51 protein-coding genes and 1 tRNA gene are annotated in these 52,727 nt (G+C 72.6%); 14 read left to right on the top strand and 38 right to left on the bottom strand.

The genetic code is table 11. The features are described from left to right. Positions 1–116 precede the first annotated feature (116 nt). Positions 117–188: transfer RNA gene (locus tag ACFWBF_RS16830), tRNA-Val, on the top strand. A 47-nt stretch (positions 189–235) separates the two neighbouring features. Here the strand turns inward: ACFWBF_RS16830 and ACFWBF_RS16825 are convergent. The 4 genes from ACFWBF_RS16825 to ACFWBF_RS16810 form a co-directional block, all read right to left on the bottom strand. After that, on the bottom strand, positions 236–550 hold the full coding sequence (locus ACFWBF_RS16825; protein WP_385601641.1) for a zf-TFIIB domain-containing protein: 315 nt from the start codon (positions 548–550) through the stop codon (positions 236–238). Between the two features lie 64 nt (positions 551–614). Beyond that, a complete protein-coding gene (locus ACFWBF_RS16820) occupies positions 615–2,417 on the bottom strand; it encodes a phosphotransferase family protein (RefSeq protein WP_385601638.1) in 1,803 nt (600 codons plus the stop codon). After that, positions 2,414–2,731: a hypothetical protein gene (locus ACFWBF_RS16815; protein ID WP_385601635.1), complete on the bottom strand. Its 318-nt coding sequence runs from the start codon at positions 2,729–2,731 to the stop codon at positions 2,414–2,416. Before ACFWBF_RS16815 ends, ACFWBF_RS16820 begins: the two co-directional genes overlap by 4 nt. A gap of 241 nt (positions 2,732–2,972) precedes the next feature. Further along, complete coding sequence (locus ACFWBF_RS16810) at positions 2,973–3,158, bottom strand: hypothetical protein (RefSeq protein ID WP_385601632.1); 186 nt, start codon at positions 3,156–3,158, stop codon at positions 2,973–2,975. A gap of 551 nt (positions 3,159–3,709) precedes the next feature. Here ACFWBF_RS16810 and ACFWBF_RS16805 point away from each other — a divergent pair. After that, positions 3,710–4,936 (top strand): serine/threonine-protein kinase, encoded by a 1,227-nt coding sequence (locus ACFWBF_RS16805; protein ID WP_385601630.1) that lies wholly within the window; start codon positions 3,710–3,712, stop codon positions 4,934–4,936. Positions 4,937–5,040: 104 nt separating this feature from the next. Here ACFWBF_RS16805 and ACFWBF_RS16800 read toward each other — a convergent pair whose 3' ends face one another. From ACFWBF_RS16800 to ACFWBF_RS16765, 8 genes are all read right to left on the bottom strand, one after another. Next, positions 5,041–5,871 carry a TrmH family RNA methyltransferase gene (locus ACFWBF_RS16800; protein ID WP_385234538.1) on the bottom strand — a complete coding sequence of 277 codons (831 nt, stop codon included), beginning with the start codon at positions 5,869–5,871 and terminating at the stop codon, positions 5,041–5,043. Between the two features lie 71 nt (positions 5,872–5,942). Continuing rightward, entirely contained in the window at positions 5,943–7,157 is a 1,215-nt protein-coding gene (gene cobA, locus ACFWBF_RS16795; protein ID WP_385601627.1) for a uroporphyrinogen-III C-methyltransferase, read from the bottom strand. Between the two features lie 250 nt (positions 7,158–7,407). Continuing rightward, the gene (gene cobT, locus ACFWBF_RS16790; protein ID WP_385601625.1) at positions 7,408–10,485 is read right to left on the bottom strand and encodes a nicotinate-nucleotide--dimethylbenzimidazole phosphoribosyltransferase; all 3,078 of its coding nucleotides are present in this window, start codon (positions 10,483–10,485) and stop codon (positions 7,408–7,410) included. A 292-nt stretch (positions 10,486–10,777) separates the two neighbouring features. Next, positions 10,778–11,980, bottom strand: coding sequence for a precorrin-6y C5,15-methyltransferase (decarboxylating) subunit CbiE (gene cbiE / locus ACFWBF_RS16785; RefSeq protein ID WP_385601622.1), 1,203 nt, complete (start codon positions 11,978–11,980; stop codon positions 10,778–10,780). A gap of 62 nt (positions 11,981–12,042) precedes the next feature. Then, positions 12,043–12,753: a GNAT family N-acetyltransferase gene (locus ACFWBF_RS16780; protein WP_385601620.1), complete on the bottom strand. Its 711-nt coding sequence runs from the start codon at positions 12,751–12,753 to the stop codon at positions 12,043–12,045. A gap of 228 nt (positions 12,754–12,981) precedes the next feature. Continuing rightward, on the bottom strand, positions 12,982–13,845 hold the full coding sequence (locus ACFWBF_RS16775; protein ID WP_385601617.1) for a MetQ/NlpA family ABC transporter substrate-binding protein: 864 nt from the start codon (positions 13,843–13,845) through the stop codon (positions 12,982–12,984). A gap of 91 nt (positions 13,846–13,936) precedes the next feature. After that, a complete protein-coding gene (locus ACFWBF_RS16770; RefSeq protein WP_385601614.1) occupies positions 13,937–14,605 on the bottom strand; it encodes a methionine ABC transporter permease in 669 nt (222 codons plus the stop codon). Next, a complete protein-coding gene (locus ACFWBF_RS16765; protein WP_385601744.1) occupies positions 14,602–15,645 on the bottom strand; it encodes a methionine ABC transporter ATP-binding protein in 1,044 nt (347 codons plus the stop codon). Before ACFWBF_RS16765 ends, ACFWBF_RS16770 begins: the two co-directional genes overlap by 4 nt. Before the next feature lie 578 nt (positions 15,646–16,223). Here ACFWBF_RS16765 and ACFWBF_RS16760 point away from each other — a divergent pair. Both ACFWBF_RS16760 and ACFWBF_RS16755 read left to right on the top strand, forming a co-directional pair. Continuing rightward, positions 16,224–16,592: a hypothetical protein gene (locus tag ACFWBF_RS16760; RefSeq protein WP_385234514.1), complete on the top strand. Its 369-nt coding sequence runs from the start codon at positions 16,224–16,226 to the stop codon at positions 16,590–16,592. Then, a complete protein-coding gene (locus ACFWBF_RS16755) occupies positions 16,585–16,998 on the top strand; it encodes a hypothetical protein (protein ID WP_385601610.1) in 414 nt (137 codons plus the stop codon). Before ACFWBF_RS16760 ends, ACFWBF_RS16755 begins: the two co-directional genes overlap by 8 nt. Before the next feature lie 36 nt (positions 16,999–17,034). On the opposite strand, the gene ACFWBF_RS16750 is transcribed toward ACFWBF_RS16755, so the two are convergent. The 3 genes from ACFWBF_RS16750 to ACFWBF_RS16740 form a co-directional block, all read right to left on the bottom strand. Beyond that, positions 17,035–17,541, bottom strand: a complete 507-nt coding sequence (locus tag ACFWBF_RS16750) for a GNAT family N-acetyltransferase (protein ID WP_385234508.1) — start codon at positions 17,539–17,541, stop codon at positions 17,035–17,037. 37 nt (positions 17,542–17,578) lie between these two features. Continuing rightward, positions 17,579–18,163 carry a sigma-70 family RNA polymerase sigma factor gene (locus ACFWBF_RS16745; protein ID WP_385601607.1) on the bottom strand — a complete coding sequence of 195 codons (585 nt, stop codon included), beginning with the start codon at positions 18,161–18,163 and terminating at the stop codon, positions 17,579–17,581. A 73-nt stretch (positions 18,164–18,236) separates the two neighbouring features. Beyond that, complete coding sequence (locus ACFWBF_RS16740) at positions 18,237–19,400, bottom strand: glycerophosphodiester phosphodiesterase (RefSeq protein WP_385601605.1); 1,164 nt, start codon at positions 19,398–19,400, stop codon at positions 18,237–18,239. A gap of 264 nt (positions 19,401–19,664) precedes the next feature. Here ACFWBF_RS16740 and ACFWBF_RS16735 point away from each other — a divergent pair, with 264 nt between their 5' ends. Continuing rightward, the gene (locus ACFWBF_RS16735; protein WP_385233465.1) at positions 19,665–20,297 is read left to right on the top strand and encodes a lysophospholipid acyltransferase family protein; all 633 of its coding nucleotides are present in this window, start codon (positions 19,665–19,667) and stop codon (positions 20,295–20,297) included. 3 nt (positions 20,298–20,300) lie between these two features. On the opposite strand, the gene ACFWBF_RS16730 is transcribed toward ACFWBF_RS16735, so the two are convergent. The 3 genes from ACFWBF_RS16730 to ACFWBF_RS16720 form a co-directional block, all read right to left on the bottom strand. Beyond that, complete coding sequence (locus ACFWBF_RS16730) at positions 20,301–21,776, bottom strand: membrane-associated oxidoreductase (protein ID WP_385601602.1); 1,476 nt, start codon at positions 21,774–21,776, stop codon at positions 20,301–20,303. Between the two features lie 69 nt (positions 21,777–21,845). After that, complete coding sequence (locus tag ACFWBF_RS16725; protein WP_385601599.1) at positions 21,846–23,390, bottom strand: MFS transporter; 1,545 nt, start codon at positions 23,388–23,390, stop codon at positions 21,846–21,848. Beyond that, positions 23,387–23,938, bottom strand: a complete 552-nt coding sequence (locus ACFWBF_RS16720) for a TetR/AcrR family transcriptional regulator (protein ID WP_385601596.1) — start codon at positions 23,936–23,938, stop codon at positions 23,387–23,389. Before ACFWBF_RS16720 ends, ACFWBF_RS16725 begins: the two co-directional genes overlap by 4 nt. 90 nt (positions 23,939–24,028) lie before the next feature. Between ACFWBF_RS16720 and ACFWBF_RS16715 the strand changes: the two genes are divergently transcribed. Continuing rightward, entirely contained in the window at positions 24,029–24,556 is a 528-nt protein-coding gene (locus tag ACFWBF_RS16715) for an HAD domain-containing protein (RefSeq protein WP_385601593.1), read from the top strand. 65 nt (positions 24,557–24,621) lie between these two features. Here the strand turns inward: ACFWBF_RS16715 and argH are convergent, their stop codons facing one another. Both argH and ACFWBF_RS16705 read right to left on the bottom strand, forming a co-directional pair. Then, complete coding sequence (gene argH / locus ACFWBF_RS16710) at positions 24,622–26,049, bottom strand: argininosuccinate lyase (RefSeq protein ID WP_385601590.1); 1,428 nt, start codon at positions 26,047–26,049, stop codon at positions 24,622–24,624. 89 nt (positions 26,050–26,138) lie between these two features. Beyond that, positions 26,139–27,332: an argininosuccinate synthase gene (locus tag ACFWBF_RS16705; protein WP_385601588.1), complete on the bottom strand. Its 1,194-nt coding sequence runs from the start codon at positions 27,330–27,332 to the stop codon at positions 26,139–26,141. A gap of 175 nt (positions 27,333–27,507) precedes the next feature. Between ACFWBF_RS16705 and ACFWBF_RS16700 the strand changes: the two genes are divergently transcribed. From ACFWBF_RS16700 to ACFWBF_RS16685, 4 genes are read left to right on the top strand one after another with little or no spacing between them, the layout of a single operon-like run. Continuing rightward, on the top strand, positions 27,508–28,704 hold the full coding sequence (locus ACFWBF_RS16700; protein WP_385601585.1) for a hypothetical protein: 1,197 nt from the start codon (positions 27,508–27,510) through the stop codon (positions 28,702–28,704). 17 nt (positions 28,705–28,721) lie between these two features. Next, positions 28,722–29,081 (top strand): hypothetical protein, encoded by a 360-nt coding sequence (locus ACFWBF_RS16695; RefSeq protein ID WP_385601582.1) that lies wholly within the window; start codon positions 28,722–28,724, stop codon positions 29,079–29,081. 27 nt (positions 29,082–29,108) lie between these two features. Then, on the top strand, positions 29,109–29,690 hold the full coding sequence (locus ACFWBF_RS16690; RefSeq protein WP_385601579.1) for a pyridoxamine 5'-phosphate oxidase family protein: 582 nt from the start codon (positions 29,109–29,111) through the stop codon (positions 29,688–29,690). 3 nt (positions 29,691–29,693) lie between these two features. Next, a complete protein-coding gene (locus ACFWBF_RS16685; RefSeq protein ID WP_385601576.1) occupies positions 29,694–30,383 on the top strand; it encodes a L,D-transpeptidase in 690 nt (229 codons plus the stop codon). An 11-nt stretch (positions 30,384–30,394) separates the two neighbouring features. On the opposite strand, the gene ACFWBF_RS16680 is transcribed toward ACFWBF_RS16685, so the two are convergent. The 7 genes from ACFWBF_RS16680 to ACFWBF_RS16650 all read right to left on the bottom strand — a co-directional run bounded on the left by ACFWBF_RS16680 (position 30,395) and on the right by ACFWBF_RS16650 (position 37,570). Next, positions 30,395–30,931: an arginine repressor gene (locus tag ACFWBF_RS16680; protein ID WP_266937803.1), complete on the bottom strand. Its 537-nt coding sequence runs from the start codon at positions 30,929–30,931 to the stop codon at positions 30,395–30,397. A gap of 7 nt (positions 30,932–30,938) precedes the next feature. Further along, on the bottom strand, positions 30,939–32,156 hold the full coding sequence (locus ACFWBF_RS16675; RefSeq protein ID WP_385601573.1) for an acetylornithine transaminase: 1,218 nt from the start codon (positions 32,154–32,156) through the stop codon (positions 30,939–30,941). Continuing rightward, on the bottom strand, positions 32,153–33,127 hold the full coding sequence (argB, locus tag ACFWBF_RS16670) for an acetylglutamate kinase (protein ID WP_385601570.1): 975 nt from the start codon (positions 33,125–33,127) through the stop codon (positions 32,153–32,155). Before argB ends, ACFWBF_RS16675 begins: the two co-directional genes overlap by 4 nt. Next, on the bottom strand, positions 33,124–34,281 hold the full coding sequence (gene argJ / locus ACFWBF_RS16665; protein ID WP_385601567.1) for a bifunctional glutamate N-acetyltransferase/amino-acid acetyltransferase ArgJ: 1,158 nt from the start codon (positions 34,279–34,281) through the stop codon (positions 33,124–33,126). Before argJ ends, argB begins: the two co-directional genes overlap by 4 nt. Then, positions 34,278–35,306 carry an N-acetyl-gamma-glutamyl-phosphate reductase gene (gene argC, locus ACFWBF_RS16660; protein WP_385601564.1) on the bottom strand — a complete coding sequence of 343 codons (1,029 nt, stop codon included), beginning with the start codon at positions 35,304–35,306 and terminating at the stop codon, positions 34,278–34,280. Before argC ends, argJ begins: the two co-directional genes overlap by 4 nt. 163 nt (positions 35,307–35,469) lie before the next feature. Next, entirely contained in the window at positions 35,470–36,045 is a 576-nt protein-coding gene (locus ACFWBF_RS16655; protein WP_385601561.1) for a histidine phosphatase family protein, read from the bottom strand. 31 nt (positions 36,046–36,076) lie between these two features. Continuing rightward, entirely contained in the window at positions 36,077–37,570 is a 1,494-nt protein-coding gene (locus tag ACFWBF_RS16650) for a PLP-dependent aminotransferase family protein (RefSeq protein WP_385601558.1), read from the bottom strand. Here ACFWBF_RS16650 and ACFWBF_RS16645 point away from each other — a divergent pair. Then, complete coding sequence (locus ACFWBF_RS16645) at positions 37,569–38,498, top strand: DMT family transporter (protein ID WP_385601555.1); 930 nt, start codon at positions 37,569–37,571, stop codon at positions 38,496–38,498. The genes ACFWBF_RS16650 and ACFWBF_RS16645 overlap by 2 nt on opposite strands. Positions 38,499–38,554: 56 nt before the next feature. Then, complete coding sequence (locus tag ACFWBF_RS16640; protein ID WP_385601553.1) at positions 38,555–38,752, top strand: DUF1918 domain-containing protein; 198 nt, start codon at positions 38,555–38,557, stop codon at positions 38,750–38,752. 10 nt (positions 38,753–38,762) lie between these two features. Here the strand turns inward: ACFWBF_RS16640 and ACFWBF_RS16635 are convergent, their stop codons facing one another. Next, positions 38,763–40,034, bottom strand: coding sequence for a glycoside hydrolase family 10 protein (locus ACFWBF_RS16635; RefSeq protein WP_385601550.1), 1,272 nt, complete (start codon positions 40,032–40,034; stop codon positions 38,763–38,765). A gap of 154 nt (positions 40,035–40,188) precedes the next feature. Between ACFWBF_RS16635 and ACFWBF_RS16630 the strand changes: the two genes are divergently transcribed. Continuing rightward, entirely contained in the window at positions 40,189–41,088 is a 900-nt protein-coding gene (locus ACFWBF_RS16630; protein WP_385601548.1) for a 3-hydroxybutyryl-CoA dehydrogenase, read from the top strand. On the opposite strand, the gene ACFWBF_RS16625 is transcribed toward ACFWBF_RS16630, so the two are convergent. From ACFWBF_RS16625 to infC, 10 genes are all read right to left on the bottom strand, one after another. After that, positions 41,085–41,606: an NUDIX hydrolase gene (locus ACFWBF_RS16625; protein WP_385233468.1), complete on the bottom strand. Its 522-nt coding sequence runs from the start codon at positions 41,604–41,606 to the stop codon at positions 41,085–41,087. The two genes, ACFWBF_RS16630 and ACFWBF_RS16625, sit on opposite strands and share 4 nt — an antisense overlap. Before the next feature lie 62 nt (positions 41,607–41,668). Next, a complete protein-coding gene (locus ACFWBF_RS16620) occupies positions 41,669–43,009 on the bottom strand; it encodes a transcriptional regulator (RefSeq protein ID WP_385601545.1) in 1,341 nt (446 codons plus the stop codon). Between the two features lie 336 nt (positions 43,010–43,345). Continuing rightward, complete coding sequence (locus tag ACFWBF_RS16615) at positions 43,346–44,302, bottom strand: PP2C family protein-serine/threonine phosphatase (protein WP_385601542.1); 957 nt, start codon at positions 44,300–44,302, stop codon at positions 43,346–43,348. 161 nt (positions 44,303–44,463) lie between these two features. Continuing rightward, complete coding sequence (gene pheT, locus ACFWBF_RS16610; RefSeq protein ID WP_385601539.1) at positions 44,464–46,992, bottom strand: phenylalanine--tRNA ligase subunit beta; 2,529 nt, start codon at positions 46,990–46,992, stop codon at positions 44,464–44,466. Next, positions 46,992–48,119: a phenylalanine--tRNA ligase subunit alpha gene (pheS, locus tag ACFWBF_RS16605; RefSeq protein ID WP_385233393.1), complete on the bottom strand. Its 1,128-nt coding sequence runs from the start codon at positions 48,117–48,119 to the stop codon at positions 46,992–46,994. The genes pheT and pheS overlap by 1 nt, the downstream gene beginning before the upstream one ends. A 154-nt stretch (positions 48,120–48,273) precedes the next feature. Then, positions 48,274–49,407, bottom strand: coding sequence for an ATP-binding protein (locus ACFWBF_RS16600; protein WP_385601537.1), 1,134 nt, complete (start codon positions 49,405–49,407; stop codon positions 48,274–48,276). 55 nt (positions 49,408–49,462) lie between these two features. Then, positions 49,463–50,323 carry a TrmH family RNA methyltransferase gene (locus ACFWBF_RS16595; protein ID WP_385601534.1) on the bottom strand — a complete coding sequence of 287 codons (861 nt, stop codon included), beginning with the start codon at positions 50,321–50,323 and terminating at the stop codon, positions 49,463–49,465. 126 nt (positions 50,324–50,449) lie between these two features. Beyond that, complete coding sequence (rplT, locus tag ACFWBF_RS16590; protein WP_007263143.1) at positions 50,450–50,836, bottom strand: 50S ribosomal protein L20; 387 nt, start codon at positions 50,834–50,836, stop codon at positions 50,450–50,452. A 102-nt stretch (positions 50,837–50,938) separates the two neighbouring features. Next, positions 50,939–51,133 (bottom strand): 50S ribosomal protein L35, encoded by a 195-nt coding sequence (gene rpmI / locus ACFWBF_RS16585; RefSeq protein ID WP_030012385.1) that lies wholly within the window; start codon positions 51,131–51,133, stop codon positions 50,939–50,941. Between the two features lie 100 nt (positions 51,134–51,233). Then, a complete protein-coding gene (gene infC / locus ACFWBF_RS16580; protein WP_385601741.1) occupies positions 51,234–51,974 on the bottom strand; it encodes a translation initiation factor IF-3 in 741 nt (246 codons plus the stop codon). A 323-nt stretch (positions 51,975–52,297) separates the two neighbouring features. Between infC and ACFWBF_RS16575 the strand changes: the two genes are divergently transcribed. Beyond that, positions 52,298–52,672: a DUF1844 domain-containing protein gene (locus ACFWBF_RS16575; protein WP_385601531.1), complete on the top strand. Its 375-nt coding sequence runs from the start codon at positions 52,298–52,300 to the stop codon at positions 52,670–52,672. Positions 52,673–52,727: the final 55 nt, after the last annotated feature.

The raw sequence follows: 52,727 nt of genomic DNA, 5'->3' as shown, positions 1-52,727 counted from the left end.
AGCGGGAGAGCGCTTCCCTGACACGGAAGAGGTCACTGGTTCAATCCCAGTATCGCGCACGCAGCACCTTGCACCACCCGCATTACCTTCTTCACCTGCGGTTTCATACCGTGCCCGCGCGATTAGCTCAGCGGGAGAGCGCTTCCCTGACACGGAAGAGGTCACTGGTTCAATCCCAGTATCGCGCACTGTCCGAAAGCCCCGGCCGTCTCGACGGCCGGGGCTTTCGCGTTCCTCACGAGGAGAAGAGCATCCGCCCGAAGCCGCCCTTGTGGTGACCGTGGTGGCCGTGTCCACCATGGCCGCCGTGGTGCGGGGCGCCCCAGGCCGGAGCCGGGGCCGCGTGCTGGACCGGGTACGGGGCCGGGGCCGGCGGCGCGGCGGGCGGCGGGACCTGGCCGTACTGGGCGGTGTACTGGGACTCGAGACGCGTCAGCGCCTCGAGCTCGCCGTAGTCCAGGAAGATGCCGCGGCAACCGCTGCACTGCTCGATCTGGACACCGTTGCGGTTGTAGGTGTGCATCATCGCGTGACACTTCGGACACTGCATGACCGGTCAACTCCTCGCCGTCTGGGTCGACACCGGATCTGTGCCCGGTGGCGTGACGCTCACCCTACGACGCGGGGTCCGGCTCCAAGTGGGGCGGGAGGGCAGCTATTCGGACACAGGCATCCACCATCAGCCGCTCCACGTCGTCGAGTCGGCGTCCCTCTTGTGTCGATTTGGCGAGGGCCAGGGCCGCCGTCTGTACGGTGAGCGCGCGGGCGGGGACGTCGAGTTCCGGCCAGGGGTCCGCGCCGGGCGGACCGGCCGCGGGGCCGCCGGCGGCGCGGTAGGCGTCGAGGAAGCGCAGCCAGGTGCCGGGGTCGAGCAGCCCGGCGGCGTACCAGGCCGCGGGCCGGGCGAGGTCCCAGGCGGGGGCGCCGAGGCCGAGGTCGTCGATGTCGATGAGCCGCCAGGCGCCCTCCGGGACGGTGCGGACCAACTGCCCCAGATGCAGGTCCCCGTGGCAGAGCACCCCACCGCCGCCACCCGGGCCCGGCCCCTCCCCCCGAGCCCAGGCAGGCAACGTCCAAGCGGCGGCCCACACCGCGGCGGCGTCGTCGCCCGCCGTTTCGGCGGGGCCCGCCGGTGCGGAGTCGGCCGGTGCGGCCGACTCGGCCGGTGCCGCGGAGGCGGCCGGTGCCGCGGAGGCGGCCGGTGCCGCGGAGTCGGCCGGTGCCGCGGAGTCGGCCGGTGCCGCGGCCGAGGCGCGAACGGCCGGGTCGACCGAAGCGACCGAAGCGGCAGAGGCGGCCGGTGCAGCCGACTCGGCCGGGACGGCGTAGGCGGCCGGTGCGGCGGCAACGGCCGGTGCCGCGAGGCCGGTCGGTGCAGCGGACGTAGCAGGCGCGGCCGAGACAACGGCGTCGGCCGGTGCGGCGGGAACAGCTCGGGCGGCGGATGCGGCGGATGCGGCGGAGTCAGCCTGGGCGGCGAGGCCAGTATGCGCAGCGGCCGCGACCCGGGCGTCGGGAACAGCCGGTACAGCGGGGCTGGCAAGTGCAGCGGACGTAGCGAACGCCGCGAAGCCGGCCGGGACGGCGGGCGCAGCCGGGACGGCAATGGCCGGTGCGGCGCGGCCAGCCGTTGCAGCGGACGTAGCCGGGATGGCGAACGCGGCCGACGCGGCGAGGCCGGTCGGTGCAGCGGGCGCGGCAGAGGCGGCCGGCGCAGCAGCCGTGGCCGGGATGGCAAAGGCGGCCGAGGCAGCTGACGTGGCCGGGGTAGCGGAAGCGGGCGGAACTGCAGAGCGGGACGGGACGGCAGACCCGGGCGGGGCGGCGGACGCGGGCCGGACGGCAGACCTGGCCGGGGCGGCAGAGGCGGCCGGGACGGCAGAGGCGGCCGGGACGGCAGACCCGGACGGGACGGCGGACGCGGGCCGGACTGCGGAGGCAGCCGGGGCGGCAGAGCAGGCCGGGACGGTCGTGGCCAGGCGGTGTAGGGCTCGGGCTACCTTGGCTGGGCCGCGCATGGGTGGGACCGGGGTCGGCAGGTGGTGCAGGGGGATCTGGTGCAGGGCGGCGAGGAGGTGCGCGGCCGCCTCCCAGGGGGCGTCTTCGGGGTGGTCCGGGTCGACCGGGGCGCCGTACGGCCACAGGGAGACGGGCCGGCCGTGCAGCCACCCGGTCTCGGACCGCAGCGGGGGCAGTAGCGCCGCGGCCAGCGACGGGTGCGCGGCGATCCGCATCCGCAGCGCCAGCGCGTCGGGGTCGCTGTCTCCCGCGTGCGCCTTGACCACGGTGTCCCCGCACCGCACGACGGTTCCGTCAGCCCGGTCGGCGAGCACGGTGTACTCCCCCGCTCCGGCCCCCGCGTACGCGGCGAGCGCGGCCGGCAACGGCGGCGGCACGGATCCGGGGGCGGGGCTCACGCCCGCTCCCCTCCTTCTCCTTCCGGCCCGGTGTCCGGCTCCTCGATCCACCGGAACCACGCCGCCCCGCCCTCGATGTGCAGGAGGAACTCGGCGACCGGCCCGGCCGGGGACAGCAGGGTCAGGGATTCGGCGATGGACGCGTACGCGGCGTCGAACCGCTCGTCGTACGCCTCCGCCTCCACGGCGGCCAGGACCGCGTCGAACCAGGGCTTCACCTCGGCGAAGCCGGGCTCGGGGGCGAAGCTGCCGTGCAGCCAGGGGAAGTCCGCCTCTTCCACCGTGATCGTGCCCAGCAGGGCGTCTTGGCGCATGAGGCGCCACCTGTCGTTGTGCCGGATCATCCCACTCCCCCGCTTCCCGCCCGCCCGCGCCTTGTCCAGGAGCAGGCTACGCACCACCCCCCGCGGGCATGAGAAAGGGTGCTGCCCGTCCGGCTCCCAAGCCGTACGGGCAGCACCCTTCACCTGCCGTCCGTCACCGCGCCCCCGTCCCCACGGGGTGCGGCGAGATGATGTCCCGGCCCGGGCCGCTCTCCCGGGCCTGGGGCGCCGCTCAGCGCCCCAGCATCACGCTTACGGACGACGCCTGCGCCACCACCTGATCGAAGCCTCCGAAGAGGAAGAGCAGGAGGGCGGCCAGGGGGAGCACCATGGCCGCGGCCACCAGTGGGTGGCGTCGGCCGGACTCATGGCTGTTGAACGCGAATGCCTTGCGTCCCTGCCCTGCGATGTCCGCCATGGCCCTCTCCCTGTCGTTTGGCAGCGGCGGGTTTGTGACCTCGGGGGACGAGTGCTCCACCCGCCGCTTGTCTTCAACACTAGGCGCGGGAAGGGGCGCAGGCCTCATGCCCTCGTACCCTTTGCCGGGCCTCCAAGAGGATGAGGAGGCCCTCCGCGCGTACTCCCCTGGGTGGAGACGATTCCCCCGTTGTGAGGGTCTTCCCGGAGGGGATGACCGGAGGGTAGTGACTTCTCTCACTTCCGTCACTCCCTGCACACGCATGTCCGGGCGCGGAGTCTGCCCCGGAATCACCCGGTCCGCTCCGGCCGGGCCACGCGCCCCCCGGCGCGCTCCCGCCGGGCCGCGGCCCAATCCCCTTGGCGCGAGGGTCGTTTGGTCGTACGGGCAACTCCCGTACGGTCATGCGGTCGCACATCTGAACACCCCTCAAGTGGACTGCGCCGCACTGACAATCGAATACCCGGGAGAGGGCGCGGCCTCTGAGCGCACATGACGGATCGTCCGTAAGCTGTGCCACGTCAACAGGACGACCGGTCAGCGGGGTGGACATGGCGATGATGCGGCTCCGGCGCGAGGACCCGCGAGTCGTCGGCTCGTTCAGGCTGCACCGACGGCTCGGTGCCGGCGGCATGGGCGTGGTCTACCTGGGCTCGGACCGGCGCGGCCAGCGGGTCGCGCTCAAGGTCATCCGGCCGGATCTGGCCGAGGACCAGGAGTTCCGCTCCCGCTTCGCCCGCGAGGTGTCCGCCGCCCGGCGGATCCGCGGCGGCTGCACCGCCCGCCTGGTGGCCGCGGACCTGGAGGCCGAGCGGCCCTGGTTCGCCACTCAGTACGTGCCCGGTCCCTCGCTGCACGACAAGGTGGCCGAGGAGGGTCCGCTCACGGCCGCGCAGATCGCCGCGATCGGCGCCGCGCTGTCCGAGGGGCTCGTCGCCGTGCACGAGGCGGGAGTCGTCCACCGGGACCTCAAGCCCTCGAACATTCTTCTGTCTCCCAAGGGCCCGCGCATCATCGACTTCGGGATCGCCTGGGCCACCGGCGCGAGCACCCTCACGCACGTGGGAACGGCCGTCGGCTCCCCCGGGTTCCTCGCGCCCGAGCAGGTGCGCGGCGCCGCGGTCACCCCCGCCACGGACGTGTTCGCGCTCGGCGCCACGCTCGCGTACGCGGCGACCGCCGACTCCCCCTTCGGGCACGGCAGTTCCGAGGTCATGCTGTACCGCGTCGTGCACGAGGAGCCGCATCTGCAGGGGGTCCCGGACGCGCTGGCGCCGCTCGTACGGGCCTGCCTGGCCAAGGACCCCGAGGAACGGCCCAGCACGCTCCAGCTGTCTATGCGGCTCAAGGAGATCGCGGCCCGCGAGGCCCACGGGACGTCCGACGGCCGCCCGCCCGCGCAGCGGGCCCGGACCGACCGGCCGGCGGGGCGGCTCGCCGATCGGACGGACAGCCGCACGGAACTGCACACGGAGCGCAGCACCGGCGGCACGCCCGTACCCAGGGCGCAGGGTCAGGGCCAGGGCCCGCACAGCGGACCGCACTCGCGGCCGTCGTCCTCCAGGAACCCGGGCGGCCAGGGCGGCCCCGGCGGCGGCGCGAACCCGTCCTCCCGTCCGACCTCGGGCCGTACGGGCGGCCGCCCGGCCCCTCGTACGACGGGAGCCGGGCGCCGGCCCTCGCGTCCGGACCCGAGGCTGATGCGGCAGCGGCTGATCGTGTTCGTCGTGGTGACGCTGATCGTCGCGCTGGGCATCGCGGCGGCCCAGAAGCTCTAGTGCTGTGACCGGAAAGGTTCACCGCGTCGCGGCGCCCGGCACGGCACGAGGCGGCCAGGCCGCCAGCCCTCAGGCCGCCGTCAGGCCGCCAGGCCGCTGGACCTCTAGGACTCCCGGGGCGCCGGCGGGCGGGTGGCGTAGAAGGCCACCGCCGAGGCCGCGGCCACGTTGAGGGAGTCGATGCCCTCCGCCATGGGGATGCGGACCCACTCGTCGGCCGCGCGCAGGGCGTACGTGGACAGGCCGTGCCCCTCGGAGCCGAGCATGATCGCGGACCGGGCGAAGCGCTCGGCCGGGACCTGGTCCAGCGACGTGGCCTTCTCGCTCGGCGTCATGGCGAGGATGCGGTAGCCCGCCTCGCGGACCTTCTCCAGGTCGGCGGGCCACTTGTCGAGCCGCGCGTACGGGACGGAGAAGACGGAGCCCATCGAGACCTTGATGGCCCGCCGGTAGAGCGGGTCCGCGCAGTCCGGGGAGAGCAGTATCGCGCTGATGCCGAGGGCGGCGGCGCTGCGGAACGCGGCGCCCAGGTTGGCGTGGTCGACGAAGCCCTCGAAGACGGCGATCCTCTGACCGGCCGCGTCGCCCGTCAGCAGGTCGTCGGCCGTGGGCAGCGGCTTGCGCTGCATGGAGGCCAGGGCCCCGCGGTGCACGTGGTAGCCGGTGACGCGTTCGGCGAGCTCGGGGCTGACGGCGTAGACCGGCGCCGGGAGCTCGTCGATGACGTCGCGCATGACGTCGACCCACTTGGCCGAGAGCAGCATCGAGCGCATCTCGTAGCCGGCGTCCTTGGCCCTTCTGATCACCTTCTCGCCCTCGGCGATGAACAGGCCTTCGGCGGGCTCGCGCCGGCGCCGGAGTTCGACGTCGGTCAGGCCCGTGTAGTCGCGCAGGCGCGGATCGTCGGGGTCTTCGACGGTGATGAGATCAGCCACAGGGTGATACTGCCTTGTCCTGGGTGCGGTGCCAACGGCTCGGTTGTGCGGTTGTGCGGGGGTGCGTCGTTCTACGGCGTCTGCGGGGCGTTGACCTTCACGACGTCGCCGATGACGATGACCGCGGGGGGGCGCACCCCTTGGTCCCGTACGGTCTCGCCGACCGTGGCGAGGGTGGCGTCCACGCGGCGCTGGGCGGCGGTGGTGCCCTCCTGGATGACGGCGACCGCGGTCTCGGCGGGGCGGCCGCCGCGGACCAGCGCCTCGGCGATCAGGCCGATCTTGTCGACGCCCATGAGGATGACGAGCGTGCCGGTGAGCTTGGCCAGGGAGGCCCAGTCCACCAGGGAGCGCGGGTCGTCGGGGCCGACGTGGCCGCTGACCACGGTGAACTCGTGCGCCACGCCGCGGTGGGTGACGGGGATGCCGACCGCGCCGGGCACCGAGATGGAGCTGGAGATGCCGGGCACGACGGTGCAGGGGATACCGGCCTCGGCGAGGGCCTGGAGCTCCTCCATGCCGCGGCCGAAGACGTACGGGTCCCCGCCCTTGAGCCGGACCACGGCCTTGCCCGCCTTGGCGTGCTCGATCAGCGCGTCGTTGATGGCCTCCTGGGCCATGAACCGGCCGTACGGGATCTTGGCCGCGTCGATGACCTCGACGTGCGGCGGGAGTTCGTCGAGGAGGTCGCGGGGGCCCAGCCGGTCGGCGATGACCACGTCGGCCTCGGCGAGGAGGCGGCGGCCGCGGACGGTGATCAGGTCGGGGTCGCCGGGGCCGCCGCCGACGAGGGAGACGCCGGGGGTGCGGGGGCGGGCGGCCGTGAGGGTGCCGTCGCGCAGCCCCTCGACGACCGCGTCCCGGACGGCGGCGGAGCGGCGGGGGTCGTTGCCGCTCAGCACGGCGACGGTGACGCCCTCGACGCGGCCGGTCGCCGGGGTCCAGGCGGTGGCGGCCTCGGCGTCGTCGGCGCGGACGCACCAGACCCGCTCGCGCTCGGCCTCGGCGGAGGCGGCGTCGTTCGCCGCGCGGTCCCGGGTGGCGACGAGGGCGTACCAGGCCCCTTCGAGGTCGCCTTCCTCGTAGCGGCGGCGCTCCCAGCGGATCTCGCCGGTCTCGGCCATGGCGTCCACGGAAGGGGTGGCGGAGGGCGAGACGAGCAGGATGTCGGCGCCGGCCGCGATCAGCGAGGGGAGGCGGCGCTGGGCGACCTGGCCGCCGCCGATGACGACGACGCGGCGGCCGGCCAGGCGGAGTCCGACGGGGTATGCGGGGGTGTCGGCCATGGCGGTGCGGCTCCTGTGCGGCGAGGGGGCGGCTGGCCGCTGCTGCGCTGGAGCGGCTGGGTTGACGTGCGGTTTCCGTGTCCGGGTCCACGATACGACGCGCCGGGCCGGCGCTCCCGGCGGGGCCGGTGCCGTGGCGGGCCCCTGGGCTCCGCCCCGGACCCCGCGCCTCAAGCGCCGACGGGGCCGAAATCGCGCTTCGCGCGATCCAGCCCCGCCGGAGTTCGAGGCAGGCCCGCGCCCGGCGGGGTTACTTCTCGGTGACCCCGGCGGAGTCGAAGGTGGCCACTTCGTGCATCGCGCGGGCGGCGCTCTGGACCAGGGGCAGGGCCAGCAGGGCGCCCGTGCCCTCGCCCAGGCGCAGGTCCAGGTCCACCAGGGGACGCAGGCCGAGCTTGTTCAGGGCCGCGACGTGGCCCGGTTCCGCGCTGCGGTGGCCCGCGATGCACGCGGAGAGGGCCTCCGGGGCGATGGCCCGGGCGACCAGGGCGGCCGCGCCCGCGCTCACGCCGTCAAGGATGACCGGCGTGCGCAGGGAGGCTCCGCCGAGCAGGAGACCGACGATCGCCGCGTGCTCCAGGCCGCCGATGGCCGCGAGGACGCCGATCGGGTCCGCCGGGTCGGGCTGGTGGAGTTCGAGGGCGCGGCGTACGACCTCGACCTTGCGGGCGTGGGTCTCGTCGTTGATGCCCGTGCCGCGACCGGTGACCTCCGCCGGGTCGACGCCGGTGAAGACCGAGATGAGGGCCGCGGACACCGTGGTGTTCGCGATGCCCATCTCGCCGGTGAGCAGGGCCTTGTTGCCCGCCGCGACCAGGTCGCGGGCCGTCTCGATGCCCACCTCGATCGCCGCGATCGCTTCCTCGCGGGTCATCGCGGGGCCGACCGAGAGGTCCGCCGTGCCCGGGCGGACCTTGCGCGGGAGCAGGCCCGGAGTGGCGGGCAGCTCGCCCGCGACGCCGACGTCGATCACACAGACCTCGGCGCCCACCTGGTTGGCGAATGCGTTGCAGACGGCGCCGCCGCCCAGGAAGTTGGCCACCATCTGCATGGTGACCTCCTGGGGCCAGGGCGTGACGCCCTGCGCGTGCACCCCGTGGTCGCCCGCGAAGATCGCGACCGCGGCCGGCTCCGGGATCGGCGGCGGGCAGACCCGCGAGAGGCCGGCCAGCTGGGCGGAGATGATCTCCAGCATGCCCAGCGCGCCCGCCGGCTTGGTCATGCGCTTCTGCCGCTCCCAAGCCTCACCCAGCGCCTTGGCGTCGAGCGGGCGGATGCTGGCGACCGTCTCCGAGAGCAGGTCGTGCGGCTCCTCGCCGGGCAGCGCGCGGCGCCCGTACGTCTCCTCGTGCACGACCCAGGAGAGCGGCCGGCGCTGGGACCAGCCGGCCTGGGCCAGCTCGGGCTCGTCGGGGAACTCGTCGACGTAGCCGACGCACAGGTACGCGACGACCTCCAGGTGCTCCGGCAGGCCGAGCTCGCGGACCATCTCGCGCTCGTCGAAGAAGCTGACCCAGCCGACGCCGAGGCCTTCGGCGCGCGCGGCGAGCCAGAGGTTCTCGACGGCGAGGGCCGAGGAGTACGGGGCCATCTGCGGCTGGGTGTGCCGGCCGAGGGTGTGGCGGCCGCCGCGGGTGGGGTCGGCGGTGACGACGATGTTCACCGGGGTGTCGAGGATGGCCTCGATCTTGAGTTCCTTGAACTGCTTCGCCCGGGCCTTGGGCAGCGAGTTCGCGTAGGCCTCGCGCTGGCGCTGGGCGAGCTCGTGCATCGTCCGGCGGGTCTCGGCGGAGCGGATGACGACGAAGTCCCACGGCTGGGAGTGGCCGACGCTGGGCGCGGTGTGGGCCGCCTCCAGGACGCGGAGCAGCACCTCGTGCGGGATGGGATCGGTACGGAAGCCCTTGCGGATGTCGCGGCGCTCGCGCATGACGCGCAGGACGGCCTCGCGCTCGGCGTCCTCGTACGCGGGGGCCGGGTCGCCCGCGGCGGGTTCGGCCGGTACGGGTGCGGCGGCTACGGCTACGGCCTCCGCCGGGACGGGCTCCGCCGGGGTCTCGGGCCCGGCCGTGGGCTGGGGCGCCGGTGCGGCCGCTACGGGGTCCAGCGCCACGGGAGCGGGCTGCTCGGCGGCGGCGGGCTGGGGCTCGGGCTCGGGCTCGGCGGCCGGGACCACCGCGGGCGCGGGCTGCGGCTCCGGGTCCACGGCCGGGGCGATGACGGCCTCGGCGGGGGCGGCCTCGACCGGCGCGGCCTCGGCGGCCACCGGCTCGGGGGCCGGCTCGACGACGGGCTGGACCGCGGGCTCCGCCACGGGCTGCGGCTGGGCCGCGGGCTCCGGCGCGACCTCGGCCTGCACGGGCTCGGGCACCACCGCGAGGACCGGCTCCGCCATGACGACCGGCTCGGGGGCGACCTCGACCTCGGGCAGGGGCAACGGCTCGGGCGCCGGGACGGTGGCGGGTGCGGCCTCGGCCACCACGGGCTCGGCCACCACGGGCTCGGCCACCACGGGCTCGGGCTGCGGCTCGGCGGCGACCGCCACCACGACCGGCTCGGGCGCGGCCTCGGCGGGCAGCGGCTCCGCCGCCCACGGCGTACCGGCCTGCGGCGGGATCTCGGCGGCCTGCGGCGCGACCGCGACGGCCTCGGCGCGCGGGATGTCCAGGTACTCGGGGCCCGTGGTGGGCGGGCCGGAGCGGAACGCCGGAGCGGGCGTCGGCGCCGCGGCCGGACCCCGGTCCGCGAGGGACCGTACGACTCCGCCGGTGGCCTCGGGCACGGGCGGGCCCATGTGCAGCGGACGCCGCACCGGGGTCACCGCAGCGGCCGCGGCGGGAGCCTGCGCCTGCGCCTGGGGAGCAGGCGGGGTCACCAGGCCGCCGAGGTCGAGCGCGCCGGAGTCCCGGCCGCCCGCCTCGTGCGCGCCCGCACTGTAGGAGGAATCGGGGAACGGCTGTTCCGGGTACCCGGGCTGGGGGTAACCCATGGGCGCGGGCGCCATCGGCTGTGCGTAGGCGGCCGGTGCCTCGGCGACCTGGGCCGGCTGCTGCTGGTACTCGACGTACGGCGCGTCGGCGTACAGGGCGGGCTCGGGGAAGGACGGCATCGGCGGAACCACCTGCGGGTCGCTCCACGCGCCCTGGTTGCTCGGCATCAGCAACAGTTCCTCGTCCTCCGGACCGGCCGGGTCGTCCACGAGGTCCTGGAAGGCGTAGCCGCCGCTCAGAGGGGCCGGCATGGGAACCGGGGCGGGGATGCCCGGCTGATCCACCATGCCCGCGTTGTCCGGGTGACCCTCGCCCGGGACCTGGCCGGTGTCAGTCATGCGTACCCCTCGCCCATCGGTTTTGCCTCTTCGATCGCCCGGTCGCCCACGAGGCCTCCACGACAACCACTAAGCATTGTCGCGCCCGTTAGCCACCCTGGCGGCCATAACAGCCAGGGTCCGCTGTGGACTGCGCCACGTCGCGCTTCCTGCGGTGTCGTGGTGCCCGAATCGTCCGGGGCGCTGCGACGATCGGCCAGCCTACCCCGGCCGTTGATCCAAGCGGTCTCGGGGCACCTGGGGGGGGCGTTTCACGGGCGTCGTGGAGGAGTGGCCCGGTGCCCCGAGACGCTCAGCGGGTCACGGGGCGCTGGGCGGCCAGCAGGAAGACGACGGAGCGCTGTTGTTCGGTCCAGGTACGGGTGTCCAGGCCGACGGACTGGAGCAGCGCGCACTCCACCTCGTACCCGCCCTCGGTGAGGGCGCGTCCGATGGCCTCGGCCTCGTCACGGGTGGAGGCGTGGCTGACGATCCGTTCCGGACGGCGGTCGGCGACGGCCGCGACGACTTCGGCTCCGCCGCCTCCGACGCGGACGACGTCGGGCTCCGGCAGGTCCTCCAGTACGTGCGGGGCGCGGCCGGTGACGACCTGGAGCTGGACTCCGCGGCTGCGGGCCGCGGCGGTTACGCGCTCGCAGGCGTGCCGGTCGGCGTCGACGGCGATGACGGCCGCGCCGAGGGCGGCGGCGTCCACGGCGAGGGCGCCGGAGCCGGCGCCGATGTCCCAGACGAGGTCGCCGGTGCGCGGGCCGAGCCGGGCGAGCTGCGCGGCGCGCAGTTGCGCGGACTCCCCTTCGCCCACGTCGATCTGCGGCCGGGCCCAGCCGCGTCCGGCCGTCTGGGCGGGGCCCTGGCCGAGGAGCCACGCCGGTTCGGAGGCCAGGGCCTGTCCCCCGCCGCCGATGACGATGACGACGTTGGGGTCCCGCCAGCTGTGGTCGGCGGCCTTGTCGGAGGTGAGGACGGTCACCTGCTCCTTGTCGGTGCCCAGTTCCTCGCAGATGACGAAGGTGCGGTGGACGCCGCCGAGCAGCAGCGCCAGTTCGGCGGGGCCGGCTCCGGGCGAGGTGAGGACGGCGACCTTGCCGTGGGCCCGGCAGACGTTGACGGCGCGGCGCAGGGTGCGGGGGTGGGCGACGACCACCTGGGCGTCGTCCCAGGGCATCCCGGCGCGGGCGAAGGCGGCGGCGACGGAGGAGACGGCGGGGACCACCTCGACCTCGAGGCCGTGTTCGGGGGCGCGCAGGGTGCGTACGACGCCGAAGAAGCCGGGGTCGCCGTCGGCGAAGACCACGGCGGTGCCCCGGTGGCCCGCGATGCGGCGCGCGGCGAGCCCGAGGCTGCCGAGGCGGATGCGCTCGGCGGTGGGCGGCACCTCGGGGAGTGCGAGGTGGTGGGCGGCGCCGGCCACCAAAGTGGCGGCGGAGAGCGCTGACCGGGCGGCCGCGGTCAGGGGAGAGCCGTCCCAGCCGATCACCGTGACCCGGTCGGCCATCGTCGTCAGTCTCCTGAGGTGGGGGCAGGCGAAGTTTCGTCGGGGGGGCGGGCACGGTGAGACTACCCGGTCATCGGTCGGTTCCAGTCGGCCCCGACGGCGCGGCCGTTCGCGTCGGCCCGGTGGTCGACGTCGTATCCGTCGTATCCGTCGGAGTAACCGTCCGCATATCCGTCCGGATAGCCGTCGCCCTCGTCGAGGTCCTCGGGGAGCAGGCTCCAGACGATGAGGTCGGTGCGGGTGTCGGCCCAGGTGCCGTCGGGGGTCTGGGTCCGCACTATCCACGCGTTGCGCAGGACGCCTTCGCTGATGCAGCCGATCTTCTGGGCCACCTGCTGGGAGGCGGTGTTGTCGGCCGCGGTGCGCAGTTCGAGGCGTTCGAAGCCCTGGTCGCGCAAGAGCCACCGGGCGACGGCGAGTACGGATTCGCTGGCGTAGCCCTCGCCGCGGGCCCAGGGGGCGGTGACGTAGCCGACCTCGGTGGCGCGGGTGCGCCAGTTGGTGTTCTGGAGGTGGACGATGCCGACGAGGCGGTGGGTGAGGAACTCGGTGACGGCGAAGACGATGCCGCGGCCCTCGGTGCGCTCGGCGTGGGACTCCCGGGTGGCCCAGGCGCGGGCGTGGGCGTGGGTGTAGGGGTTCGGTACGCCGGTCCAGGCGGTGACGGGCTCGTCGTTCATCATCTCGGCGAGCGCGGTGACGTCTTCTTCCTCGAAGGGGCGCAGCACCAGCCGGTCCGTGCTGATGGTGACGTCCGGGAAGGTGGTAGTCATGCGCAGCTCCATGCCTGAGACCGTGGTGCGACCGTTGTGCGGGACCGTTTATGCGGGTCGTAGGCCACAGCATGCAGCATCGGCCCGGCGATGTGCATGGCCGGGGCTGCCCGGAAGCGGGCAGCGTTCGGCCCCGCGTGCCGGGGGCGGCGTGCGGGGCCGAACGGGCCGGGCGGGCCGGGCCTCAGGTGCTCAGGAGGCCGGGCTCAGGGGGCGGGCAGGCGGGGTTCAGGAGGCCGGAGCGCCGAAGGCCGGGATGACCGAGCCCTGGTACTTGTCCTCGATGAACTTCTTGACCTCGTCGGAGTTCAGCAGCTTGGCGAGCTTCTGGATCCGCGGGTCGTTCTGCTTGCCGTCCTTGACCGCCAGGAAGTTGGCGTACGGGTTGCCCTCGGCCTTCTCCAGAGCCAGCGCGTCCTTGGCGGGGCTCAGCTTGGCCTCGATGGCGTAGTTGCCGTTGATGACGGCGGCGTCCACGTCGTTCAGGGCGCGCGGGACCGTGGCGGCCTCCAGCTCCTTGAACTCCAGGCCCTTCTTGTCGGTGATGTCGGACAGCTTGGCGCTGGTGCCGGCACCCTCCTTGAGGGTGATCAGGTGGTTCGCCGCGAGCAGCTGGAGCGCGCGGCCCTCGTTGGTGGTGTCGTTGGGGACGGCGATGGTCTGGCCGGCCTTGATGTCGCCGAGGGCCTTGACCTTCTTGGAGTAGAGGCCGAGGGGCTCCAGGTGCACGTTCACGACGGGCACGATGTGCGTGCCGTTCTTCTTGTTGAAGTCGTCGAGGTACGGCTTGTGCTGGAAGAAGTTGCCGTCGACCTGGCCCTGTTCGGTGGCGGTGTTCGGCAGGACGTAGTCCGTGAACTCCTTGACCTCCAGCTTGAGGCCGTCCTTCGCCGCGAGCTTGTCCTTGACGAAGTTCAGGATGTCGGCGTGCGGGCTCGGGGAGGCCGCGATGACGAGCGGCTTGCTCTCGTCGACCTTGCCGCCGTCGGCCTTCGTGGAGGACGGGTCCGAGGAGCTGCCGCAGGCGGTGAGGCCGAGGGCGAGGGCGGTCGCGGTGGCGGCGAGGGCGGTGAGCTTGATGTTCTTACGCACGAAGAGTGCCTTTCTTGCTTTTGCGGGGTGATGGCCCAAGCACGACAAGTGCGGGCTTTCTGGGGGAAAAGTCTTGTCAGCCGGGGGCTGTTCAGGCTGTCCGGCCGCGGCGGGCGAGGAGGCGAACCACGCCGTCGCCGAGCAGCTGGATCACCGTGACGACGGCGATCAGGACCACGACGGTGGCGACCATGAAGCCGGTCTCGAAGCGCTGGAAGCCGTAGGTGATGGCCTTGGAGCCGAGTCCTTCGCCGCCGACCGCGCCGGCCATGGCGGAGTAGCCGACCAGGGTGATCACGGTGGTGGTGACGGCGGAGACCAGGGAGGGCAGGGCCTGCGGGAGGAGCACCTTGCCGACCAGGGTGGGGATGCCGCCGCCCATGGACTCGACGGCCTCGATCAGGCCGTGGTCCACCTCGCGGACGGCGGTCTCGACGAGCCGGGCGAAGAAGGGGATGGCGCCGATGGAGAGCGGGACGATCATGGCGGTGGGGCCGATGAAGGTGCCGACGACGGCCGTGGTGACCGGGATCAGGAAGATCAGCAGGATGATGAACGGCATCGAGCGGCCGATGTTCACGATCACGCCGAGGGCCTTGTTGAGCGGCCGGTTCTGCAGGAGGCCGCCCTTGTCGGTGAGGACCAGGAGGATGCCGACGGGCAGGCCGCCGAGGATGGTCACCAGGGTGGACCACAGGACCATGTAGAGGGTGTCGAAGGTGCCCTGGGTGAGCAGGGGCTCCATCTCGGACCAGGTCACTTGGCACCATCCTTGACCAGCTCGGCGAGTTCGGTGTCGGCGTCGACGACGTCGACCTGGAGGCCCTGCTCGCGCAGGAAGCCGATGGGCACGACGTTGTCGTCGTAGCGGCCGGGGAGCTCGATGCGCATCCGGCCGATCTGCCGGCCGCCGACGGTGTCCATGGCCGCGCCGAGGATCGATATGTCGATGTTGTAGGTGCGGGCCAGCTGGGAGATGACCGGCTGGGTGGCGGTCTCGCCGTGGAAGGTCACGTCGATGACCGTGTGCTCGTCGGTGGTCGCGGAGCCGGTCAGCGGGAAGAGTTCGTGGGCGAGCCGGGATCCGGGGGTGGCCAGCAGCTCGGTGACGGTGCCGGACTCGATGACCCGTCCGTTCTTCATGAGGGCGGCCGAGTCGCAGACCGACTTGACCACCTCCATCTCGTGCGTGATGAGCAGGACGGTCAGGCCGAGCTGCCGGTTGAGGTCGCGCAGCAGCTGGAGGATCGAGCGGGTGGTCTCGGGGTCCAGGGCGCTGGTGGCCTCGTCGGACAGCAGCACCTTGGGGTCGCCGGCCAGGGCGCGGGCGATGCCGACGCGCTGCTTCTGGCCGCCGGAGAGCTGGCCGGGGTAGGACTTGGCCTTGTCGGCGAGGCCGACGAGGTCGAGGAGTTCGGCGGCCTTGCGGGAGCGCTCGCGGCCGGAGACGCCCAGGATCTCCAGCGGAAGTTCGATGTTGCCCTGGACGGTGCGCGAGGACAGCAGGTTGAAGTGCTGGAAGACCATGCCGATGCGGCTGCGGGCCTCGCGGAGCTCCTTGCCGGCTCGCCGGCCGCGGCCGGCGAGCGCGGTGAGGTCGACTCCGTCGACCGTCACGGTGCCGGCGGTGGGGCGCTCCAGCAGGTTCACGCAGCGGATGAGGGAGGACTTGCCGGCGCCGCTCTGGCCGATGACTCCGTAGACCTCGCCCTCGCGGACGTGCAGATCGACGCCGTCCAGGGCGGTGACCTCACGGCCACGGGACTGGTAGACCTTCGTGAGGCCCGATGTGGTGATCACAGGATTTCCGTCGCTGTCGAGTGCACGGCGCAGCGGGGTGCCGGGCACGGGGCAAACATCTGGGGACGCGATACGGGTCGAACCGTCAGAAAACGATGGCGGTGACGCGTGCGTGGGGCAGTAGCGGTCCGGGGTTCACGCGGAGGTGTCGGACGGGCTCGGCCGGTCTCGCTTCGGGGCGCGAGACTGCAGGAAGGGGGCCCTCAGAAGGCGCACATTCGACACATACAACGAGCACCGGGCGTCATCGTCGCCTCGGTCGCAAGGGTGCGGCTGCTCGTCGTGGTCATGGGTCCAAGTAAAGCAGACGCATCCCTTGACCGATCAACGATGTCCGGATAGCGGACAGAATCCGGCCGCATAGCGGACAACACCGGTCAGGGACGGCCACCCGTCCCGATCACCAGACCCTCCGCGCTGACCTGCACGGACACGGCCGAGAGGTCCCCTACCACCACGTCCGCGTCGAAGCGCCGGCGGTGCGCGTTGTGGTCAAGACCACGGCCCTCATGCCGACCGCGCGCCCCGCCGGCAGGGGTGCGCGCACCGGGTCTTTCGGCCCGTAATACGCTCCCTGCATGCTCGACGCCCTGACGGTCGCCATCGGCGTGGCCGCACTCGCCCTCGCCGCCTGGTGCGGTTTCGCCGCCTGGCGGGACCAGCCGACCAAGGACTGGCACTTCATCGGCATGGCCGTGGTGACCGTTCTGGTCCTCGCTCAGCTGGTGATCGGCCTGGTCCAGCTCGCCCGCGGCGAGAAGCCGGGCCAGGGCACGGTGCTGTTCGTGGCGTACCTGCTGGGCGCCCTCGCGGCCGTTCCGGCCGCCGCGCTGCTCTCGCTGACCGAGCGGACCAAGTGGGGCTCGGTGACGGTGGCCGCCGGCGCGGTCGTCCTCGCCGTCCTCGAAGTACGGCTCTACGACATCTGGGGATCCACCGGTGCCTGACACGACGACTGCCACTCCCGCCACGCGCAAGCGGCTGGTCTCCGGCCCGGGGCTGCTGCTGGTCTGGCTGTACGGGGTGATGGTGGTGGGCGCGGTCTCGCGGTCGGCCTACCAGATCTCCACCGAGTTCGACCGGGCGCCGCTGGCGTACTCGCTGTCCGCGGCGGCGGCACTGGTGTACGCCTTCATCACGTACTCGCTGGTGCGCGGCGGGGAGAGGGCCCGCAAGGCGGCGCTGGTGTGCTGCGCCGCCGAGCTGGTCGGCGTACTGGCCGTGGGGGCCTGGACGCTGGCGCGCCCCGAGGCGTTCCCCGACGCGACCGTGTGGTCCGACTTCGGGATGGGCTACCTGTTCATCCCGGTGATCCTGCCGATCACCGGGATGCTCTGGCTCCGCAAGCGCTGACCCGGTCCCTGCGTCAGACCTGGTCCAGCCCCTGCGTCAGGCGCTGACGGTGAAGTCGGAGGCCTCCTTGGCCTCCTTCTCCAGGATCACCAGCCGGACGCCGTCGGAGGCGGTGCGGCCGCCGACCTGGGTGTAGCCGGCCTTGCGGTACAGACGCAGGTTGCTCTCGCTCTTGTGCCCGGTGTGCAGTCGGTAGCGGGCGGTCCCGTCGTGGCCCGCGAGGGCCTCCTCGACGGCGCGCAGCAGCCGGGCGCCGAGGCCGTGGCCCTGCAGGCGCGGGTGCACGCAGAGCTTGGCGATCTTGCCGGTGCCCTCCTCGTCGACGTTGCCGCGCACCGCGCCGACGATCTCGTCCCCGAGCCGGGCCACCAGTACGGTGTCCGTCGCCAGCTCCGCCTTCAGGGAGTCCAGGGACTGGGTGAGGGGCTGGATGCGGTAGTTGCCGTACAGCTCGGCCTCGCGCTGGAACGCCAGGTACTGCAGTTTGATGATCTGCTCGGCGTCCTCGGCAGCTGCTGCCGAAATGGTCACGCTCATGCCCATGTGCGCATGCCTCCCGCTCACCTGGTGGCCCGTTGGTCTACCGCTCCTTTCCCCACAAGCCAGGAGCCGCAACCTCTGCAGCCAGCATTCTGCGCAGACATCCCAGGCAACGGGAACGGACCGGCCCCAAACTTCCTTGTGAGATACCCAACTCTCCTGCGATTTCACGGTAAGTGAGGTCCCTGGGCGAAAGAAGTGCCCCCATCAGCTCCGGACACCGTCCGGGCAATCGGGCGACCGCCGATCGCAGGGCGCGGTTCTCCTCGCCGTGCAGGAGGGCGTCTTCCGGTTCCGTGGCCGCACTGGTGAGCGGCCCCCCGTGTGCCCCGTCTCCCCCGTGTCCCCCGTCTCCCCCGTCCGCGTGCTGGCGCCGGTGCCCGTACGGGACTTCGCGCCGGGCCCGGCGGCGCGCGCGGCGGGCCTCGGCCCGTACCGCCCGGCGCAGCCAGCGCGCGGGCTCGGCGGCCGCGCGCCGGCACTGGTCGTCGCGTTCCAGCAGCCTGACCCAGACGGCTTGTTCCAGGTCGGCCGCGTCCACTCCGGTGCCGGCGGCCTCGGCGGCCGCCTCGGCGGAGAGCAGCGGGCCGAGCTTCTCAAAGAGGTCAGGCTTCAGCAGGTCCATGCCGGGCGGGACGCGAAGGCCGCGCCCGGCGGTTTCCCCGCCGGGCGCGGCCCACTCGTACGAGAAGCTCCGTCTAGCGGTTGACGCCCCGGCCCGGGCGGAAGTCCTCGGCCGCGAGGAGTCCGGTGTCCGCGTTGTCGGTGAAGATGCCGTCGATGCCCTGTTCGAAGTACGTGCGGAAGGCGCCGAAGGCGTCCCCGTACGCGTTCGGGTCGGTGCCCTTGCGGAAGTCGGCCGGCAGGAAGGTGTTCTCGTTGCGCGCGGTGTAGGGGTGCAGGATCAGGCCCTGCGCGTGGGCGTCCTTGACCAGGGTGGTCGGGGGCAGGAGCTTGCCGGCCGCGTCGCGCGGCAGGATCAGGTCCATGGTCGGGCCGATGCCCTGGGCGAAGCCGGCGATCCACTTCAGGCCCTCGGGCTTGACCAGGTCCGCGACCGTACGGGGGTCGTGGGCCAGTTCGAAGTCCCACGGGCGGGTGGCGGCGCCGGAGAGGAGCACCACGCGCGGCGCCGAGACCAGTCTGGACAGCCGCTGGATGCTGGACGGCTCGAAGGACTGGAGGAAGAGGGGCGCGTTCCGGCCGTCGCGGCCGTGGCGGCGCAGCAGTCTGGCGAGCGGCTCCTCCAGGCCGAGGCCGAGCGAGCGGAAGTAGCTGGGGTGCTTGGTCTCGACGTGCAGCCAGACCTTCTTGCCGCGCCGCTTGCCCTCCCGGTCGGCCCAGCGCAGCACCTCCTCGAAGGTGGGCACCGCCCAGCGGCCGTCGTAGAGCGTGTTGCGCTGGCGGACGGCGGGGATGCGTTCCTTCGCGCGCAGGGTCTTCAGCTCGGCGAGGGTGAAGTCCTCGGTGAACCAGCCGGTCAGCGAGACCCCGTCGATCGACTTGGTGGTGCGCCGGGACGCGAACTCGGGGTGGTCTCCGACGTCGGTGGTGGCGCCGATCTCGTTCTCGTGACGGCATACGAGATGGCCGTCCTTGGTGGGGACGAGGTCCTGCTCGATGACGTCGGCGCCGAGGTCGAGGGCGAGCTGGTAGGAGCCGAGCGTGTGCTCGGGCCGGTAACCGCTGGCCCCGCGGTGTCCGATGACCGTCGGGACGGGGAGGTCCCGGTACCCGCCGCCGCCCCCGCCGCCGCCTTCGGTGGCCGAGGCGGATCCCCCCGAGAGCCCGGTCAGGCCGCCGCCCGCCGCCAGGACGGCCGCCCCCAGGACCGTGCGCCGCGCTGCCCCACCCTGCGTCATGAGTGTTCCTCCATATCGGCCCGAATCGGCCCGCCGATGGTAGGCACCTGCCGATGGCGGGAAGGCGCTGCTGTGGGGAACATGGCGGAAACGTGCGTCAACACTGCGTATCCACCTCGTGAACCCGATGTGCGATCAGACCTGACCCGCGAGTATCGTCCTCACCTGCACTGCCGCAGAGCGGCGAGTGCGCGAACCGCTTTTCGAGCCGGAGGGCCCACGTTGTTCCGTACTGCGCTCATCAAAGCCACTGTCGGACCCGTCATGCGCCTGATGTTCCGCACCCGCGTGGAGGGCATCGAGAACATCCCGGGCTCGGGAGCCGTGATTTTGGCGGGCAACCACCTCACCTTCATCGACTCCATGATCCTGCCGCTGGTGTGCGACCGAACGGTCCACTTCATCGGCAAGGACGAGTACGTGACGGGCAAGGGGGTCAAGGGCCGTCTGATGGCCTGGTTCTTCACCGGCGCCGGGATGATCCCCGTCGACCGTGACGGGGCCAACGGCGGCGTCGCGGCCTTGATGACCGGTCGCAGGATCCTCGAAGAGGGCAAGATCTTCGGCATCTACCCCGAGGGCACCCGCTCCCCCGACGGCCGCCTCTACCGCGGCCGCACCGGCATCGCCCGCCTCACCCTGATGACCGGCGCCCCCGTGATCCCCTTCGCGATGATCGGCACCGACAAGCTCCAGCCCGGCGGCGCGGGCATGCCGCGTCCGGGCCGGGTCACCGTCCGGTTCGGCGAGCCGATGGAGTTCTCCCGCTACGAGGGCATGGACCGCGACCGCTACGTGCTGCGCGCCGTCACCGACTCGGTGATGGCCGAGGTCATGCGGCTCTCGGGCCAGGAGTACGTGGACATGTACGCGACCAAGGCCAAGGAAGCCGCGTAGCGCTCACTGCCGGCGCAGTGACCGGCTGACGCCCGCCGCGGTCGTCGTGGCGAGGATCCAGCCGGTCACGATCAGCAGGTACGACAGCCACTGGTGCCAGCCGCGCGGCGCGTAGGCCGATTCCTGGCCGAAGTCGATGATCGGCAGCATCAGGTCGATGGTGTAGAACACCGGGTTGAACTCGGGAGCCTCCCCCGCCTTCAGCGGTTGCGGGTGCCGCAGCCCGTACGCGATGGTCCCCGTCAGCAGCAGTGCGAGCAGCCAGCCCGCCGCGCGCAGCGGCCGGAAGCCGTAGCCGACGGTGACGTCCTGGAGCAGTCCCCAGAGCCGGGCGGCCCGGGGCAGGGTGCGGCGGTGCCGGCGGAGTTTGGCGAGCTGGACGGTCCGGGCGCCCGCCTCGTCGCCCGCCGTACGGTAGGCCGCGGCGAGCTGCTCGTAGGCGTACGGGAGGTAGCCGGACTCCTCGCGCTCCAGGACGGGCAGCCGCTCCTCGGCGGGGACGTGCGGGCTGAGGGTGCGGTAGCTGAGCCCCTCGATGCGGATCCGCCGCGGCCAGGTCTCGGACGGCATGTGCAGCAGGTCGAACTGGGAGCGCCGCAGGTTGATGGTGCCCTGGACGCACTCGCCGCCGCTCAGCCAGACCTCGCCGATCGCGCAGCTGGAGGCCCGCAGGGCGACTGCGCCGGGGTGGACGAGCCGGGCGTCGCCGAGGAAGAGCTGACCGGGGATCCGGGAGCCCGTGAGGTTGAACATCCCCTGCGATTCCAGCCCCCTGGCCCGTACGTCGGTGCCGACGGTCAGCGTTTCGGCGTGCAGGGATACGGCGCCGGGGGCGAGGAGCCGGGCGTTGTTCAGGTTGATCTGGCCCCCGACGGTGGCGCCGTTGATGCGCGTCTGGCCGTGGACGGTCAGGTCCATGGCGATGACGTCGGTTCCGATGTCGGCGTGGTTGAACTGGAGCGCCGCCTCCTGGCCCTCCTCGGCCGGGCCGGGCGTGCCGATGACCGCCTTTTGGAGGAAGAGTCCGCCGGCTATCCGGGCGCCGGCGAGGCGTACCGGCCCGCTGATGCGGCAGCAGGACAGCTTGAGTGCGATGTCGACGCTGACGGTGGAGGCGGTCAGGCCGGGCAGGGCCGAGTCGCTCAGTGCCAGGGCGCGCAGCCGGGCCCCGTACAGGACGGGTTTGCGCTCGAACCAGCAGGCCCGCAGCCGGATGGCGTGCTCGATGTCGGCGTACTTGAGGTTGAGCTTGCCGGTGATCCGGGCGCCGCGCACGTTCAGGCCGGGGACCTGCCCGTCGGCCGGGAGCTCGCGCAGCAGCAGGAAGGCGAGCACCTCGGCGCGTAGGGTCCGCCCGGGTCCCCAGGCGGCGCCGTCGGTGGCTTCCTCGTCCGGGGCCTCCCGGAAATCGACGCCTTCCCCGCGGGGGAAGGCGTCCCATACGCGGCGCTCCGCCGGGGTCAGGTCGTTGATCTCCATCGCCGGGATGGTGTCTCGCGGCCCGACGGGCTGTCAACCGGCCGCGGGACGCCATCCTCTGGCGGGACGTCAGTGCTCGATGCCGTCCTGGAGCTTCTGCCCCTTCAGCAGGAACCAGGCGGCCGCGGCGGTGGCCAGCAGTACGGCCGCGCCGACGCCCGAGGCGAGCCGGAGTCCGTCCACGAAGGCCTCCTGGGCCGCGCCGACCATCTGCCCGGCGGTCTGCGGGTCCAGCGACCTGGCCGCTTCGACGGCGCCGCCGAGGGATTCGTGCGCGGCGTCGGCGACGGGGCCGGTGACCGAGGCGGGGGCGTTGAAGCCCTGGTAGACGCCGGTGACGATGGAGCCGAGCAGGGCGATGCCGAGGGCGGCGCCGAGTTCGTACGCCGTCTCGGAGACGGCGGAGGCCGAACCGGCCTGTTCCTTGGGGACGCTGGAGAGGATCACGTCGGAGGTGACGGTGAAGGAGAAGCCGGCGCCGAGTCCGACGACGAGCAGGGCCGCGCCGAGCAGGGGGTATCCGCTCTCCTTGTGGATCACGGTGAGCGCGGCGAGGGCCAGGCCGATGGCGGCGAGGCCGCCGGTGACGAGGGACCGTACCGAGTACTTGCGGGCGTACGTGCCGGCGACCAGACCGGTGGCCACCGCGCCGATGGCGGCGGGCAGTTCGGCGAGCCCGGCCTCCAGGGGGTCGCGGCCCTGTACGAGCTGGAGGAACTGGGAGAGGAAGAAGACCAGTCCGGACAGTCCGAAGACGGTGAGCAGGTCGGCGAGGACCGCGCCGGAGAAGCCGCGGTGCTTGAAGAGCCGCATGTCGAGCAGCGGGGACGGCAGCGAGAACTGGCGGCGGACGAAGGCGTACAGGCATCCGGCGCCGATGACGGCGGCGGCCCCGACCCCCCAGGTAGCGCCGTGGGCGGCGACTTCCTTGACGGCGTAGACCACGCCGATGACGCCGACGAGGGACAGGGCGACGCTGACCAGGTCCCAGGGGCCCGAGACCGGATTCTTGGACTCGGGGAGCAGTTTGACGCCGACGAGGACCAGGGCGGCCATCACGGGCAGGTTGATGAGGAAGACCGAGCCCCACCAGAAGTGCTGGAGCAGGGCTCCGCCCACGACCGGTCCGACGGCCGCACCGGCGGAGGCCGTGGCGCCCCAGATGCCGATGGCGAGGCTGCGTTCCTTCGGGTCGTGGAAGATGTTGCGGATCAGCGCCAGGGTGGACGGCATCAGGGTCGCGCCGGCCACGCCGAGGAGCGCCCGGGCGGCGATCATCATCTCGGGGCTGGTGGCGTAGGCGTTGAGGACCGAGACGGCGCCGAAGGCGGTGGCGCCGACCAGGAGCAGCTTCTTGCGGCCGATGCGGTCGCCGAGGGAGCCCATGGAGACGAGCAGGCCGGCGATGACGAAGGAGTAGATGTCGCCGATCCACAGCAGCTGCGTGCCGGACGGCTTGAGGTCCTCGCTGAGCGAGGGCGTGGCGAGGCCGAGCACCGTCGCGTCGACCGCGACCAGCAGGACGGCCAGGACGAGCACGGAGAGCGCGAGCCAGCGCCCGGGGCTCTTGGTTTCCTCCCCCGGCTCCAGACCCAGCTGTTCGGTACGGCTCATTTCTCCACACTCCGTCTTGCGCCACCGAGCAGCAGCTCGATGATCATGTACTGAAAGTCCTTGGCGGCGACCCGGCCGTCCATGACGGCCCAGGCGCACGTGCCGATGAGGCCGTAGAGGGCCTCGGTCAGCCAGGCGGGGCTCAGGTCGATCCGGATGTCGCCCTCGTCCTGGCCGCGCCGGAAGAGCGCGCTGACGCGGGCGTCGAGCCGGGCCCATCCCTCGTTGACCTGGTCACCCTCGAAGAGCTGGTTCTCGGTGACGAGGAAGGCGAGCAGCTCGGCGTTGGGCTCCGTCTCGGCGACGAGCCGCCTGAGCGCGTCGATCGCCGTGCCCTCCTGGAGCCGGGCGTTGTCGAACGCCACCTCGAACTCCCGGATCCCGAGCTCTTCGAGGGCACGTACGAGGGCGTCGCGGCCGGCGAAGTGCCGGTGGAGGGTCGCGCGGCCGATCCCGGCGGCGCGGGCGACCTCGTCCATCGTGGCGGTCGATTTGCGGGAGAGCAGGCCTGCCGCATCGCGGAGCACCCGGTCACGATCCATGGTCATGAGACAAGCATACCCCGAATGAGACGCCACTGTCTCATTCGATCGACAAATGAGCTGCGGACAGTGCAGCCCGAAAGGAATCCTGCCGAGATGAAGCCGCCGAATCCGCCGAAGCCGCTGCTGTTGATCGACGTCGACGGCCCGCTGAACCCGTACGCCGCCCAGGCCCAGCGCCGCCCCGCGGGCTACAGCACGCACCGGATGCGCCCGACGGGCTGGACGGAGGCCGAGAGCCGGCGCCCGCTGCGGGTCTGGCTCGACCACGGCCACGGCGCGGAGCTGCTCGCGCTGGCGGACTCGTACGAGCTGGTGTGGGCGACGACGTGGAAGGACGAGGCCAACGACTGGATAGGCCCGCACCTGGGGCTGCCGAGGCTCCCGTTCATCGACTGGCCGGTGATGCACGGCCGGGCACCGCGCGGGACCTTCTGGAAGACGCAGTACATCCTGGAGTACGCGGGGACGCGGCCCTTCGCGTGGATCGACGACGACATCACGGCCATGGACCGCGAGTACGTCGATGTGCGCCACCCCGCGCGGACCCTGCTGCTGCGCATCGACGAGCGGGTCGGGCTGACCCGGACGGACTTCGACGCGCTGGCGGACTGGGCCGCGTAAATGCCCGCGGGAACGCCGAAGGGGCGGCCGGAGCCCGCGCTCCGGCCGCCCCTTCGGGGGTTCGGCTACTGCTTGTGGGTCGCCCAGGCGTGCTGGATGACCAGGTCGGCCTTGAGCTCGGTGAGCTGGACGGCGACCGCCGACGGGGCGGTGCCGCCGCGGCCGTTGCGGGAGGCCAGCGCGCCCGGCACGTTGAGGACGGTGCGGACCTCCGGCGTCAGGTGCTCGGAGATCTTCGCGAACTGCTCGTCCGTGAGCTCGTCGAGCTCGATGCCGAGCGCCTCGCACTCCTTGACGCACTCGCCCGCGACCTCGTGCGCCACCCGGAACGGCACACCCTGCTTGACCAGCCACTCCGCGATGTCGGTGGCGAGCGAGAAGCCCGCCGGGGCCAGCTCCTCCATCCGCTCCCGGTTGACCGTGAGGGTCGCCATCATGCCGGTGAAGGCGGGCAGCAGGACCTCGAGGGTGTCGCAGGAGTCGAAGACCGGCTCCTTGTCCTCCTGGAGGTCCCGGTTGTAGGCGAGCGGGAGCGCCTTCAGCGTCGCCAGCAGGCCCGTCAGATTGCCGATGAGGCGGCCCGACTTGCCGCGCGCCAGCTCGGCGATGTCCGGGTTCTTCTTCTGCGGCATGATCGACGACCCGGTGGAGAAGGCGTCGTGCAGGGTCACGAAGGAGAACTCCTTCGTGTTCCAGATGATGATCTCCTCCGCGATCCGGGACAGGTTGATCCCGATCATCGCGGTGATGAAGGCGAACTCGGCGACGAAGTCGCGCGAGGCCGTGCCGTCGATGGAGTTGCCGACCGAGCCCCGCTCGAAGCCCAGGTCGGCGGCGACCGCCTCCGGGTCCAGGCCCAGCGAGGAACCGGCCAGCGCCCCCGAGCCGTACGGGGAGACCGCGGTCCGGGTGTCCCACTGCCGCAGCCGCTCCGCGTCCCGGGACAGGGACTGCACGTGGGCCAGCACGTGGTGGGCGAAGAGCACCGGCTGGGCGTGCTGGAGGTGCGTGCGGCCCGGCATCGCCACGTCGGCGTGCGCCTCGGCGAGGCCGACCAGCGCGTCCTGGAGCTCGGCGATCAGGCCGCCGATGGTCCGGGCGTGATCGCGCAGGTACATCCGGAAGAGGGTGGCCACCTGGTCGTTGCGGGACCGGCCGGCCCGCAGCTTGCCGCCGAGGTCGGCGCCGAGCCGCTCCAGCAGGCCCCGTTCCAGGGCGGTGTGCACGTCCTCGTCGGCGACGGTGCCGATGAAGGTGCCGGCCACGACGTCGGCTTCGAGCCGGTCGAGGCCCCCGATCATCCGGTCGAGCTCCTCGGCCGTGAGCAGGCCCGCCTTGTGCAGGACGCGCGCATGGGCCCGGGAGCCCGCGATGTCGTACGGCGCGAGTCGCCAGTCGAAGTGGACCGACGCGGACAGCTTCGCGAGGGCCTCGGCGGGGCCGTCGGCGAAGCGGCCGCCCCAGAGCCGGACGTCACCGTTGTTGCTGCTCACAGCTACTGCTCCTCAAGAGGGTGGATGTGCGGACGGGCTCCCCGCCGCGGAGGTTGCGGGGAGCCGCCCTTGGTACTGCGTGTAACGACTCAGGCGAGGTCGCGGCGCGCGGCGATCTTCGAGGACAGGCCGAAGATCTCGATGAAGCCCTGGGCCTTGGACTGGTCGAAGGTGTCGCCCGAGTCGTAGGTCGCCAGGTTGAAGTCGTACAGCGACTCGTCGGACTTGCGGCCCGTGACGACGGCGCGACCGCCGTGCAGGGTCATCCGGATGTCGCCGGTGACGTGCTGGTTGGCCTCGTTGATGAAGCCGTCCAGCGCCCGCTTGAGCGGGGAGAACCACAGGCCGTCGTAGACCATCTCGCCCCAGCGCTGCTCGACCTGCCGCTTGTAGCGGGCCAGCTCGCGCTCGACGGTGACGTTCTCCAGCTCCTGGTGGGCGGTGATCAGCGCGATGGCGCCCGGGGCCTCGTACACCTCGCGGGACTTGATGCCGACGAGGCGGTCCTCGACGATGTCGATCCGGCCGATGCCCTGGGCTCCGGCGCGCTCGTTGAGCTGCTGGATGGCCTGGAGGACGGTGACGGGCCTGCCGTCGACGGCGACCGGGACGCCTGCCTCGAAGGAGATGACGACCTCGTCGGCCTCCCGCGGGAGGGCCGGGTTCGAGGTGTACTCGTAGATGTCCTCGACGGGGGCGTTCCAGATGTCCTCCAGGAAGCCCGTTTCGACGGCGCGCCCGAAGACGTTCTGGTCGATGGAGTACGGGGACTTCTTGGTGGTCGCGATCGGGAGGTCGGCCTTCTCGGCGAAGGCGATCGCCTTGTCCCGGGTCATCGCGTAGTCGCGGACCGGGGCGATGCACGTGAGGTCGGGGCCGAGGGCGGCGATGCCGGCCTCGAAGCGGACCTGGTCGTTGCCCTTGCCGGTGCAGCCGTGGGCGACGACCGAGGCGCCGTGCTTGTGGGCGGCGGCGACCAGGTGCTTGACGATCGTCGGGCGGGAGAGCGCCGAGACCAGCGGGTAGCGGTCCATGTAGAGGGCGTTCGCCTTGATCGCCGGGAGGCAGTACTCGTCGGCGAACTCGTCCTTGGCGTCCGCGACCTCGGCCTCGACGGCGCCGCAGGCGAGCGCGCGCTTGCGGATGACGTCGAGGTCCTCGCCGCCCTGGCCGACGTCCACGGCGACGGCGATGACCTCGGCGCCCGTCTCCTCGGCGATCCAGCCGATGGCGACGGAGGTGTCCAGGCCGCCTGAATAGGCGAGTACGACGCGCTCGGCCACGGGCTTCTCCTTGCAGTGCAGTCAACCAGTGCAATCAACGACAGGCATAACTATGCATTACTCCGTATGTTTCGTCAATCGATGCCGGTCGTGAGGCTCTGACCAGGCCGAATATCAGAGGCGCCGCCCCCGGACCGCGGCATACGCTCGCGCTCGACACCCCTGGGGAGGGCATATGCGCGCCGGACGGCGAGAGGGAGCACTGGCAGGGCGGGCCGCCGTGGAGCGGCTGGCGCCGGCGTCCGCCGTCGAGCGGCCGGCGCACGCGTGGGAGGCCGCGGGCGATCCGCTTCCGCCGGAGGCCGGGCCGACCGCGTGGACCACTTTCGACCAGGAGGTGCGCAGCTCGGGCCGGCCCTTGAGCAACCACATCGCGGTACGGCTGTGCCACCCCGACGGGCGGATCCGCGCGAGCGCGCTGAGCGCCCCGCACCCGCCGCTGCCGCTGCCGCTGGTCGCGATCCGCACGGCCGACTGGGCCCCGCCGGTGCGCGAGCGGGCCCGGCGGGTACTGGACCAGGCCCTGGCCGCCGACCCCGCGGGCACACTGCCTGCGCTCACCCCGCTCGTACTGCGGCTGGGCCGCCGTGAACACGGCGCCTGGGCCCTGGAGCGGTTCGAGTCGCTGCTCCGCCGTGGTGAGGACCGAGCCCTCGACGCGCTGCTCGCCGGCGAGGACCTGCCGACGCGGCGGTTCGCCGCCCGGCTGTCGCTGGAGCGCGGCGCGTTCGGCGTACGGGAGCTCGCGCGGCGGGCCGCCGCCGAGCACGACCCGGCGACGAGCCGGCTGTGGACGGACGCGGCCCTGGCCGCGATGGCGGCCGACGGGCCGGACGACGCGGCGGTCGACACACTGCTCGGCGGACACGGCCCGATGGTCCGGGCCGCCGGGGTCACCGCGCTGCGCCGGGCGGGGCGGGCGGCGCAGGCCGTGGAGTACCTGACGGACCGCTCCGGCATGGTCCGGGCGTGCGCCCGCTGGCTCGTGCGGCAGGACGGCGGCGACCCGTACGCCCACTACCGCGAGCTGGTCACGGACCCCGCGCGCGTCTCCCCGTACGCGGTGGCCGGCTTCCGCGAATGCGCCGAGCGGGCCGACGCGCCGCTGCTGCGGGCCCTGCTGGGCCACGGGGCCGACGCGGTGAGGGCCGCCGCCGTGGCGGGGCTGCTGCCGGACGACGCCGACCCCGACCTGCTGCTCCCGCTGCTAGTGCTGTGGCCGGGAAGGTTTGCCGGGTCGCGGTGTCCGGTGCGGTGCGTCGCAAGGCGGAGGACCGCGTCTCGTACTGGACGTACTTGCGCGGTCCGACAACACGGCGAGGTGCCGTGCCGGGCGCCGCGACCCGGTGAACCTTTCCGGTCACAGCACTAGACGACCCGTCCGCACGCGTGGCCCGCGAGGTCGCGCGGAGCCTGACGCCGGTGGCCGGGCGGCTGCCCTCCGACCGGCTGCGGGCCCGGATCGCGCCCGAGCGGCCGCTGCACACCCGCCGGGCCGCGTACCGGCTGCTGTGCGCGCGGAGCGCGTTGGACGAACTGCGGGCCTCCGTGGAACTGCTGACGGACGATGACCCGATCCTGCGCCAAAAGGCCGCGCAACGCATCCGGGACATGTGGTCCTCGTACCGTCCGCCCGCCCTGCCGACCCGGGACCCGGAGGTCGGCGCCCTCCTCGACCGCTGCACGGAGCTGTTCAGGGAACACACCATGGCGTGGATGCGCAGACAACTCGCCCTCCCCCCGCAGTAGATTCACGACGGACGGATACTGATCACCATGGGAAAACTTCACGCACGCATAGACGGCCGACTGCGCGAGTTCATCGAGGCGCAGCCGGTCTTCTTCACCGCGACCGCCCCGCTCGCCGGCGACGGCCACGTCAACCTCTCGCCCAAGGGCCGCGCCGGGACGCTCGTCGTCATCGACGAACAGACCCTTGCCTACCTGGACTTCGGCGGCAGCGGCGCCGAGACCATCGCGCACGTCCGCGAGAACGGCCGGATCACCCTCATGTGGTGCGCCTTCAGCGGCCCTCCGAACATCGTGCGCATCCACGGCGAGGGCGAGGCCGTCTTCCGCGACGACCCGCGCTGGGGTGAGCTGATCGCCCTGTTCGGGGAGGCCGACGGCCCCTCCGCGCGGGCGGTCATCGTGGTGCGCGCCCGCCGGATAGCCGACGTGTGCGGGTACGCCGTCCCCCTCATGGAGTACCAGGGCGAGCGCACCCTCCACGCGGAGTACTTCGGCCGCAAGACGGACGAGGAGTTCGCGGCGTACTGCGAGAAGAAGGATTACATCGAAACGAGTCTGGACGGCCTGCCTGCACTGCCGCTTCCCCTGCCGCCCCGTACCGTCTGACGGGTGCTGCGTACCGCCCTCCTCGCCGGCTCGCTGGTCTTCGCCGGCCTGTTCCCGCACGGCCCCGCACCGTTGCCCGCCCGCCTCGCCGACACCGGCGGCGGCAGCCAGCTGATCACGGCCGTCGCCCCCGCCCCCGGGTCCACGACCGGGCGGGTGACCTGGTGGGACCGGCGGGCGGGGCGCTGGTTCGAGGCCGGCAGCGCGCCGGCCCGCTTCGGCGCGAACGGCCTGACCGAGGGCGCGACCCGCACCCAGGGCACCAATACCACGCCGACCGGCCTGTACGACCTCCCGTACGCCTTCGGCATCGCGCACGCCCCGGCCGGGACGGAAGTGCGCTACCGGCGGGTGGCGGCGGGTTCGTGGTGGTGCCAGGACAACGCCTCGGGCAGCTACAACCGCTGGGTGGAGCCGCTGCCCGCCGACTGCGCGCCGGGCGAGGCCGAGCACCTGGTCGCGTACGAGAAGCAGTACGCGCACGCCCTCGTCATCGGCTTCAACTACGAGCGCCCGGTGCGCGGCCGGGGCGCGGGCATCTTCCTGCACGTCAACGGCAAGGGCGCGACGGCCGGTTGCGTGTCGGTCCCGGAGCGGGACATGCGGGCGATCCTGCGGTGGGCGAACCCCCGGCGCCGTCCGCACATCGCGGTCGGCACCGAGTCCGGGGCCCTGGCGGTCACCCGCTACTGAGGCCCGGCGGGTCAGCCTTCCTTCTGCGCGAGGCGCAGGAGGTGATCGGCGAGGGCCTGGCCGCCCGCCGGGTCGCGGCTGATCAGCATCAGGGTGTCGTCGCCCGCGATCGTGCCGAGGATGGCCTGGAGTTCGGCCTGGTCGATCGCCGAGGCGAGGAACTGCGCGGCGCCCGGCGGGGTGCGCAGGACGACGAGGTTCGCGGAGGCCTCCGCCGAGATCAGCAGTTCACCGGAGAGGCGCCGCATGCGCTCCTCCTTCGCCGACTCGCCCAGCGGTGCCTGCGGGGTGCGGAACCCGCCCTCGCTCGGGACCGCGTAGATCAGCTCGCCGCCGGTGTTGCGGATCTTCACCGCGCCCAGCTCGTCGAGGTCGCGGGAGAGCGTCGCCTGGGTGACGCTCAGCCCGTCGTCGGCGAGCAGTTTGGCCAGTTGGCTCTGGGAGCGGACCGGCTGCCGGTTGAGGATGTCCACGATCCGGCGGTGGCGGGCGGTGCGGGTCTGCGGGACGGCCTGGCCGCCGTGCTCGTTGTCCTGCGCCTGACTCATCGTCGTCTCATTCTCCGGATCCGTCCCCATGGGCTGCGTCACTGGCCGCGTCGAGGACGCCGGGCAGCGCCTGGACGAACGCGTCCACCTCGGCCTCGGAGATCACGTACGGGGGCATGAGCCGTACGACGGCGGGGGCGGGCGCGTTGACCAGGAAGCCTGCGTCCTGAGCTGCCTTCTGCACCTGCGGTGCGAGCGACTCGGTCAGCACGATACCCAGCAGAAGGCCCTCGCCACGGACATGGGAGACGAGCGCATGCCCGGAAGCCTCGATTCCGGAGCGCAGCCGCTCGCCACGGGCCTTGACCTGCTCGAGGAGGCCCTGGGCGGCGATGGTGTCGATGACCGCGAGGCCGGCGGCGCAGGCGATCGGGTTGCCGCCGAAGGTGGTGCCGTGCTGGCCGGGCTGGAGCAGGTCCGCCGCCGGGCCGAAGGCGGCCAGGGCGCCGATCGGCAGACCACCGCCCAGCCCCTTCGCGAGTGCGACGAGGTCGGGCTCGACGCCCTCGTGCGCCTGGTGCTCGAACCACTGGCCGCAGCGCCCGATGCCGGTCTGCACCTCGTCGAGGAGGAGCAGGGTGCCCGTCGCGCGGGTGATCTCCCGGGCGGCCGTCAGGTACCCGGGCGGCGGCACGACCACACCGTTCTCGCCCTGGATCGGCTCGATGACGAGGAGCGCGGTCTCCTCGGTGACGGCGGCCCGCAACGCTTCGACGTCGCCGTACGGGACGTGCGTGACATCGCCGGGCAGCGGCAGGAAGGGCCCCTGCTTGGCGGGCTGCCCGGTGAGTGCGAGGGCGCCCATGGTCCGGCCGTGGAAACCGCCGGCGGTGGCCACCATGTGGGTCCGCCCGGTCAGCCGGCCGACCTTGAAGGCGGCCTCGATGGCCTCGGCGCCGGAGTTGCAGAAGAAAACCTTGCCGGAGCGGCCGAAGAGCTGGAGCAGCCGCTCGCCGAGGGCGATGACCGGCTCGGAGGCGTAGAGGTTGGAGACGTGGCCGAGGGTCTGGATCTGCGCGGAGACCGCCTCGACGATGGCCGGGTGGGCGTGGCCGAGGGCGTTGACCGCGATGCCGCCGACGAAGTCGGTGTACTGCTTGCCGTCCGCGTCCCACACCTGGGCGCCGGCGCCGCGTACGAGGGCCGTCGCGGGGGTGCCGTAGTTGTTGGTCAGGGCGCCGCGCCAGCGTGCGGCGTATCCCTGGTTGCCCGTCGACTCGCTCACTGTGCTCCCCCTTGCGGCTCGTTCGGCTCGTGCGGCTGGTGCGGCTCGTTCTGCTCGTTCGGCTCGTGCTGCTCGTCGGGCACGACCATCGTGCCGATTCCCTCGTCGGTGAAGATCTCCAGCAGGATCGAGTGCTGGACGCGCCCGTCGATGACGCGGGCGTTGCTCACCCCGCCCCGTACGGCGTGCAGGCAGCCCTCCATCTTGGGCACCATGCCGCTGGACAGCTCGGGCAGCAGCTTCTCCAGCTCGCTGACGGTGAGCCGGCTGATGACCTCGTCGCTGCTCGGCCAGTCCGCGTAGAGACCCTCGACGTCGGTGAGGACCATCAGCGTCTCGGCGCCGAGCGCGGCGGCGAGCGCGGCCGCCGCAGTGTCGGCGTTCACGTTGTACACGTGGTGGTCGTCGGCGCTGCGCGCGATGGAGGAGATGACCGGGATCCGGCCGTCCGCCAGCAGCGCCTCGATCGCGCCGGTGTCGATGGCGGTGATCTCGCCGACCCGCCCGATGTCGACGAGCTCGCCCTCGATCTCCGGGGTGTGCTTGGTGGCGGTGATGGTGTGGGCGTCCTCGCCGGTCATGCCGACCGCGAGGGGCCCGTGCTGGTTGAGCAGGCCGACCAGCTCGCGCTGGACCTGGCCCGCCAGCACCATCCGTACGACGTCCATGGCCTCCGGGGTGGTGACGCGCAGGCCCGCCTTGAACTCGCTGACCAGGCCCTGCTTGTCGAGCTGGGCGTTGATCTGGGGGCCGCCGCCGTGCACCACGACGGGCTTGAGGCCCGCCTGGCGCAGGAAGACCACGTCCTGGGCGAAGGCTGCCTTGAGGTCCTCGTCGATCATGGCGTTGCCGCCGAACTTGATGACGACGATCTTGCCGTTGTGGCGGGTGAGCCAGGGCAGGGCTTCGATGAGGATCTCTGCCTTCGGCAGCGCGGTGTGCTTCCGGGCGTTCCCGACCGCCCCGCTCATGAGGAGTACGCGCTGTTCTCGTGGACGTACTCGGCCGTCAGGTCGTTGGCCCAGATCACGGCCGATTCGCTGCCGTTGGACAGGTCGGCGGTGATGCGGACCTCCCGGTCCTTCATGGAGACGAGGTCGCGGTCGTCGCCGACCGAGCCGTTCTTGCAGACCCAGACGCCGTTGATGGCGACGTTCAGGCGGTCCGGGTCGAAGGCGGCCTTGGTGGTGCCGATGGCCGAGAGCACCCGGCCCCAGTTCGGGTCCTCGCCGTGGATGGCGCACTTGAGCAGGTTGTTGCGGGCGATGGACCGGCCGACCTCGACCGCGTCCTCCTCGCTGACCGCGCCGACGACCTCGATGCGGATGTCCTTGCTCGCGCCCTCGGCGTCGCCGATCAGCTGGCGGGCGAGGTCGGCGCAGACCGTGCGTACGGCCTCCGCGAACTCCTCGTACGCCGGCGCCTGGCCGGACGCGCCCGAGGCGAGCAGCAGCACCGTGTCATTGGTGGACATGCAGCCGTCGGAGTCCACGCGGTCGAAGGTGGTGCGGGTGGCGGAGCGCAGCGCCTTGTCGAGGGTGGCGCCGTCCACGTCGGCGTCGGTGGTGAGGACGACGAGCATGGTGGCCAGGCCCGGCGCGAGCATGCCCGCGCCCTTGGCCATGCCGCCGACGGTCCAGCCGCCCTGGGAGACGGTGGCCGTCTTGTGCACGGTGTCGGTGGTCTTGATGGCGATGGCGGCGGCCTCGCCGCCGTCCGCGGCGAGCGCGGCGACCGCCGTGTCGATGCCCGGCAGCAGCTTGTCCATGGGCAGCAGGACGCCGATCAGCCCGGTCGACGCGACGGCGACCTCGCCGGCGTTGTGCTCGCCGCCCAGTGCGGCGGCGACCTTCTCGGCGGTGGCGTGGGTGTCCTGGAAGCCCCTCGGGCCGGTGCAGGCGTTGGCGCCGCCCGAGTTCAGGACGACCGCGCTGACGGCGCCGCCGCGCAGGACCTGCTCGGACCAATGCACGGGCGCGGCCTTGACGCGGTTGGAGGTGAAGACGCCGGCGGCGGCGAGTCGGGGGCCGTTGTTGACGACGAGGGCGAGGTCCGGGTTGCCGTTCGCCTTGATCCCCGCCGCGATGCCCGCGGCGGTGAATCCCTGTGCTGCCGTGACGCTCACGGTGCGACTCCGATCGTGGAAAGACCCAGGCTCTCGTGGAGGCCGAGGGCGATGTTCATGCTCTGCACCGCGCCACCGGCGGTGCCCTTGGTGAGGTTGTCGATGGCGCTGATCGCGATGATCCGCTGCGCGGCCTCGTCGTACGCGACCTGGATCTGAACCGCGTTGGAACCGTAGACGGACGATGTCGCGGGCCACCGGCCCTCGGGGAGCAGGTGCACGAAGGGCTCGTCCGCGTACGCCTTCTCGTACGCGGCGCGCAGCGCCTCGGCGGTGGTGCCGGGGAGGGCCTTGGCGGAGCAGGTGGCGAGGATGCCGCGGGGCATGGGGGCCAGGGTCGGGGTGAACGACACCGTCACCCGCTGCCCGGCCGACGGGCTCAGGTTCTGGATCATCTCGGGGATGTGCCGGTGTCCGCCGCCGACGCCGTACGGGCTCATGGAGCCCATGACCTCGGAGCCGAGCAGGTGCGGCTTGAGCGCCTTGCCGGCGCCGGAGGTGCCGGTGGCGGCGACGATGACGGCGTCGGGCTCGGCGAGCCGGGCCTCGTACGCCGGGAAGAGCGCCAGCGAGACGGCGGTCGGGTAGCAGCCCGGCACCGCGATGCGCTTGGACCCCACGAGCGCGGCGCGGGCGCCCGGCAGCTCGGGGAGGCCGTAGGGCCAGGTGCCGGCGTGCGGGGCGCCGTAGAACTTGTCCCAGTCGGCGGAGTCCTTGAGCCGGTGGTCGGCGCCCATGTCGACGACGAGGACGTCCTCGCCGAGCCGGGCGGCGACGGCGGCGGACTGCCCGTGCGGCAGGGCGAGGAACACGACGTCGTGGCCGGCGAGGACCTCGGGCGTGGTCGCCTCCAGGGTGCGCCCGGCGAGCGGCACGAGATGCGGCTGCAGCGCGCCGAGCAGCTGCCCGGCGTTGGAGTTCGCGGTCAGCGCGCCGATCTCCACCTCGGGGTGCGAGAGCAGCAGGCGCAGGACTTCACCACCCGCATACCCACTGGCTCCGGCCACCGCTACACGTACCACCATCGGACCCTCCTCCTCGATGGCATGACTATACGTATCACCGCACGTTTATGCAACGCGCCGCCTGTCCGGCCAGGTCTCGGTCACCGCGAACGAGGTCGCGGCCGTGCACCTGGTCAGGGTCAAGAGGTGACGGGGCAGCCCGGCGGCGCCGCCATCGGGTCCGTCACACCGGCGCCTGGAGGGAGAGGTGCCAGCGGCCCGACCAGCCCGTCAGGGTGATGGTGGAGAGCGGGCGGACGTCGACGTTCCAGTACGTCAGCGGGGGCGCGTTCAGGGCGTAGACCAGGGCGGCGCGGACCACCGAAGGCTCCGCCACCGCCACGATGGCGCCCCCGTCGTCCGCCGGGCGGCTGTCCAGCCAGCTCCCGATCCGGGAGATGAACGAGAGCAGGGACTCCCCGCCGTGCGGGGAGGCCAGCGGGTCGGTGAGCCAGAGGTCCACCGCCGCGGGCTCGTGCGCCGTCACCTGCGCCAGGGTCAGCCCGCGCCAGCGGCCCATGTCGCACTCCCGCAGCGCGGGCTGGGCCAGCGGCGCGTACCCGAGAGCCGCGCCCGTGGCCCGGCTGCGCGGGGTAGGCGAGCAGTAGCGGAGCTCGGCGGCGCCGAGCGGCACCAGCCCCCGCGCGGCGGACTCCACCGCTCGCCAGCCGGCCCCGTCGAGCGGGCGGTCGTCATCGAAGCGCTCGGTGAGCAGCGAGGAACCGCGGGCTGCGGCAACGAGCGAAACCCGAACATGCATGCGGCGATGGTGAGCCGCCGGTCGCACGCGGTCAAGCGTCTGGGGCGAGCGGGTTGCCACCGCCGCCCGGCGCCCCGCTCCCCGGCCCGCCCGGCGCCCCGCTCCCCAGCCCGGCGCGCAGCCGCCGTACCGCCTCGGTCAGCTCCGCCGCGCCCGAGACCCCGGCGAAGCTCATCCGGACGTACGGGCCCGGCGGTTCCGCGCAGAAGTACGGCCGGCCGGGGGCCACCGCCACCCCGGCGCGCAGGGCCGCCGCGGCGAAGGCCGCGTCGTCGTCGCCCCCGCCGGGCCGGACCCACAGCTGGTAGCCCCCGGTCGGGAGATGGGGGAGCTCCACGCCGGGCAGCTCCCGCCGCAGGGCCCCCGCGAGCACGTCCCGCCGGTGGCGCAGCTCCGCGGCGACCGTCCGCAGATGGCGCGGCCAGGCGGGGGCGCCGACCAGCTCCAGGGCGGCCTCCTGGAGCGGCCGGGGCACGAAGAAGCTGTCCACGACCTGGATGGCGCGCAGCCGGTCCAGTACCGGACCCCGGGCGGCCAGCGCGCCCACCCGCAGGCTGGGAGAGGTGGCCTTGGTCAGCGAGCGCACGTGCACCACCACCCCGTCCGCGTCCTCGGCGGCCAGCGTCGCGGGCAGCGGGCCCGCGTCCTCGTGGGCGAGGGCCCGTGCGTAGTCGTCCTCCACCACGAAGGCCCCGGCGGCCCGCGCGATCCGCAGCACCTCGCCCCGCCGCTGCGCGGCCAGCACGGAGCCCGTCGGGTTCTGGAACAGCGGCTGGCACACGAAGACCCGTGCCCCGGTCGCTTCGAAGGCGGCGGCCAGCAGCTCCGGGCGGACCCCGTCGGCGTCCATCGGGACCGGTACGGGCCGGCATCCGGAGGCCCGCGCGATGGCCAGCAGCCCGGGATAGGTCGGGGACTCCACGAGGATCGTCGCCCCGGGCGGGACCAGCGCCCGCAGCGCCGTGGTCAGCGCGCTCTGCCCGCCCGCGGTGACCAGTACGTCGGCGGCCCCGACGGCGCCGCCGATCTCCCGCGCGAACCAGTCCCGCAGTTCCGGGAGCCCCTCCACCGGCGGCCGCCCCCACGCCCCGGGCCGCCGGCCGGCGCGTGCCAGCGCGGCCGCCATGGCCCGCTCGGGCTGGAGCGCGGAGTGCAGGTAGCCGCTGTTGAGCTCGATCACGCCGGTCGGGGGCGCCGCGAGCGTCGCCAGCACCCCGGAGGCGTCCACGGAGCGCGGCACCACCTCCCCGGCGCCTTCCACGCTGAGGGCGACCTCCTGCCAGGAGGTGTCCCCGGAGGCGTGGGCCGAGGTACGGGGCGGCGAGCGGAACACCCCGGCGCCGGGCCGGGTGGTGACCAGCCCCTCGGCGGCGAGCTGCGCGAGGGCCCGCGAGACGGTGACGGGGCTGACCCGGAAGCGCTCGACCAGGGCCCGGCTCGATGGCAGCTTTCCACCTATCGGGTAGCGGTTCAGCTCAGACCTCAGCGATTCCGCAAGTTCAGTCACACTGCTACGCTCGTACATGACAGCACAGAATAGCGCTACTCGCCCCACCACGATAGCGGTCGGGGGCCTCCGGGGCCGCTTCGCGAACCGCTCCGTGAGCAGCGGCACCCTCCTCGCCTCGCTCGGCGTCATCGCCTTCTCGCTGACCTTCCCCGGCACCGCGTGGGGCCTGGAGAGCTTCGGCCCCTGGTCCCTGGTCGCCCTGCGCAGCGTGCTCGCGGCGCTGACGGCCGGCGCCTTCCTGCTGGCCGTGCGCGTGCCGCTGCCCGGCCGCGAGCACTGGGCGGGGCTCGCTGTCGTCGCCGCCGGGGTGGTCGTCGGTTTCCCGCTGCTCACCACCCTCGCCCTGCAGACCTCCACCACCTCGCACGCCGCCGTGGTGGTGGGCCTCCTCCCGCTGACCACCGCCGTGGTGTCCTCGCTGCGCACCGGAGCCCGGCCCTCGCGGCGGTTCTGGGGAGCGGCCGTCGCCGGGGCCGTGGTGGTGCTCGGCTTCACCCTGGCCCAGAGCGGCGGCGCGCTGTCGGCCGGCGACGGGTTCCTCTTCGCCGCCCTGCTGGTGTGCGCGGCCGGGTACACCGAGGGCGCGCGCCTGGCCCGGGTGATGGCCGGCTGGCAGGTGGTCGGCTGGGCACTGGTGCTGTGCCTGCCGCTCAGCGTGGCCGGCTCCGTGCTCGGCCTCGCGTACGAGCCCGTACACCTCACCGCCCACGGGCTGGTCGGTCTCGTCTGGGTGGCGGTCGGCTCCACCTTCTTCGGCCTGTACGTCTGGTACCGGGGCATGGCCGAGATCGGCCCGGCGCGGGCCAGCCAGCTGCAGCTCGCCCAGCCGCTGCTGACCCTGATCTGGTCGGTGGCGCTGCTCGGCGAGCACCTGACGCCGGCGGCGCCCGTGGCCGCCTGCGCGGTGCTCGTCTGCATCACCGTGACCCAACGGGTCAAATAGCATCAGAACGCCCTAAACTGCTAGCACCGGATCGGACCGCACCGAGGAGGTCAGCTATGCGCGCGACCGAGGGCGACCAGTTGGTGCAGCACGGCAGGATCGTGGGCCAGCACGACAAGGTGGGTGAGATCACCCAGGTACTGGGTGAGGACGGAACCCCGCCCTACCGGGTCCGTTTCTCCGACGGGCACGAGGCCGTCATGTCCCCGGGCCCCGACTGCGTGGTGAAGCACCCGAGCGAGCCCACCCAATGACACCGGACATTCAGCGCGGCGGCGCCGCCGTCGCATAGTGGTCGGCCACCACCCTGGCCATCGCTCCGTTGGGGTCCGCGACCACGTGCTTCGCCGAGAAGTAGACGTGGCCGCGGACCTCCGCGTACTTCCGGGCGAAGGTCACGTGCCGCGACAGCTCCTTCGGATCGCGCCACGCGGCGGTCGAGCTCTCGGGGTCGCAGCGGTACAGGCCCTCCCCCACGTAGAGCTGCACGCGCGTGCCGGCGACCACCCGCGCCCACCAGGGGACGAGCGCGGCGTAGTCGGCCGTCGGGTGGCCGATGTGCCAGTAGGCCTGCGGCACGATGTGGTCGATCCAGCCCTCGCGTACCCACTTGCGGGTGTCCGCGTACAGGTCGTCGTACGTCCCGAGGCCCGCCCGCGTCGGCGAGCCGAGCGGGTCGCGGTCCTTGTTGCGCCAGACCGCGAAGGGGCTGATGCCGAAACGGACCGACGGCCGCAGCGTCCGCAGCCGCTCGGACATCTCCCGGACCAGCGTGTCGGTGTTGTGGCGGCGCCAGTCGCCGCGGTCGGCGAAGGAGCCGCCGTGCAGCTCGTAGGCCTCGTCGTCGTCGAACTCCTGCCCCTCGACGGGGTAGGGGTAGAAGTAGTCGTCCCAGTGCACCGCGTCCACGGCGTAGCGGGACACGGCGTCGAGCATGACCTCCTGCACGAACCGGCGCACTTCCGGCAGCCCGGGGTTGTAGTACAGCTTGCCGCCGTACGGGACCGCCCAGCCGGGGTTGCGGCGGGCCGGGTGTTCGGGGACGAGCCGGTCGAGGTCGGTGTGGTTGGCCACGCGGTACGGGTTGAACCAGGCGTGCAACTCCAGCCCCCGGGCGTGGGCTTCGGCGACGGCCGTGCCGAGCGGGTCCCAGCCCGGGTCGACGTCCTGCTCCCCGGTCAGCCACTGCGACCAGGGCTCCCGCGCCGCGGGCCACATCGCGTCGGCCGTGGGCCGCACCTGCAGGACGACCGCGTTGAGCCGGCGCCGCACGGCGGTGTCGAGGAGGCCCAGCAGCTCGGCCCTCTGCTCCCCGGCCGAGAGCCCGCTCTCGGAGGGCCAGTCCACGTTCTGTACGGAGGCGATCCACATGCCGCGGAACTCCGCCACGGGCGCCTTCGCCGGAGCCTCGCGCTCCGCCCGGCCCCGCCCGTCCGGTTTCGTCCCCTGCGCCGCTTCTGCCGGACCGCCCGACGCTGCCGCGGCCAGCACGCCCGCGGCTGTGGCCAGCACTCCCCGCCGTCCCATGTACGCCATGTGAGGACTCCGTTCCGTTCCGTGACATTGCCGTGCGTCCGCCCAGCATGCCCGCCCCGGCCCGCCACGCGGGGCAAGGTCGGGGGTAACGTCGGGGGGCGTGGCGGGCGCCGGAACGCAGTTACCACTGCCGAGTACGGGGGACCCGCGATGGATGAGCAGCGAAAGGCACGATGTGACGGACCTCCCAGACGACATCGCACGCGTCGGCGTAGTGGGCTGTGGCCAGATGGGCGCGGGCATCGCGGAGGTGTGCGCCCGGAGCGGTCTTGAGGTGATGGTCGCCGAGACCACCGGCGAGGCCCTGGAGTTCGGGCGCACCCGGCTGCACAGCTCGCTGACGAAGGCCGCCGAACGCGGCAAGATCAGCGAGGAGGAGCGGGACGCCACCCTGGCCCGCCTGTCCTTCACCACCGACCTCGGCGAGTTCGCCGACCGCGACCTGGTCATCGAGGCGGTCGTCGAGAACGAGCAGGTCAAGACGGAGATCTTCCAGGTCCTCGACCAGGTGATCACCCGCCCGGACGCGATCCTCGCCTCCAACACCTCCTCGATCCCGCTGGTGAAGCTGGCCGTCGCGACCTCGCGGCCCGACCAGGTCATCGGCATCCACTTCTTCAACCCGGCCCCCGTGCAGCAGCTCGTGGAGCTGATCCCGGCGCTGACCACGTCCGACGAGACCGTCAAGCGCGCCGAGGCCCTGGTCGCGGGCGTGCTGGGCAAGCACGCGATCCGCGCCCAGGACCGTTCCGGCTTCGTGGTCAACGCGCTCCTCATCCCGTACCTGCTGTCCGCGATCCGGATGTTCGAGTCCGGCATCGCGAGCCGCGAGGACATCGACAACGGCATGGAGCTGGGCTGCGCCCACCCGATGGGCCCGCTGAAGCTCGCGGACCTGATCGGCCTGGACACGGTGGCCTCGGTGGCCGACTCGATGTACGCGGAGTTCAAGGAGCCCCTGTACGCCGCTCCCCCGCTGCTCCAGCGGATGGTCGACGCCGGCCGCCTCGGCCGGAAGTCCGGCGCGGGCTTCTACCCGTACGGGACCCGCTAGCCGAGCCGCAGATGGTGCAACAGCAGCAGCCCGGCCGCCATGTTGGCGGCCGGGATCTCGCCGCGCGCGATCATGTCCGGCACGAGTTTGAGCGGGACCCACTCGCGGCGTGAGGACTCGAAGTCGTCCTCCGGGTGGCCGATGTAGGTGGCCCCGTCCGCCCAGTAGAGGTGGTGACGGGCGTCGGTCAGCCCGTTGGACGGCTCGACGGTCATCAGGTGGTGGAGCGGGCCCGGGCGCCAGCCCGACTCCTCCTCCATCTCCCGGGCGGCCGCGACGGCGATGTCCTCGCCGTCCTCGACCACCCCGGCGGGCAGTTCCCAGCCCCAGCTGTCGGTGATGAAGCGGTGGCGCCACAGCAGCAGCACCTCATTGGCCTCGTTGACGGCCGTGGCGACGGCGACCGGGCGCAGCCGGATCACGAAGTGGTCCAGGTGCCGGCCGTCGGGGAGCTCCACATCGGCGAGATTCACGTCGAACCAGCGGTTCGTGTACACAGTCTGCTCACTCAGGTTCATCCACTGCACGGTTCTGCCACCTTCCGATCGAGTAGGTGGCAACATGGCAGCAGTTCAAGCCGTCACAGGGGAACGCGCAACGCCCCGTCGATGAGCTCCGCGGTCTCGTCCGCGCCCGAACACCCGCTGGTCAGCAGCTGTTCGCGGACCGCCCTGAGCCGGTCGCGCAAGCGCAGCGACTCCATCCCCTTGGCCCGCTCGGCCATTTCGGCCGCGGCCGCCACCGCCTGATCGGCCTCCCCCTGGCGCAGCTGGATCTCGCACAGCATCGCGAGCCGGTGGACGCGCCCCCGGTCGTGCGCCGGGGTGCCGACGGCCGCGGTCGCCTGCTCGTGGGCCGCGTGCAGGTCCCCCAGGCTGAGCAGCGCCTCGGCCACCTGTACGTTCACCAGCCCGGGCTGTACGTAGCCCGTCTCGTCCGGCTCCGTACCGGGCCGGATCCGCTCGGCGGCCGCCTCCGCCTTGTGGATGCAGGCCAACGCGGCCGTCGTGTCCCCGAGTTGGGCGTACGCCTTGGCCTGCATGGCGTACAGGTCGGCGGCCAGGGCCGCGGTGGTGTGCCGGCCGGCCGAGCGCAGGGCGGCCTCCGCGAAGGCCACGGCCTGGCGGTACTCCCGCAGGTGCAGGCACTGGTTGACGATCAGCGCGATCACGTACGCCCCGAGCCCCCGGTCGCCGCTCGCCTTCGCGAGCCGCAGCGCCTGGTGGAAGTAGCGCTGGGCGAGCCCGTGCGCGTCCGAGTCGTACGCGCAGATCCCCGCCACCGCCACCAGGGACCCGGTGGCGCGGTGCAGTTGGCGGCCGAGGCCGTCGGAGTAGCTCCCGCGCAGTATCGGCGCGGTCTCGGTGCCGAGGAAGCGCACGATCCGGGCCCGGGTGGCCACCCCGCCCGCCCGGCGGTACATCAGCTCGTAGTGGGCGCGGGCGGCCCGCAGGATCTCGATGTGTTCGGGGCCCACCGCGGTGGGCCCCTCCCGGGACACGTCGGCGTCCTCGGGCGGGTTCTCCCACTCCCACACCGGGATCACGGCGGGCGTGCCCGTGACGGCCTCCGCGGCGAGGAACTGGAGCCGGCCCTGCTCGTCGGAGCGCCACAGGGCGGCCGCACGGTCCACGAAACCGCTGAGCGGGGAGGCGTGCGGGCCGGCAGGCTGTCCGGGCACGCCGAACCCGATGTCGTCGAGGGAGAGGGACCTGCGCAGCCGGCCGCCGAGCACCTCGCAGATCAGGTCGGGAACCTGCCCTCGGGGCCGCTGGCCCTTCAACCACCGGGTGACGGCGGTGTGTTCGTAGCGCAGGGCGAGTCCGCGGCCGCGACCGGCCTGGTTCACGTGCGCGGCGAGTCCCGCGTGGGACATTCCCGCCTCGGCGAGGAGGGAGTCGAGCAGGGCATTGGGCTGCATGGGCCGCTCCAAGGGCTCGTCGGTCTCAGGCTAATGGGTGCTCGCTTCACACGGGGTGTGAACCAAGTACGCGCATAAATGCGCCGCGCACTCTGCCGCGGGGGGCTCCGTGAGCGGTTCACTTAAGGGCCTCGCCAAGAGGCGACCCGGGTCGTCGGCTCCCCCTCGTACAGTGCGACGACCCGTCAACCGCGCCGCCCGTCCTGCTGTCTGCCCGACACTCCACGGCAGGCGGGCGGCGCGCTTCGGTCCCGCCTGCACCCGGTTGGTCGCCGGGTCCGGCCGGGGCCGGACCGTACGCGCGCCGGGCCCACCCACCGGGCCCGGTGCGCGTGGTCAGGACCGGTCGTTGCGGAGCACCAGCAGGGCGACGTCGTCGGCGAGTCGGCCGCGGGTGTGCCGCAGCAGGGCGGTGTGCACGCCCGCCACCAGCCGCGCGGGCGTGCCGGCCGGCGCCTGGGCGAGCACGCTCTGCAGCGGGAAGAACCGCCCCGCGCGGTCCCGGGCGTCCTCGGCCCCGTCGGTGTGCAGGAACAGCACCTCACCGACCCCGAGGGACCCGCAGTCCTGCGCCTCCACCTTTTCGGGCAACGCCGCGACCCCGAGCGGGGGCAGCGTCTCGCCCCCGGCGAGCGACACCACCTCGGCCGGCCGCGCGCCCACCGCGGGGCGGATCAGGTAGGGCCACGGATGCCCGCAGTTGACGGCGGTCAGGGAGCCGTCCGCCGCGATCTCCACCAGCAGCACCGTCACGAACTCCTCGGTCCACGGTGACGCGGGCTCGCCCAGCCCGGACGACGGGTGTTCCGCCCGGGCGCGGACGCTCAGGTGCCGGTCCAGCGAGAGCTCCATCCGGCGGAGCACTCCCCCGAGGGTCGCCTCGTCGTGCGCCGCCTCGCGGAAGGCGCCCAGCACCACGGCCGCCGGTCCCACGGCCGGCAGCCCGTGTCCCCGCGCGTCCCCGATGACCGCCCGAACCCCGTACGCCGTCGGCAGCGCCTCGTACAGGTCTCCGCCGAACGACAGCTGGGCCGCGGCCGGGGACAGGCCGTCGATCCGTGCCGGCAGCGTCCGCAGCAGCGCCTGGCGGGCCACCCCGGCGGTCTCCTGCGCCCGCCGCAGCTCGGCCGCGCGTCTGTGCCGGACGTGCAGCGTGAGCAGGAGGAAGGCCGCGCAGGAGGCGAGGCTCGGCACCAGCCGGCCCGGCGAGGACAGCTCCCAGGACACCGCGGCGCCGCCCCATGCAAGGACGCACACCCGGCGCACCCGGGGCATCTCCCCGCGCGTGATCATCGTCCGGCCTCCCCTCGGCCCTCGGCCCTCGGCTCTCGGCCCGAACGATTGTGCCGACCCGCCCGTGCACGGAACACGGGTCACCGGCGTTCCCACCCGAACGAGTGAGGGGCGCATCCGGTGACCCGGATGCGCCCCTCGGCAGGGTGGAGACGAAGCGGCTACGCGCCCCGCAGCACCGCTCCCGTACGCTCGCCGGCCAGCGCCACCGCCGCGTCGCGGGCGGCCGTGGACTCCTCGGCGGTCAGCGTGCGGTCGGCCGCGCGGAAGCGCAGCGCGTACGCGAGGGACTTCTTGCCCGCGCCGACCTGCTCACCCGTGAACACGTCGAACAGCCGCAGGGACTCCAGCAGTTCGCCGGCGCCCTTGCGCAGCGCGGTTTCCACGTCCGAGGCCGGTACCGACGCGTCGACGATCAGCGCGACGTCCTGGGTCGCCACCGGGAAGGTGGAGATCCGGGGCGCCTGGAGGGCCTCGTCGCCGGCCGCCGCGAGGCGGTCGAGGTCGAGCTCCATCGCGCTGGTGCGGGCCGGCAGGCCCAGCGCCTTGACGACGCGCGGGTGCAGCTCGCCGGCGTGACCGATGACCGTCTCCACCCCGTCCAGGGTGACGATCAGCTCGGCGCAGCGGCCCGGGTGCCAGGGACCGTACTGACCCTGGCGGACCACCAGTTCGGCGCCCGCCTCGACGGCCAGCGAACGCGCGGCCTCGACGGCGTCCGCCCAGTCGGCCGGGCGGCCCTTGCCCCACCAGCCGGCCTGCTCGCGCGCACCGGCCAGCACGACCGCGGCGTACCGCGGCTGTGCGGGCAGGGCCGCGTTCAGGGTGGCGATCTCCTCGTCCGTGGGACGGCGGTCGACGGGCAGCCGTACGGCGACCCCCGGCCGGCCGCCCGCGCGGAAGACCGAACCGGTCTCGAAGAGCGCGAGGTCGTGGCTGCCCCGGCTGTCGTTGCGGCGCAGCGCGCCGAGCAGACCCGGCAGCAGCGTGGTGCGCAGCGCCGGCTCCTCGTCGGAGATCGGGTTGACGAGCTTGACGACCTGGCGGGCGGCGTCGTGCGCGGGCAACTGGAGCTGGTCGAAGACCTGCTCCCCGAGGAACGGGTAGCTCAGCGCCTCGACGTACCCGGCGCCGGCCAGCGCGCGGCCGACCCGCCGGTGCAGCTGCTGGCGGGCGGTCAGACCGCGGCCGGAGGGCACCTGCGGGAGGGTGGACGGGAGGTTGCCGTAGCCCTCCAGCCGGATGACTTCCTCGGCGAGGTCGTTGGGCTCGGCGAGGTCGGGCCGCCACGACGGGACGGTGACGACGAGCTCGTCCTGCCCGTGGACGTCGCAGCCGATCTCCTGGAGGCGGCGGACGACGGTCTCGCGGCCGTAGTCCATGCCCGCGACCCGGTCGGGGTGGTCCGCGCTCATGGCGACGGTGCGCGGGGCACCCGGGGCGGCCAGTTCGGTGACGCCGGCCTCGGCGGCGCCGCCCGCGAGCAGCACGAGCAGGTCGACGGTCCGCTGCGCGGCCGCGGCGGCGGCGTGCGGGTCGACGCCCCGCTCGAAGCGCTTGGACGCCTCGGAGGAGAGCTTCAGGCGGCGGGCGGTGCGCGAGATCGACACGGAGTCGAAGTGCGCGGCCTCGATGACGACGTCCGTGGTGCCCGTGACCTGACCGGTCTCGGGGTCGGTCACGGAGTCGGCGATCTCGGTGTTGGCGCCGCCCATGACACCGGCGATGCCGATGGGGCCGTTGTCGTCGATGATCACCGTGTCCTCGGCGTCGAGCGTGCGCTTGACGCCGTCGAGGGTGGTGAACTTCTCGCCCTGCTCGGCGCGGCGGACGCCGATGGCGCCGGCGAGCCGCGAGCGGTCGTAGGCGTGCAGCGGCTGACCGAGCTCCAGCATCACGTAGTTGGTGATGTCGACGGCGAGCGAGATCGGGCGCATGCCCGCCTTCTGCAGGCGGCGGGTGAGCCAGATCGGCGAACGCGCCTCGGGGTCGAGGCCGGTCACGGTGCGCGCGGTGAAGCGGTCGCAGCCCTGCGGGTCGGCGATCTGCACCGCGTAGCCGTACGAGTTCGGCGCGGGCACGTCGAGCAGCGCCGGGTCGCGCAGCGGCAGGCCGTAGGCGGTGGCGGCCTCGCGGGCCACACCGCGCATGGACATGCAGTAGCCGCGGTCCGGGGTGATGTCGATGTCGAGGACCTCGTCGACGAGCTGGAGCAGCTCGATCGCGTCGGTACCGACCTCGTGCTCGTGCGGCAGCACGATGATGCCGTGCGTGCCGTCGTCGCCCATGCCGAGCTCTTCGCCGGAGCAGATCATGCCGTGCGAGGTCTTGCCGTACGTCTTGCGCGAGGCGATCGCGAAGTCGCCGGGCAGCACCGCGCCGGGCAGGACCACGACGACCTTGTCGCCGACGGCGAAGTTCCGGGCGCCGCAGACGATCTCCTGCGGCTCGCCGGTGCCGTTGGCCTGGCCGACGTCGACCGTGCAGAAGCGGATCGGCTTGCGGAAGCCCTCGAGCTCCTCGATGGTCAGCACCCGGCCGACGACGAGGGGGCCCTTGAGTCCGCCGCCGAGCTGCTCGACGGTTTCGACCTCGAGGCCGGCGTCGACGAGCTTGGCGGCCACGTCGCGACCGGTTTCACCCGCGGGGAGGTCGACGTACTCCCGCAGCCAAGAAAGCGGGACCCGCATCAGATCTCCATCCCGAACGGCCGGGTGAAGCGAACGTCACCCTCGACCATGTCTCGCATGTCTTCAACGTTGTGGCGGAACATCAGCATCCGCTCGATGCCGAACCCGAAGGCGAACCCGCTGTACTTCTCGGGGTCCACACCGCAGGCGGTGAGCACCTTGGGGTTGACCATGCCGCAGCCGCCGAGCTCGATCCAGCCCTCGCTGGAGCAGGTACGGCACGGGCGGTCGGGGTTGCCCACCGACTCGCCGCGGCACACGTAGCACTGCATGTCCATCTCGGCGGACGGCTCGGTGAACGGGAAGAAGTGCGGGCGCAGGCGCGTGGTGGTGCCCTCGCCGAACAGCTCCTGGACCATGTGGTCCATGGTGCCCTTGAGGTCCGCCATGGTCAGGCCCTCGTCCACGGCGAGCAGCTCGACCTGGTGGAAGACCGGGGTGTGCGTCGCGTCGAGCTCGTCGGTGCGGTACACGCGCCCCGGGCACACGATGTAGACGGGGGGCTTGCGCTCCAGCAGCGAGCGCGCCTGCACCGGGGAGGTGTGGGTGCGCAGCACGACGCCGGACTCGTCGCCCTCGGTGCCCTCGGGGCCGCGGACGAAGAAGGTGTCCTGCATCTGGCGCGCCGGGTGGTCGGGCGTGAAGTTGAGGGCGTCGAAGTTGAACCACTCCGCCTCGACCTCGGGCCCCTCGGCGACCTCGTACCCCATGGCCACGAAGATGTCCGCGATGCGGTCCATCAGCGTGGTCAGGGGGTGCCGGGCGCCGGCGGGTACGCGGTCGTAGGGCAGCGTGACGTCCACGGCCTCCTCGACCAGCACCCGCTCGTCGCGCTCGGCTTCGAGCTCGACCGTGCGGGCCCCGAAGGCCTTGTTCACGGCGCCGCGGGCCTGGCCCACGCGCTTGCCCGCCTCGGCCTTGGCCTGGGGGGGCAGGGCGCCGATCTCGCGGTTGGCGAGCGCCAGGGGCGAGCGGTCGCCCATGTGCGCGGTCTTCGCCTCACGCAGCGCGTCGAGGTCGCCGGCGGAGGCGAAGGCGGCGAGCGCCTCGTCCCGCATGCGCTCGATCTCTTCCGGTTTCAGTGCCTCGACCTCGACAGGGTCGTACGACTTGTTCGGTGCCGACATCTCTTCCCGTACTTCCGATGGCTGGCTGGTGGGTCCCCCGCGCGACACGCTCGACGCGCGCTCGGCACAAGGACGCAAAGGTGCCAAAGGACGAGTCTAAAGGTCGCCGGGGGTAAAGGGGCCCGTGGGCCGCCTGGCGAGACGCTCCGCAGGGTTACTGCGTGAGGTAGGCCGGCGCGCCGACGGGCAGGATAAATCGGAATTCGGCGCCGCCGCCGGGGCCGCGGCCGACCGAGATGGTGCCGCCGTGGGCCTCCACGATGCCCTTGACGATGTACAGGCCCAGGCCGGTGCCGCCGCGCTTGCTCCCCCGCCAGAAGCGGGTGAAGACGCGGCCCATCGACTCCTCGGGGATCCCGGGGCCTTCGTCGGTCACGGTGACGGCGGTTCCCTTCTCATGCGGCGATACGTCGATGGTGACCGTTCCTTCTCCGTGTCGCACCGCATTTTCGAGGAGGTTGCCGAGGATCTGGTCGATCTTGTCCGGATCGGCCCACAAGTCGGGCAGCGGACGGCAGACGCTGACGAGGAACCGCTCGGGGGCCTGGCCGTTGGCGGTGAGCGCCTGGACGTGCCGGCCCACGGCGGTGGAGATGTCCACCGGCTGGCGGCGCACCTCCAGGCGTCCGGAGTCGATGCGGGAGATGTCGAGGAGCTCGGCGATGAGCCGGGTGACGCGGTTGGCGTCGGCGTCGACGGTCTCCAGCATCAGCCGCTTCTGGTCGTCGGTGAACCGCTCCCACTTGGCGAGCAGGGTCGCGGTGAAACCCTTGACGGAAGTGAGCGGCGAACGCAGCTCGTGCGCGACGGTGGCGATCAGCTCGGCGTGGCTGCGCTCGGTGCGGCGGCGGGCCTCGGTGCCGCGCAGGGTGACGACGAGGCTGCGCAGCGGGCCGGTGGGGTGCGTGCGCACGTACCGGGCCGAGACGAGCACCTCGCGGCCCCCGGGGAGCAGGAGGTTGCGCTCGGGCTGTCCGCGCCGGGTGGCCAGTCCGCCGTACGGGTCGGTCAGTGCCCACCAGCGGCGGCCTTCGAGGTCCTCCAGCGGCAGGGCCCGGTCGATCCGCGCCCCGAGCGCCTGAGCGGGTTCGGTGGCGGTCATCCGGGCCGCGGCACGGTTGAAGCAGATGACGTGCCCGGTGTGATCGGCCACCACCAGGCCGTCGGGCAGGTCGTCCGGGTCGATGCCGAAGCCGGCCGGGCCGAACCCGCGGGGCCCGGGAGCGTTGCGAGGCCGCTCCTCGGCCGCGTCCGCGGCGCCCGGCGAGCTGTTCGTACCGACGGTCATTTCCCCGTACCCCACATCTCCGAGTGGCGCAGTGGGCCCCCGGGCCGCCACATTACTAGCTGGGGGTCACGGAGCGGCACCCTCCGGGCGCCCGCTGTGCACGGGCGGAGGCGTAGAGGCACACGGCGGCGGCCGTGGCGAGGTTCAGGCTCTCGGCCTTGCCGTGGATCGGGACCCGTACGACGGCGTCCGCGAGCGCCCGCGTCTCCTCGGGCAGGCCCCACGCCTCGTTGCCGAAGACCCAGGCCGAGGGACCGCCCATGGTCCCGGCGTCCAGCTCGGCGTCCAGGTCGTCCTCGCCCGCCCCGTCGGCGGCGAGGATCCGTACGCCCGCCGCCCGCAGCCCCGCGACGGCCTGCTCCACCGGGACGCCCACGGCGACCGGGAGGTGGAAGAGGGAGCCCACGGAGGCCCGTACCGACTTCGGGTTGTACAGGTCCACGGAGGCGTCGGTCAGCACGACCGCGTCCGCGCCGGCGGCGTCCGCGCAGCGCAGCACCGTGCCGGCGTTGCCGGGGTCGCGGACGTGCGCGAGGACGGCGACCAGCTTGGGCCGGGCCCCCAGGATGTCCTCGAAGGGCGAGTCGAGGAAGTGGCAGACGCCGACCAGGCCCTGCGGGGTGACGGTCTGCGAGACCTCGGCGAGCACCTCGTCGGACGCGTAGTGGACGCGGGCACCCGCGTCCAGCGCTGCGTCGATGATGTCGGCGTGGCGCTCGGCGGCCTCGACGGTCGCGAACAGCTCGATCAGGGTCGACGCCCCCTCGGCCCCGCGGTGCGCGACGGCCTCGCGGACGGCCTGCGGGCCCTCGGCGATGAAGCGGCGCTCCTTGGTGCGGAAGTTGCGGCGCGCCAGTCGCCTGGCGGCGGCCACCCGAGTGGATCGGGGGGAGATCAGCTCGTCGGGGGTGCGCATGCTCTCAGGGTTCTCTCTCGGGGTGGCGGGGGGGGCGCCCCTGCCGTGCGGGGCGAACGCACACGGACCCGCAGGCAATCGCCTGCGGGTCCGTGGGTGCCGACTGCTTACGCCGCCGGCAAGGCCTTAGGCAGCAGCCTTCGGCGCGTTGACGTCGGCCGGGAGGGCCTTCTGCGCGACCTCGACGAGGGCGGCGAACGCGTTGGCGTCGTTGACGGCCAGCTCCGCGAGGATCTTGCGGTCCACCTCGATGTTGGCGGCCTTCAGACCCTGGATGAGGCGGTTGTACGTCATGCCGTTCTGGCGGGCAGCAGCGTTGATGCGCTGGATCCACAGCTGACGGAAGTCGCCCTTGCGCTTCTTGCGGTCGTTGAAGTTGTAGACCAGCGAGTGGGTGACCTGCTCCTTGGCCTTGCGGTACAGGCGCGAACGCTGACCGCGGTAGCCGGAGGCCGCCTCGAGGATTGCCCGGCGCTTCTTGTGGGCGTTTACTGCCCGCTTGACGCGTGCCACTTTTTAACTCCTTGTAGCGGGGCCGTGGATGTCTTCACACGGCCCGAATTCGATGGGGTCCCGGTTTTGACGTCCTGCTCCCGGAAGTGGGAGCGCAGGACATCAGATGCCGAGAAGCTTCTTGATCTTCGCGGCGTCGCCGGGGGCCATCTCCGCGTTGCCGGTGAGGCGGCGGGTGACACGGGACGACTTGTGCTCGAGCAGGTGGCGCTTGCCGGCGCGCTCGCGGAGCACCTTGCCGGAGCCGGTGACCTTGAAGCGCTTCTTGGTACCGCTGTGCGTCTTGTTCTTCGGCATAGCGCCGTATCTCCTCGTCGGTGGCACTCCCCCCGGTCCGGGGACCGGGTTACGGGAGCGTCAAGTTGTTTTCGGTGATCCGAGACGGGCTGCCCCGGAATCAGGCCTCGGCGGGTGCCTCGGGAGAGGCGGGTGCCTCATCGGGCGCGTCCTCGGCCACCTCTGCAGAGGCGACCTCGTCGGTGGTCTCCTCGACCTCGACGTCGGCGTCCTCGGAAGGAACCTCGTCGTCGGTGAGGGCCACACCCTGGCGCTCGGCCTTGCGGGCGGCCTGCGCCTCGCGGGCTTCGGCCATCGCCTCGGTCTTCTTCTTGTGCGGACCGAGGACCATGATCATGTTTCGGCCGTCCTGCTTCGGGTTCGACTCGATGAACCCGAGGTCCTCGACGTCCGAAGCGAGGCGCTGCAGCAGTCGGTAGCCGAGTTCCGGCCGGGACTGCTCGCGACCACGGAACATGATCGTGATCTTGACCTTGTCGCCCTGCTTGAGGAACCGAACGACGTGACCCTTCTTGGTGTCATAGTCGTGCGGGTCGATCTTCGGCCGGAGCTTCATTTCCTTGATGACCGTGTGCGCCTGGTTCTTGCGCGCCTCACGGGCCTTCATGGCCGACTCGTACTTGAACTTGCCGTAGTCCATGAGCTTGCAGACCGGCGGGCGTGCGGACGCCGCGACCTCGACCAGGTCGAGGTCGTACTCCTGCGCGAGTTCAAGCGCCTTCGCAAGCGGCACGATGCCGACCTGCTCGCCGCTGGGACCGACGAGTCGTACCTCGGGAACGCGAATCCGGTCGTTGATGCGGGGCTCGGTGCTGATGGATCCTCCTCGGTAGCACCACACGGCTGTCTGGCAGACAGCCGCTGACGTTTTTGCCGTCAGACCTACCGCGGCGGAGAATGAAAAAAGCCCCGCCGGGCACAGGCAGGGGCTCCAAAACAACCGGAGCACCGCCGCGTGCGAACCGCGGGGCGCAAAATCGGGCAGCTTTCCATCGTCCGTACGGAACGATGGATACCGCCTGACCGGTGACCCGCCTCCCGTGAGGGTGGCCGGGTGGGAGATCGGAGCCTCCACTTGTGGGCCGGGCACACAGGTGTCCGGCCGGTCGAAGTACATACTAGCACCCGCGTTGCAAGCCCGCCGCACGGCATATCGTGGGCGGTATGACTGACGCGACGCCCTCCGATTCCACCGCCACCGCCGCACCCGACTACGACGAGATGACCCGCGACATCGCGGACGTCCCGGCCGTCGAGGTCATCACCACGGTGGCCGTCCACCTGCTGAGCGCCGCGGCGGTCAACCTGGGCCTGGACAAGCCCGACTCCGAGCACAAGGACCTCGACGAGGCCCGCAAGCTGATCAACGCCCTCGCCGGCCTGGTCACCGCGAGCGCCACCGAGATCAGCTCCTTCCACGCGGCCCCGCTGCGCGACGGCCTGAAGTCGCTCCAGCTGGCCTTCCGCGAGGCCTCGATCGTTCCGGACGAGCCGGGCCAGGGCCCGGGCGAGAAGTTCACGGGCCCGGTGTACGCGTAAGGCAGCGCGCAACGGACTGAACCGAACGGAGGAGGGCCGGGGCTGCGAGCAGCCC

It is taken from the genome of Streptomyces sp. NPDC060028 (genome assembly GCF_042736725.1).
GTDB lineage: Bacteria > Actinomycetota > Actinomycetes > Streptomycetales > Streptomycetaceae > Streptomyces.
Note: the sequence above shows the minus strand (reverse complement) of the source record. Positions and strands in the feature narration are given on the sequence as shown.

What these genes read in the sequence shown, in the direction of transcription:
- cobT (WP_385601625.1), bottom strand. Translation starts at nt 10,485, where the DNA reads ATGACTGACACCGGCCAGGTCCCGGGCGAGGGTCACCCGGACAACGCG.
- ACFWBF_RS16720 (WP_385601596.1), bottom strand. Translation starts at nt 23,938, where the DNA reads ATGACCATGGATCGTGACCGGGTGCTCCGCGATGCGGCAGGCCTGCTC.
- ACFWBF_RS16600 (WP_385601537.1), bottom strand. Translation starts at nt 49,407, where the DNA reads ATGACCGTCGGTACGAACAGCTCGCCGGGCGCCGCGGACGCGGCCGAG.
- ACFWBF_RS16680 (WP_266937803.1), bottom strand. Translation starts at nt 30,931, where the DNA reads ATGAGTCAGGCGCAGGACAACGAGCACGGCGGCCAGGCCGTCCCGCAG.
- ACFWBF_RS16810 (WP_385601632.1), bottom strand. Translation starts at nt 3,158, where the DNA reads ATGGCGGACATCGCAGGGCAGGGACGCAAGGCATTCGCGTTCAACAGC.
- rpmI (WP_030012385.1), bottom strand. Translation starts at nt 51,133, where the DNA reads ATGCCGAAGAACAAGACGCACAGCGGTACCAAGAAGCGCTTCAAGGTC.
- ACFWBF_RS16635 (WP_385601550.1), bottom strand. Translation starts at nt 40,034, where the DNA reads ATGGCGTACATGGGACGGCGGGGAGTGCTGGCCACAGCCGCGGGCGTG.
- ACFWBF_RS16805 (WP_385601630.1), top strand. Translation starts at nt 3,710, where the DNA reads ATGGCGATGATGCGGCTCCGGCGCGAGGACCCGCGAGTCGTCGGCTCG.
- ACFWBF_RS16625 (WP_385233468.1), bottom strand. Translation starts at nt 41,606, where the DNA reads ATGAACCTGAGTGAGCAGACTGTGTACACGAACCGCTGGTTCGACGTG.
- argC (WP_385601564.1), bottom strand. Translation starts at nt 35,306, where the DNA reads ATGGTGGTACGTGTAGCGGTGGCCGGAGCCAGTGGGTATGCGGGTGGT.
- ACFWBF_RS16725 (WP_385601599.1), bottom strand. Translation starts at nt 23,390, where the DNA reads ATGAGCCGTACCGAACAGCTGGGTCTGGAGCCGGGGGAGGAAACCAAG.
- ACFWBF_RS16745 (WP_385601607.1), bottom strand. Translation starts at nt 18,163, where the DNA reads ATGGACCTGCTGAAGCCTGACCTCTTTGAGAAGCTCGGCCCGCTGCTC.
- ACFWBF_RS16640 (WP_385601553.1), top strand. Translation starts at nt 38,555, where the DNA reads ATGCGCGCGACCGAGGGCGACCAGTTGGTGCAGCACGGCAGGATCGTG.
- pheS (WP_385233393.1), bottom strand. Translation starts at nt 48,119, where the DNA reads ATGTCGGCACCGAACAAGTCGTACGACCCTGTCGAGGTCGAGGCACTG.
- ACFWBF_RS16715 (WP_385601593.1), top strand. Translation starts at nt 24,029, where the DNA reads ATGAAGCCGCCGAATCCGCCGAAGCCGCTGCTGTTGATCGACGTCGAC.
- ACFWBF_RS16735 (WP_385233465.1), top strand. Translation starts at nt 19,665, where the DNA reads ATGCGCCTGATGTTCCGCACCCGCGTGGAGGGCATCGAGAACATCCCG.
- ACFWBF_RS16655 (WP_385601561.1), bottom strand. Translation starts at nt 36,045, where the DNA reads ATGCATGTTCGGGTTTCGCTCGTTGCCGCAGCCCGCGGTTCCTCGCTG.
- cbiE (WP_385601622.1), bottom strand. Translation starts at nt 11,980, where the DNA reads ATGGCCGACCGGGTCACGGTGATCGGCTGGGACGGCTCTCCCCTGACC.
- ACFWBF_RS16750 (WP_385234508.1), bottom strand. Translation starts at nt 17,541, where the DNA reads ATGGGCATGAGCGTGACCATTTCGGCAGCAGCTGCCGAGGACGCCGAG.
- ACFWBF_RS16595 (WP_385601534.1), bottom strand. Translation starts at nt 50,323, where the DNA reads ATGCGCACCCCCGACGAGCTGATCTCCCCCCGATCCACTCGGGTGGCC.
- ACFWBF_RS16815 (WP_385601635.1), bottom strand. Translation starts at nt 2,731, where the DNA reads ATGCGCCAAGACGCCCTGCTGGGCACGATCACGGTGGAAGAGGCGGAC.
- ACFWBF_RS16690 (WP_385601579.1), top strand. Translation starts at nt 29,109, where the DNA reads ATGGGAAAACTTCACGCACGCATAGACGGCCGACTGCGCGAGTTCATC.
- ACFWBF_RS16620 (WP_385601545.1), bottom strand. Translation starts at nt 43,009, where the DNA reads ATGCAGCCCAATGCCCTGCTCGACTCCCTCCTCGCCGAGGCGGGAATG.
- ACFWBF_RS16645 (WP_385601555.1), top strand. Translation starts at nt 37,569, where the DNA reads ATGACAGCACAGAATAGCGCTACTCGCCCCACCACGATAGCGGTCGGG.
- argB (WP_385601570.1), bottom strand. Translation starts at nt 33,127, where the DNA reads ATGAGCGGGGCGGTCGGGAACGCCCGGAAGCACACCGCGCTGCCGAAG.
- ACFWBF_RS16615 (WP_385601542.1), bottom strand. Translation starts at nt 44,302, where the DNA reads ATGATCACGCGCGGGGAGATGCCCCGGGTGCGCCGGGTGTGCGTCCTT.
- ACFWBF_RS16780 (WP_385601620.1), bottom strand. Translation starts at nt 12,753, where the DNA reads ATGACTACCACCTTCCCGGACGTCACCATCAGCACGGACCGGCTGGTG.
- ACFWBF_RS16730 (WP_385601602.1), bottom strand. Translation starts at nt 21,776, where the DNA reads ATGGAGATCAACGACCTGACCCCGGCGGAGCGCCGCGTATGGGACGCC.
- ACFWBF_RS16760 (WP_385234514.1), top strand. Translation starts at nt 16,224, where the DNA reads ATGCTCGACGCCCTGACGGTCGCCATCGGCGTGGCCGCACTCGCCCTC.
- ACFWBF_RS16825 (WP_385601641.1), bottom strand. Translation starts at nt 550, where the DNA reads ATGCAGTGTCCGAAGTGTCACGCGATGATGCACACCTACAACCGCAAC.
- ACFWBF_RS16575 (WP_385601531.1), top strand. Translation starts at nt 52,298, where the DNA reads ATGACTGACGCGACGCCCTCCGATTCCACCGCCACCGCCGCACCCGAC.
- ACFWBF_RS16630 (WP_385601548.1), top strand. Translation starts at nt 40,189, where the DNA reads ATGAGCAGCGAAAGGCACGATGTGACGGACCTCCCAGACGACATCGCA.
- cobA (WP_385601627.1), bottom strand. Translation starts at nt 7,157, where the DNA reads ATGGCCGACACCCCCGCATACCCCGTCGGACTCCGCCTGGCCGGCCGC.
- ACFWBF_RS16740 (WP_385601605.1), bottom strand. Translation starts at nt 19,400, where the DNA reads ATGACGCAGGGTGGGGCAGCGCGGCGCACGGTCCTGGGGGCGGCCGTC.
- pheT (WP_385601539.1), bottom strand. Translation starts at nt 46,992, where the DNA reads ATGCGGGTCCCGCTTTCTTGGCTGCGGGAGTACGTCGACCTCCCCGCG.
- ACFWBF_RS16650 (WP_385601558.1), bottom strand. Translation starts at nt 37,570, where the DNA reads ATGTACGAGCGTAGCAGTGTGACTGAACTTGCGGAATCGCTGAGGTCT.
- ACFWBF_RS16700 (WP_385601585.1), top strand. Translation starts at nt 27,508, where the DNA reads ATGCGCGCCGGACGGCGAGAGGGAGCACTGGCAGGGCGGGCCGCCGTG.